Below are 57,671 nucleotides of genomic sequence, written 5' to 3'. Positions count from 1 at the left end.
ATTGGTTGTCGAAACGGTCTAACGCCTGGGTGGCGGTTGCGCTCAATAGAGACTCTTCTCCAACAACAAAATAGCGGTCTGCGCCGTTGTCATCGTCTTCTATCTTTTCGCCGATCCAAAACTTTTCTTGACCAATGGGGTCGCCGTCGCCCCAGACGGTTGCGGTCCAGCGGCCTTCGCCCCCAAAGCGCTCAAACTGACGCATCTCAAAATAGACGCCCAGGGTTTTTTGTTTCGGCTTTATAATTTTTTCGGTTAACACGATATTGCCGAGAGGGTTCTGCAATTCGTAGATGACGGTTTTTTCCATGTCTTCATCAGAAAAACGGGCGACCACGACCACGCGCGCGTCAACGTCGGGGTCAAACTGGTCGGTCACGCCGATCCAACGGTTTTCAGGAGACAATGATTTGCAGGTAAATACATCTCGTTCTAATACGGCGGCTGGCTGCATCGCAATCTGTGAGGTCGTGCTGCAGGCGACCACAAAACAAACGGCAACGCCAAATAATCCCAATCGGTTAATACGAAGATTCATGAAGGATCCTTTCCCTTACTAGTTTGTATTCTACTCGCCGTGTTCAAACATCGTCAAGCGAGGGCGCCATGTTGCCAATTTGCAGGTTACACCGGCTGAAATGAATCGGCGCCGTTTTTGCAAAGTGAACAATTACTCCATGATTACAAAACGGTTGAGGCGGGAGCGGCGTTAACCGGATTTCGATAGAAATGAATGAGTATTGACTAAAATACGCTCTTTTCATGGAGCGAGTTTGAGCCAGGTAGGCAAAATTTGCAGTGCACTTTAATGGGATTCGGCAAAAACGTGCTTGACAGGGCTGATTTAAGGTCACTATACTAACATGAAATTACTAAAGTTGTATCGAGTCGCTTAAGGAGGCTTCTGAAATGGGAGACGCCCCAGAACAGGCTGATGTTCAACAGGAAGAGCAACCTAAAAGTAAACTTCCATTTATTATCGCAGGATTCGGCATCTTGCTGGTTGTGATTGGCGTAGTTGCTTACATGATGATGAGTGGGGGCGCCGAGTCAGATGTTCCCACGCCGGAGTTTAAGAATGAATTGGGCTATATGTACACGTTTCCCAAGCAGTTTGTCGGGAATTTGTCACCTCCCGACGATCAATATATGTTTACGGCGGACGTGACGCTCGAAATATTGCCGAGAGGAAAAAATTCAGAAAGTGATGCGCTGACGGAAATCGGTGCGAGCGATTCAGACGACACCAAAAATATGATGCCAGTCATCAAGCAAACTATTCAAGAAGAACTCGCTTCGCAAACTCGGGTCGAAATCAACGGGCGGGTGGGGCGAGACAATTTGCGCAACCGGATTAAAAACGAAATCAATCTTAAACTCACCAAAGGTGAGATTAAAGCCGTCTATTTGACCGTAGTTGTACCCTAGGCGTAAGGACCAACTGAAATGGCGGACATTCTTTCACAGAATGAAATTGATGCGCTGCTGTCAGCGTTCGCGACGGGCGAAGGCGGCCCTGATACGGGCGGCGGCGGCGACGATGACCAGGTGCGCGAGGTTAAGGTCTATGACTTTAACCACCCTGATCGGTTTTCAAAAGACCAAATCCGAACCATGCACAACCTGCACGACCATTTCGCGCGGGTGTTTTCTATTTCGCTATCCGCTTTTTTGCGGACTATCGTAGAAGTCAAACTGGTGTCTGTCGACCAAATTTCGTACGAAGAGTTTATTCGCTCGATTCCCAATCCGACTTCGCTGAACATCATTAATATGGACCCGTTGGAAGGCAAAGCGCTTATCGAACTTTCGCCGACGCTGTCTTTTCCCGTGGTTGACCGGTTGATGGGCGGGGCGGGCAACGTATTTAAGAAAAACCGCGAATTGACAGGGATCGAACAAACCATCATCGAAAAAGTGTTATACCGCGCGTTTGATTGTTTGCATGAAGCCTGGGCGAACGTCTTGCCGCTTAATTTGTCATTAGAACAATCTGAGACCAACCCGCAATTATTGATGCAACTCTATCTGCCTTCAGAAATGGTCATCTTGATGACCTTTGAAGTCACGATGGGCGACATTTCAGGAACGCTATCATTTTGTGTTCCCTACCCAACGCTGGAACCCATCGCCAGCCAGTTGTCGAGTTCGTCATGGTTCGCGGCGTCAAAAAAAGAACTGTCCGAAGAACATGCGGAAGTGCTGTATGATCGCTTAAAGCGGGTCAGCATTCCCATCGTGGCGTTTGTGGGCGCCGCAAAATTAACCATGCACGAACTATTGGCTTTGTCGCAGGACGACGTCGTCCAATTGAATGCGCGCACGGACGATAACTTTGTTTTGCAAATTGGAACCGAATACCGCTACTTTGCCAAACCCGGCGTAAACCGGGGGCGCAACGCAGTGCAAATTACTAAGATCATTACCGGACCAGACGACGTTTGATGAGGGGTGTTTAGTCGAGTATGTGTGCGGAAGCGTTAACACAAGCGGAAATTGATGCTCTCTTGCGTGGAGAAGCTCCGCCTCCTGCCGCTGAGGAGGACGCGGGCCCCTCTATGCTGACGCCCGAAGAAGAAGACGCCATTAAGATGTATCAAAACTTAATGGCGGACGCGGGCAAAGATGTCTTTTCAACGCTGCTCGCCTCTGATACAGAGCTGGCGCCCAGCGAATATTCAGAAGCCGACTCGTCTTCCGTCGCCAGTCAGGCCGGCGACGATATCGTCTTATCTGAAATTGATTATAAAGGCTACATCCAGGGCAAAAGCGCCCTGATATTGAATCTTGAAAATGCGCAAAAAATCGCGGCCCAAATGACGGGCGGCGGGGCCGGCGATGAATTCGGCGACCTCGAAGAAAGTGCGCTGTCTGAAGCCGTCCAATCGCTCTATAGCGCCGTCAATACAAAACTGGCGTCGGCGGTAGGCGGCGAAATTAGCGTGGAAACGCCGGACATCATTACCAAGCCTGAAGATTTGGCCGGGTCGTTGCCCGAAGGCGGCGGCAAGCATATTTTGCTGAAATACCAAATAACGTCAGGCGATATGACGGGGCCGGTGTATCAGGTCTTGCCGCGTAATTTGCTTCAGTCGCTGACCAATGCGCTGGGCGGTTCGGCCCCGGCCCCGCAAATGGACGGCGACGACTTTATGCCGCGCGGCGCCAGCGGCGCGCCGGAAGTGTTGAACCAACCCGCGCAGTTTGCGCCCGGCATGCAAATGGGCGGCGGTGCGGACATGTTTGGCGGCGGGGGCGGCGGCAAGATGCCTTCGGTCGATACACGCAATCTGGAACTCGTACTCGATATTCAACTTGAAATCAAAGTTGAATTGGGGCGCACCGTGCGGAAGATTCGCGATGTGTTAGAACTCGGCCCCGGTTCTGTTATTGAATTAAACAAATTGGCCGGAGAACCGGTCGATATTTTAGTCAATGATAAACTCTTCGCCAAAGGCGAGGTGGTCGTCATCGACGAAAACTTTGGCGTACGCATCACGGATATTTTGACCATCGACGAGCGACTCGAAGCGCTGAAATAGCGAGGCATCCGGTGACATTAGAAGCGTATGACCTGAAACTGATTGATTTGCTGTCGTTGCAGCCCGGCGCTTTGCTGCAGATCCACTCGGTGCGCGGGTCGGCGGAATGTACCAGTACGGAACATTTGGTCGGACGCAATGGTTGGCAACAAAACGTCTCGCAGGCCATGATGCCAGACGCTGGCTCGAAACAAGTCAATAATTTGTCCAGTTTGTTGGACATTCCAATTGAAGCGCAAGTCTTGATCCGCCATGAAGACGGCAAAGTGGTCGAGATGTTGCGTTTGGCCCCGCAAAACTGGCAGGCGCTGCTGGAACGCGCGGGGCGAAAGGCCGACCTGATGGTCGATGGTCGCATTATTGTTCGCGGCGAGATTGTAAATTCAGACGGTCAGAGCGGCATTCTGATTCATAAAGTCGGCGCCGCCGCCGAGAGTTAGAGCGACTTTTTTTTCTCCGCAATTTGCGGATATTTTATTAGGTTGAGGAAAAGCCAGACGCCGGGCGGCGTTTGGCGACGCGATTCATGTTACGATTCCGAACGATTCTCCTCGGGGCGTTTGCCTCGATGGTCATCGGCTGTTTTGCGCTGTCTGGCGCATGCGCCGATGAAAAATCCAATCAATCCCCACTGCCCGATATCCCCGCGATCGGCGAAACCACTACGTCCGAAATCCTCGATCCGGTTGCGGCGTCCGCCTCCGTCAATGCTACCACCTCCGCCGTTAGCCAGGCGTTTTCTGCGGTGCAACGCATCATGGACGGCGAAGAACTTTCGATGGAAACGCCCGAACAAGTCCTGGTTTCACAATCCGATGGTCAGTCGATGTCACAACAGTTGGGGCGAATGTTGATGAGCCTTGGCTTGGTGATTGCCTTAGTGTTGGGCATCGCCTGGGGCGCCAAAAAACTGGTATTGAAAAACTACACGCTGGGCGGGGGGCGTATTGAAGTGATTACCTCGCTCGCGATTTCGCCAAAGTCGAAATTGCATCTCGTACGGGTCGGCAATGAGCAGTTTCTGATCGGCGAGAATCCCCAAACCGTCAACCTGATATCGACTGTCAACACTCAAGAAATTCCCCAACTGACCAGAACGGAAGAACCCGCCTTCGAAGAACCCGCCGCCGCCGGGCAAGGCGCCGCTGGACAAGACGTCACGCCTTTCAAAGACCACATGGCGGACTGGACGCGCGCGTTAGAAAACCGCGCGGCGCCGGACGTTAAAAGCAGTTTGGCTATGTTGCAAGGCCTGTCGCAAAAGTTACGCGGCGGAGGCGGTCGAAATGGTTAAGAGACGCTGGTTCTATTGTGGATTCATTGCGTACGCATGTCTCGTCGGTGTGATGTCATCTCATGCCCAGCAGCAACCGATTTTGCCAAGTTTGGGATTAGACGGCGAAGGGCCGAGCCCTGATGATGTGTCAACCACATTACAGCTGCTGTTCGGGCTGACGGTGCTTTCGCTATTGCCGAGTATTTTGGTGATGACCACGTCGTTTATCCGCATCTCAATTGTGTTGGGGTTTGTCCGTCGCGCTATCGGAACGCAGCAGACGCCCTCGAATGAAATCATGATCGGGCTGACGTTGTTCTTGACGCTGTTTATTATGACTCCCGTCATTGACGAAATTTATACCACCGCAATCCAGCCCTATTTGAATGAAGAAATGGAGCCGCTGCTGCCCGGCGAGGTCGACCCGTTTGGCGAAGTGGTTGAAACCAAAATCCCGCGTTTTTATGTGATGATCTACAAAGCTATTATCCCGCTGCGCACCTTTATGTGGCAGCAAATCGGCGAGAAGGGCGCGTCGGACGTTGCCGTCATGATGTCGATTGCCGGGATGAATAAACCCGACGATGAGCATGACGTGCCCACGCATGTGTTGATCCCGGCGTTTATGATTAGCGAAATCAAAAAAGCATTCATGATGGGCTTTATGATTTTTATTCCCTTCTTGATTTTAGATCTGGTGACGGCGTCGGTATTGATCTCGATGGGTATGTTTCAGTTGCCGCCCGCGTTTATTTCTCTTCCATTCAAAGTGTTGTTGTTCGTGTTGGTTGACGGCTGGAGCATCTTGATGCGTTCGTTGAGTATTTCGTTTGTGCAAAATATGCAGTAGGGACTGATGAGAGATGACAGAACAAGAAATTATTAAACTCGGCACCGAGATGATGTTTAACGCGCTGATCATTAGTCTTCCGCTTTTAGGAGTGGGCTTGGTGGTGGGCGTTATGATTAGCGTCTTTCAGGCGGCGACCCAAATCAACGAACAGACGCTGACGATTGTTCCTAAATTATTGGTCGTCGGTTTGACCATTATCTTTTTGATGCCCTGGCTGGTTGAACACATTCTCGACCTGACCCACCGGTTGCTGACTGACCTGCCTAACGTCGCAAAGAGCGTAAAATGAGTTTACTGCCCCAACCGTGGGAAGCCTATTTTATGACGTTCTTTTTCGTTTACTTCCGGGTAAGCGTGGCGCTGTTCGTCATGCCGATTTTAAGCAACAACACCGTTACGGGTTCCATTCGCGCCGGGCTGGCGTTTTGGATTGCCATAGTATTAATCGGCCCCTTGTGGGGGCTTCATCAAGTCGAATCCGGGTGGATTGTGCCCAATGTAGACAGGGTGTTCAACGGATTCCTCGAATTCGGCATTGCATTAATCGGCGAAGCGTCCATCGGATTTATTTTAGGGTTTATTGGACAAATGATCATACAAACTATTGCTATCTCCGGTGAAATTATTGGAAAACAAGCAGGGTTTTCGGCTGCGTCGGTGTTTGACCCTATCACGGGGCAGGACCTTTTTTTGATGGCGCAGGTCAACACCCTGTTAGGGACTATGATCTTTTTTGCCGTGGGCGGGCCGGAGCATATTATCGAATATTTGGCTGCGAGTTTTCAATTGCTGAAACCCGGTGAAGGCGTTTCGTTGATGAATTACCGCGAAATGGTTAGCAACGTCTTGTTGTTCGACAGCGTGCATAACGGCGACCGGATGCACGCGCTGGGGACCATGATGTATAAAGTCGGGCTGCAAATCGCCGCGCCGATTATGGTCACCATGTTTTTGGTCAGTTTGGCTGAGGCGTTTATCGCGAAAGTCTCGCCGCAACTGAACATTCTTGCCGTCGGTTTCGCAATTCGCATCGGCATCAGCCTGGTCGTCTTATTTAATTCAATGGGCACGAGCATGTTGCGTTTTAAGTATCACGTCCTGAGTTACAAAATGTATGCGGAAGCCGCATTGAGTTGGCTTGCGCCAATGCCGTAGCGGCGGCCTTAAGAAGGGAGACCTGGCATGGCGGAGAATGAAACCGGCCAGGAGAAAACAGAAGCCCCAACTTCGCGACGCATGTCGAAAGCGCGCGATGAGGGCAATATTCCAAAAAGCACGGAGATCAACAACACCATTATGTTGATCGCGGGCGTTGTTGCGTTTTATAACTTAGGCGGCGATTTTGTCTATAACGTCAGCGAAGGGATCGAATATTACTTCCGTCTAGCGGCGGAGTATGAAATCAATGAAGTGAGTTACCATGCGCTGTTAATCAATGCTGGTGCGCGTGTTATTTATATACTGGCGCCGTTTTTCGCCATCTTCGTCATCGCTGCGTTAATTGCCAATATCTCGCAAGTCGGTTTTCTGTTTATCCCAAACAAATTGGCGCCGGATCCCAAAAAACTCGACCCCATCAAGGGAATTAAAAATTTATTCAACATGCGCAGCCGCATCGAATTAGTAAAATCGGTTTTTAAAATATTTTTTATCACGCCGGTTATGATTTATTTCATTCGCTACCGGATGCCGGAGTTTATGAATTTACCGCTGCAAGACACGAACGACATTCTGACTCACGTGGCGGCGCGCGCATTAGAAGTTTCGATCTGGGCCATCATCATCATGCTGATTTTGGCCATTGCCGATTGGATTTATCAGAAGTGGCAAAACAAAGATGATCTCAAAATGACCAAAGAAGAAGTTAAACAGGAAATGAAGGATTCGCAGGGCGATCCGAAAATTAAAAGCCGCATCCGCTCGATCCAGATGGAAATGGCGCGTCAGCGCATGATGGAAGAAGTGCCCCAGGCGGAAGTGGTGGTCACCAACCCGACCGAATTCGCCGTCGCGTTGAAATATCAAACGGGAGACATGGCGGCGCCGCAAGTCGTCGCCAAAGGACGCAACCACCTAGCGAGGCGCATCCGAAAAATCGCCGTAGAAAATGGCGTTCCAATCGTCGAAAACAAGCCGTTGGCGCAATCGCTATGGAAGTTAGTTGAGGTCGGACAGTTTATTCCGCCCGACTTATATCAAGCCGTTGCCGAAGTATTGGCGTATGTGTATCGACTCACGAAAAAGACCGGCGTCGGAGTGTAACGTAAAGTTTAATGGCAAAAACCTGGCAAGATTCTTTTACTAAGGAGAACATCTCCAACGTACTCGTGTCGATGGGATTCGTGATGATCCTCGGCATTATGTTGGGCTATGTGCCTCCGCCAGCGTTGTCATTTTTAATCACAATCAATATTACGATTTCGTTGTTGGTTTTGATGTTGGCGCTGTTTTTGGTGAACCCGCTTGAATTCACCACGTTCCCGACCGTTTTATTGATTCTCACGGTGTTTCGTCTGGCGCTGAACGTCGCCTCGACCAAACTCATTTTAACGCCAGGCGGAAGCGGCACCGATAAAGCCGGCGGCGTGATCGATTTTTTTGGGACGGTGGTGGCGGGCAATAATCCCGTCATTGGCGCGGTTGTATTTTTGATTCTTATCATCATCCAGTTCGTCGTTATTACCAAAGGTTCAGGACGTGTGGCTGAAGTCGCCGCCCGGTTCACCTTGGACGCGATGCCCGGTAAACAGATGGCAATTGACGCCGACCTCAACGCCGGGCTGATTTCAGAAGCCGAAGCGCGTCAGCGCCGCTCCGACATCTCGCGCGAAGCGGATTTTTATGGGGCGATGGACGGCGCAAGCAAATTCGTCCGAGGCGACGCTACCGCCGGAATTATTATTACCGTGATTAATATCGTCGGCGGGATCGCGGTCGGATTTATGGACGGCTTGAGTATTCTCCAAGTCCTTTATTTTTATACGCTGCTAACGATTGGCGACGGGCTTGGGACGCAAATCCCCGCACTATTGACTTCTGTCGCCGCTGGTATGGTCGTTACCCGCGCTTCCGAACAAGACGCGCTGGGCGAAAGTCTTCGCAAACAAATGCTCGGCAAACCGGAGGCGCTTTATCTCGCCGCCACCGCGTTGTTATTCATTGCGGCTCTTGGCTTTTTCTTCACGCCTTCTATTGTGTTGCCCTTCACCACAATCGCAGGAATTTTAGGGTTGGTCGCATGGAACGGCCAAGCCACACTATCAAAAGAAGCCGACGATAAAGAAGCTGACGAGCGCAAGGCCGAAGAAGAAACGCCGCCCGAACCAGAGCAAGTCGAAACGCTGCTCGAAGTCGACCCGATGGAAATCGAAATTGGCTTTGGGCTGATTCCGATTGTGGATAGTTCTCAGGGCGGGACCTTGCTCGACCAAATCACTGTCATTCGCCGTCAGACGGCGGTTGAACTGGGCATCATCGTGCCGCCGATCCGCATTCGCGATAACATGCAACTGGGGCCAAGGCAATATTCCGTTTTGATTCGCGGCGTGAAGGTCGCCGATGGAGAGATTCGCCCCGACCGCTTATTGGCGATGAAACCCGGCATGGAAGAAGATGACGTGCCCGGAATCAAAACCACCGACCCCGCGTTTGGAACGCCCGCAAAGTGGATCGACAAAAACGACCGCGGCGCGGCGGAAATGGCCGACTACAACATCGTCGAACCGTCTTCGGTGCTCGCCACTCATTTGACCGAAGTCATTCGTCAACACGCCTATGATATTTTGGGACGCCAAGAAACGCAGCAGCTGCTCGACAACCTCAAAGAACGCAACGGCGTTTTGGTCAACGAACTACTCGAAGGCGTTGGCGTCAAAGTGGGCGTAATTCAGAAAGTTCTACAAAACCTGCTGCGCGAGCGCGTACCAGTTCGCAACCTGGAGTTGATCTTCGAAGCGATCGCCGATTACGCCGAAGCGGCCCAGATGAATCCCGACACCATCACCGAATATTGCCGGATGAATCTGGCGCGCATTATTACGAATCTATATGTTGATACTGGCAACCGCCTACCGGTGGTTACAATCGACCCCAACATTGAACAGCGCATCCTTGAGGGAATGCAGCGCGGCGGCGCGGCGGGCATCATGGCGACGGACCCCGTATATGCAGAGAACATCATCGCCGCCATCGAACAAGAAGCCAACGCGGCGGTCAGCTCCGGGTACAATCCCGTCGTATTGACGACGCCGCAAATCCGTTCGCATCTCAGGCGGCTGTGCGAACGCCGTATCTCAAATTTAATTGTTTTGTCATATAACGAAGTGGCCCCTGAAGTAGCGGTCACGCGAATCGCGACGGTGAGGTTGCAAAGTGCGAGTGAAAAAGTTTCAAGCTAAATCGATGCCCGACGCTATGAAACGGGTCAAGGCGGAACTGGGCCACAATGCGATTATTTTGCATTCACGGGAAACGGGAAAAGGGCTGTTCGGCTTGTTTGGCGGACGCGGGGTTGAAGTAACGGCCGCCGTTGATGACGCCGCCAAACTCAGTTCTGACAAAGTACCCGCCGCGTCGCCGACTGCTGCGCCTGTGCGTGGTTCCGGCGGAATTGATTTTCGTATTGACGACGCCGCAATGCCAAACCCGCAGCCGATTTCACCAGTGCCGCCCGCACCTGTGAAGGAAGAAAACCCGCTGCTGCTGCTCGCCAAAGAAATTGAAAAAGAAAAGCAAGCGCTGGCGCCGTCTAAACCCAAACAGCCCCAAAAGCCCGCCAATCCTCAACCGAAACAAGAAAAGCAAAAGGAGCCCGCCGCGTTGGAAGAACGCTTGGGCAGCCTGGAAAACCAGTTGATTAAACTGACGGGCTTGATCGAAAACCTGTCGCCTGTCTCCTCCGGCAACGAGCCGCCCGTTCCCGTTCGCACGCGGGAACTCTATAACCATCTCCTCGATCAAGAGGTGGATGAAAGCCTTGCGTTGACCCTCGCCGCGCAAATTGCCGAAAGCACCGATGAAGAAGACGACATCTGGACAGTATTAAAGTCGCGCTTGATCGAGCGCATCCCCGTCGCGGGGCCGCTGGAACTCGATTTCGACGCAAAACGGCCCAAGGTCATTATGTTGGTTGGATCAACCGGCGTGGGCAAAACCACTACGCTGGCGAAAATTTCCGCATTGTACCGCTACAACGCCAATGCAAAAACGCGCCCCAAAATCGTCTTCATTACCGCTGATCTTTACCGTCTCGCGGCAGTCGAGCAATTGCAAAAATATACGGAAATTCTCGGCGTGGAATTAGAAGTGACCTATTCGCCGGATGAAGTCAAACAGGCGATCAACAAACATAAGAATGCGCATCTGATTTTGTTCGATACGGCGGGCGCTTGCCAACGCAACGCGCCTCAATTAGACGCGCTGGCCAGCATCAAAGAAGCCGCGCAACCGGATGAAGTGCATCTGGTGTTGTCTTCGACGTCAAAATTCAGCGACATGATTGACGTGATCGAACATTTTAAAGTGGTTGAACCGCGCCGTTTTATCTTTACCAAAATTGATGAATCAACCACCTACGGCGGCGTCTTTAATACCGTGATGAAATATGAAACGCCCATTTCTTACCTCACAACCGGACAGAACGTCCCCGAAGACATTGAGTCGGCCAAGCCGGAGCGCGTCGCCAAACTGTTGCTGACCAAACCGGCTATCAATCGTTCTATAGAAGTGAAAGATAGCGCAAATAAGAAAGAAACAATTGAGTCGAAGCCTGTGATGGAACAAACGCCCGCAGCCAAAGCCGCGTCTGTGAAACCGACGCCAAAACCAACGTCGAGCGGCCCGGTGATTCGCGAGTTGAAATTAGAAAAAATTGAATCGGCCAAGCCGAAGCAGGATAAAAAGCATGAAAGATCGAATTCCTGACCAAGCAGAAAAACTGCGTCAACTGGCGGCCGTGCAAGACGCGGCCTCTGACGGCGGTTCTGCAACGGCGGTTCTTGAACCAATCGTGGAAGCGCCGGTCATAGAAGCGCCGCCCGTTGTGGCGCCTAAAGTTGCGCTTGAAAAAAAAGAAGCAGCGGTGAAGCCAAGCGCGCTCGCGCCTTCTCCGAAGGTGGAAGCGAAAAGCGCTCCTGAAGAGAAACCGCTTGCGCCTGCGTCGTCCAAACCAGAAACAAAAGTCGTGGATACGAATCAAGCCGTCGAAGCGAAACTAGAGAATACGGCCAGCGTGGCGTCGCCGGTTGCGGACAAACCCAAGGACGCCGCGCCGAAAGAAACGCTCAGCAAACCCAAACTCTCAAAGAAACAGAAACGCGAGCGCCAGCAAGAGAAAGAAGCAAGCAAGCCTGTTGTTGTGAACGCCGCGCCTGCGCCTGCGGTTTCTGCGGACGATATGATTGGGCCTCCCGCGCCGCCGGAAGCGATTGCCCGGCCCAAGCCGCAGCCGACGTTGCGCATTGATCCATCCAAGCGCTTTCCGATGCAATCAAAAACGCGGGTGATCGCCATCACCGGGGGCAAGGGCGGCGTCGGCAAAAGCAATATGACCTGCAACCTGGCCATCGCCATGCAGCGCATGAAAAAGCGCGTCATTGTGATGGACGCCGACCTCTCGCTAGCGAACATCGACGTCTTGCTGGGGCTGACGCCGCGCCACAATTTGTCGCATGTGTTGTCCGGTCAAAAAACTATTCAAGAGATCATGGTGCAGGGGCCGGAAGGCCTGGGGGTGATTCCCGGCGGCTCAGGCGTCGAAGAACTCTCGCAACTTAGCGAAGAACAAATCGGGCGGCTGTTTGACGCCTTCGCCAGTTTAACGCCGGAGCCGGACGTGTTTCTGATTGACACGGCGGCGGGAATCCACCCCAACGTATTGCAGTTTCTGTTGGCCGCCGACCAGACCATCGTGGTGACGACGCCCGAACCGCCCGCGTATACGGACGCGTATGCGTTAATCAAAACGCTGCGCCGTCATTGCTCCGATAGTGAGTTGGGCGTGGTGGTGAACATGGCGGGCGACAGCCGCGAAGCCAATGACGTGGCGCGTTTGATGTCGCAAATTTGCACGCAGATGCTGGGTTCCAGTTTCAATAATTTGGGGTATATTCCCCGCGACCCGGAAGTGTTGAAAGCGGTGCGGCGCCAGACGCCGTTTTTATTGCGCTCACCCAACTGCCCGGCGTCGCGCGCGGTGACCAATTTGGCGGCGTCGTTATTGCAGATCGAATCTCGCGACAAAGGCGAGCGCGGCTTGCGGCGTTTCTTCAGCCGATTGTTTAAACGCCCCGAACCGCCGCAAAAAGTGGTCGCGGCGTCGTAGGTAAGATTACTCTCCTCATCGTCATGTTGGTATAATGATCAATGTGGAGACAAAAAAACATGATGATACAATTGAAAATAGTTGTTGCCTTATTTCTTTTAACGCCGTTCTTGCTCACGGGCTGTTCGACTGCGCAGCTGATGCCGATCTCCGGCCCCGGCGTCCAGGTTGATCCGTCCGGCAAAGTCGCGACCATTCACGGCGACGTTTTAACTGTACGCGCCGGGCAGATCGAGACGCCCTATCGACTCGACCGCAAACTCACCACCGTTCGCATGACGATCATCAATCCAACCGACGCGCCGATTGAATTCATGCCGAAAGAGATCGTGTTGTTCGACCAGGACGGTACGCAATATTTTCCGTTGACGCCGGACGCGCTCATCGAAGCGGCGGAAAGCGGCGCCCGCCCGCGTACGTTCGTGACCTATGGCTTAGGCTATTCGCGCGGTTACCCCTATGGGCATTATTGGAACACGCATTGGTATTATGCGCCTTTTTCCACAACGACGGTGCAGCCCTCTTACCAGGGCTTGATTGCGAAAGCGTTGCCGATTCGCCCGGTGACCATTCATCCTGAGTCGAACATCACTGGCAATGTGTATTTTCCCATCGCGGCGAAATACATGACGAATGCGCGGGTGCGGTTGACTCGCTTCTTAGAGTCGCCGGGGCCTGACAACCCCAACCCGCCGCAAGAAGCGTATGATTTTGAATTTAATGTGATCGAAAATTAGTTACGTTAACAGCGCCCAGGCGAGCAAGCCTGCAACGAACATACTGGGCAGCAGGTTCGCCAGACGAATTTTGACGACGTCGAGCAACATCAGTCCGATGCCTGCGATCAAGAGGCCGCCTGCTGCGCCGACTTCGGTGACGACCGTTTCGGGAAGGTCGCTGATGGTGAGCATAAACAACAGCGTGAGACCGCCTTGCACAACCAATACCGTCAACGAACTGGCGAGAACGCCGGCGCCCATCCCGCTGGCGAGAAAAATGGCGGCGTGGCCGTCCATCAAACTTTTGGTGTAGAGAATTTCGCCGTCACCTTGTACGCCAGCGCGAAACGATCCCACCACCGTCATGGCGCCCACGCAAAACAACAGCGATGTGTAGACGAACGAATCGACAAATTGATGGTCGCCCGGTTTGGCGAAGCGGTGTTTGAGCCATTCGCCGACTTGGTTGAAGCGCTTGTCGATATCAATGGCCTCGCCGATCAAGCCGCCAGCGATCATGCTCAGCGCCAACAGAGGGACGCTTTGGGTTTGCATGGCGTCTTTCATGCCAATCAGCAGCGTTACCAAACCCAGCGCTTGAAAGAGAATAGTGCGGTAGCGTTCTGAAATGCGCCCATGAAAACCAAGCCCAACCAAAGCGCCGACAAAAACCGCGACGGCATTCACAATTGTGGGAAACACGTTGAAACGTCCTTTCGTCAGCCGCGTATACGCCTTAAAATCAAGCGACAAAAATAAGTCTACCGAAACGCGATTAGAAACCAATTGCTATGAAACAATCAAACGCCAAAACGCCTGCTGCGCTGGGGTATCGACATCCCGCCGAGTGGGATCCGCACCAGGCGACCTGGTTGACCTGGCCTCACAAGCGCAGCGATTGGCCGGGAAAGTTTCAGGCCGTCCCCTGGGTGTTTGGCGAAATCGTTCGCAAACTCGCCCCCGGCGAAACCATTCACTTGATTGTTGATTCTCAACAACGCAAAGCCGCAGCGCAGCGGGTCTTGCAAAAAAACGGCGCTGACCTCAACGCAGTCAATTTTCATCTCATCAAAACCGACCGGGGTTGGAACCGTGACGCCGGGCCGATTTTTATTAAACGCGATGCAAAACGCGATCCGCTGGCGATCATCAATTTTCAATTCAACGCCTGGGCGAAATATCCTGAATGGAAACTCGACAATCAGATTCCAGCCAAAGCCGCGCGCAAACTCAAACTGCCTTGCATTGACGTCAAAGCCAATGGCAAACCGGTGGTGCTCGAAGGCGGCGCGATTGACGTGAACGGCGCGGGCGATTTGCTCGCGACGGAAGAGTGCTTGCTTGACGCTGCCGTACAACCGCGCAATCCGCAGCTGACCAAAGAGCAATTTGAAACCGTGTTGCGCGACAACCTGGGCGTCGAGCGCATCCACTGGCTGGGCAAGGGAATCGTCGGCGACGACACCCATGGGCATGTCGATGACTTGTGTCGCTTTGTGAATCCAACCACGGTCGTTTTGGTCGAAGAAAAAAATCCCAATGATGCAAACTACGCCGCGCTGCATGAGAACCGCGAGCGCTTGCAATCCGTGCGGGTTTGCGGCGGCAAAAAGTTAGACGTGATCGCATTACCAATGCCGCAGCCGTTGGTATTCGACGGACAGCGTTTGCCCGCGAGTTATGCGAATTTTTATATTGGCAACGCAGCGGTGTTGGTTCCGACGTTTAATGACCCCAACGATTACATTGCGCTTGGCGTGTTGCGGGAGTTGTTCCCTGACCGGAGCGTCGTCGGCGTCAACGCGGTCGATTTGATCTGGGGGCTGGGCGCCTTCCATTGCCTGACCCACGAACAACCTGCGGTGTGATGAACATAAATTTGCTGTCCTACTTTTCTCTGTGCGCTTCCATGTAAGATCGCAGCACGGCATTCATGCGGGTTTGATATCCCCGACAAAATAAAAAAATACGGCGTAAAGCCACCGTTATCTAGAAGCCATTTCAAAAGCAATTCGAGAGGATATCGCGCCTAATCAAAATAGACAAGCAAGTTTTGGCATGGGTGTGTCTCTGGGAGCGCCTGTGCAAAAGGGCCTGGAAGCCCGCACTGAAGCGAGCAGAGATATACCCATGCCAGTCGCTACGTAAATACATAATTATTGACATGACTTCTGAAAAAAAATCAGTGCTTAAAGCATCTCATGTTGGTGAAGACCATGGTCGCGCAGGCTTCGTTACATGCCTGCACCGCATCGGCGTCGCGCAACGAACCGCCCGGCTGCACGATCGCCTTCACGCCCTGGTCCAATAGAACATCGACCCCGTCACGGAACGGGAAGAACGCGTCTGACGCGACAACTGCGTTTAATAGCCCGGCGTTTCCGCTGAGCGCGGTGGTTTCAATTTCGCGTAGCGTGGTTTGCGGGTGCTCGCCTTTTTCGACTTCGACTTTAAACAGATCATAGTTCATGCCGTATTTTTGTATCGAAATTAACGCGCGGCGCGACTCATAGGCTTTGCTGACGCATTGCTTCGCCATAGATACCCGGTCTTGTCCGCCGACGCCGATGGAGACGGTCGCCAGATTTTTTGCAGTCAGGACGGAATTTGACGTAACTCCGGTTTCGACCATCCAAGCGAACCACATGTCGCGCAAATAGCCTTCGCTGGGTTCCGTTTCGATGCTGACAGTCTTGTCAGACTTCACCAACCTGCCGTCTTTCATCTCGCGCAACGGCAGGTTTTTGGGCACTTCGATGTTGTCGGCGAAATCTTTATATGAAGTCACGACCGTATTGTTAGACCCGACCGTGGGTACGTACGACCACTGCGGCAAGACCGAACCGTCTGACAGCGCTTTGAAGTCGATGTAGCGCTTGCCTAAGTAGTCGCGCAGGTTTTCGATATTTTTCAGGCGGATCACACGCAGGTTTTTGCGTTTCGATAAAATTTCGACGGCGCCTTCTTCGTATTCCGGCGCGCAGACCACTTCGTAGTATTGGGTCGCGATGGCTTCGGCGGTTTCTTTGTCGAGGGCGCGGTTGACCACCAACGCCCCGCCGAAGGGCGCGATGGGGTCGGCTTCCCACGCTTTGGTATAGGCCTGCAAGACCGAGCGTCCCAAGGCGACGCCGCTGGGATTGTTGTGTTTGATGATGATGGCGCAGGGGTCTTCATGAAAATGTTTGAGAATCGCCAGTGCGCTGTCGATGTCGGTCAAATTGGTTTTGCTGGGGTGTTTGCCGAATTGAATCAACGATTCCGTATTCAGCCCGCCGACCAGCGCGTCGCCTTCGCCCAAAAATTCGATGCCTGCAAGGATGAGGTGCCCGTTGAGTGGGCGATAGAGCGCGGCTTCCTGACCGGGGTTTTCGCCGTAGCGCAATCCTTTTTCGATAGGTTCGCCTCCGTCGCCGGGCAAGGTCCAGGTCACTTTTTCATAGAGCATGACCTGCGCTTGCGTGGCGCGAAGCGTATCAATGGCGTTTGGATCGTCGCTAAAACCCGAGAAAAAATATTTAGGAAAATGGTCATCAACGACGGTTGAGTATTGCTTGATATTGCTCATCGGTTTCTCCTACAGGCGTGAGTTGGTTCAACATCATAAAGCCGAATCCGGTCTGCATGGAAGCGTTATGCGACTATAGAACCGCGATGAATTAATAAAATTCTAGTATTTATGGTTGTTTTGTTGGTTTTTATGTTCATGTGAGTAGGGACATCATATTGCGCTCGATTTCAATCGCCCCCTTTTTAAGGGGGGATTCGGGCGCAACACGTTGCGCCCTACATGGCTGATATATTTTTGTTTCGTTGCTTCAATGGCTGCCCGCTTTGCGGCCTTTGCTCGGCACACAGCCTTAAAAATGTATATCGCTTAACAGAGTTTTTCTTTGAGTGCTGTTGACATTTACTCAATATTCGTACGATAATTGAATAAGTATAGGCAAATTTATTGATCTGTTGATTTGTTTTTTTGAATGGGAGGTGATACCACGCCAAAATTATCCACTCTTTATTCGTCAGTTCGTCGTTACGTTTGTTAAGTCATCATTATTTGGTGAATGTGTTGGAGAAAACAACATACCTATTCTGGGGAGAAAAACATGAAGAAATTGGCTTTAGTTCTAGTATTTGCGTTTGTCGCTCTGCCGGCATTCGCGCAAGTCGGCATTTTTGAAAATTCCGCCGACTGGACGTTGGAAACGGTTGATAACGTTAAAGCGGCAGGTTCGGCAGACTTTACGAACGATATCTATACGCTCGAAGGCAACGGCGACGATATCTGGGGGAACGCCGATGAAGGCTACTTCATCTATACAACTCGCACTGGCAGCGTCAGTATCACGGCGCTATTAAGCTGGTTAGACCCGGGTGCGAACGAATGGTCGAAGATGATCGCCATGATTCGTGAAAAAGGCGATGCGCCCGGCTCTAAACATTTCGGTGGGCAACTTCGCGGCAATAACTATGGCGACCAGGTCAACGCGACATGGCGTACGCAAGAAGACGGGGGGTCCACCAGTGCGCAATTCTTCCACCCCAAAGCCGATCCGGCTGACGCTGACGTTGCCGTTGAAGCGACTGTTGAAGGCATCTGGGTGCGCGTAACCCGTATCGCAGAACTCAACCTGTTCTTCTGCGAATGGTCGGAAGACGGCTCAAACTGGACGCTGGGCCGCGTTGAAGAGATTGAAATGGCTGATGAAGTTGTCGTCGGCTTGGCCGTGACCAACCATATCAATGACGAAACGCTCGCAATTGGAGAATTTTATAACGTCGAAATTACTGCGCCTCCCACGCTGCCTTCATCTGGATCGCGGGCATTTTCACAGGGCAGTTTCCAACCCGGAACTGAAATTGCCGTTTCGGTTACTGTTTTGAATCCCAACCAGGCTGCGGCTTCTACTTCAATTGAAGACACTGTTCCCACTGGCTGGACCGTATCAGACATCAGCGACGGCGGTTCCGAATCCGGCGGTACGGTTTCGTGGAACGTTTCTGTTCCCTTTGGCAACACCACATTGACCTACAAAGCCACGGCGCCTGCGGCTCCTGCAGCCGTCAACTCATGGTCAGGAACCATTGGCGATAGCAACACCGGCGGTTCTGCTGTAATGACCTTGACCCAAGAAGGGCCGGAAGGCGACCAAACCTTCGATCAACACGCTGATATTATCGAAAATATTGATAATCTGGGCGGCGAAGATTTCCTCGGTTCGGCTGAATATGACACTGAATCTGACACGTATACATTGGCAGGCGCAGGAAACGATATTTGGGCCAACGCCGATAATTTCCATTTCTTATACACCGCCGTTTCAGGCGATTTCAATATCGAAGCCAAAATTATTCACGATGAATCCGAACGAAGCACCAGTACGGATGCGTGGATTAAAGGCATGTTGATGGGACGCCAAAACTTGAGCGCCGGTTCGGTGAACTTTGGCAACCGTATGCGCCGCGACGGTCAGTACAGTTGGCAAATGCGCGCTGCTCAAGACGGCGCCAGTACCAGCAATGGCGATAACCGCGTGACCTTCTCAACCGAAGGCTATCCTGCCGAAGACTATCCGCGTCTCCGCGTCGAACGCCGTGGCGATGACTGGTCGATCTTCTATAAGGACGAACTGGGCGACGGCAGTTGGGTGCAAGTACAAGAGACGCAATCGCTGGTTATGCAAGACCCGATTTATGTTGGGTTAGCGGTTACTGCTCACCAATTAGGTTCGATCCAATACACATGGTTCAAGAACGTAACCTTAGAAGTCTTGAATCCAGTCAGTGATTGGACGCTGTATTAATCATACGCAGTGAATAACTCATGAATTGCAAAGGCCCTCGTCGAAAGATGAGGGCCTTTTTTTGGGAAATGGAGGGAGAAACGCGTTACGCTTTCGCGTCGAGCACCGCGAATTTAGATTCTTTCTTAATAAATAACCACGCCCATAGCGCGCCGAATGCGCAGATGGCGCCGAACGCGAAGAAACTGGTTTGAATCGCGTCAACCCGTTCCATCGACCAATGGGCGCCGACGAATTGCACAATCTGGCTGCTGAGAATATAGCCGCTGACTTGTCCTGATACGAATGAAAAAAATAACAACGTCTGCGCGGTCGAGCGTACGCTTTCGTCGCATTCCGAATCAATATACATCGCAGCGGCGAAGAAGTTGCCGATCACTGCGGTGCCGTGCATGGTAAAGATGAGATAGTAGAGATAGGGGTTTTGCGTCATCCCCATTCCCGTCCAACGGATGCATTCGGACGCGATGCCGAACACGATGATCGCCTTGAGGCCGAAGCGCTTGACGATGGAATGAAGATTCCACGTCAGGATGATCTCTGAACTGACGCCCACCGCCCACAGGCTGGAGAAAAACCATTCCGAGTGGCCGCGCAATCCAATGTATGGCCCGATGTACTGAATGCCGCCTGCCGCGCCCAGCCCCAGACAAAACAGGCAAAAATAAAAATGCAGCAGGTTCGGTGTTTGAATCAGGGTGAGAAACGATTTCATCGGCGGGCGATGATGAGGCTCAAATTGCTTGACGTCCCAGAAGGTCGTGCATAAAGCGGCGAGGTAAAACGCCGCGCCCAGCCAGAAGATTCCCATGCGGGGATATACGCCGACATAAATCGACGCGGCGGCGGCGAGCGGGCAGAGCAGGGCGATGGTGAACGCGAAACTGGCGCTGCCGAATACGCGGATGCGTCCGAACAGATGGCGGCGCTCGATCCCCAAAAATGAAATGATTAACCCCGATGACAAAGGCGCGTTTGAACTATGAAAAATCATCATGGCGCACGCCGCCGCCAGCAGCAGGTAGTTGCCGCCGATCTGGTGCGACAGGCTAAAAAAAACCAGCAAGACGGCGGTCAGTCCCTGCGCGAGGCGATAGGCGTTGGTGCGTCCCAGATAGCGGTCGGACAGCACCCCCCATAACGGCTGGAATATAACGCCGACGCCCAGCGGCAACGCCATCAAGAGGCCGATGTTTTGGTCGTTGAGGCCGAGATCAAGATCGAAATAGCGCGACAAATGCGCCATCACGCAGGCCATGGCGCTATACATAAACCAATGGTTGGCCATTAGCCAGTAGCCGGCGCGGCGATGGGCTTCGTTACGAAACAGGGTCAATGCGGTAGGCTCCAGAGGAAACGAGAATGTGAGGACTGGATTGCAGGCGGAACGATTAGCCTTTCAATCGCCCGTAGAGCAGCATCAGTTCTTTGAAGGCGCGTAGCACGACTTTCGGGCTGCCGCCTGACTGCTCGCCCGCCGTGCGCGGATAATGATGAACGCCGACTTGTTTGATGCGGGCGCCGTTGCGGGTGAGGATCGAGAAAAATTCGACCGAAATCACTGCGCCCTCGGCCTTGAGTTCGACGCCGTCAAAATATTTGCGGCGAAACAACTTGAAGGCGCAATCTAAATCGCGCACCTGAAATCCAAACAAAAAGCGAATCAGCGTCCCCCAGCAACGGGCGAACAACTTGCGGTGCGCGGGGTCTTGCCGGTCGATGCGATAGCCCACCACGGCGTCATGGTCAGGGGTGTGTTCGACCAGTGAGGCGATTTCGCCCACGTCAAACTGTCCGTCGCCGTCGGTGAAAAACACCCAGTCTTTGGTCGCCGACGCCAGCCCGGTTTTGACTGCGCCGCCGTAGCCCCGGTTGACCTCATGGTGAATGGCGCGCACCTGTGGGATGCGGCCCGCGAGTTCGTCGGCGAGTTCGCGGGTGCCGTCGTTGCTGCCGTCGTTGATGATGAGCACCTCGAAATCATCGACCAGTTCCGACAAGGCGGCGACCGTTTTCTCGGTCAATACGCCGATGTTATCGACTTCGTTATGCGCGGGAAAAAACGCCGAGATGGATATGTCGTACTTCGCCATTCTGAGTTACACCATTTTTCTATTCATTGCTGACAATGGATCATAGCACCAAGCAGAGATGCGCCGGAACCAGCGCAACGTGATTATATCGAAATCGTGTGGACGGGTTCAGACGTTGCTTTGTCCCGTCCGCGCAGACGCGCAACCATTTCGTTGCAGCGGTCGCCTAGCGCCAACATCGAGGGAACCACCACCAGCGTCATCACGGTCGCGAAGGCAAGCCCAAAGATGACCGCCACCGCCATCGAACCCCACCATTGCGATGATTCCGTCCCGACCATAAAACCGCCGCGGCGGAAGTCGTAACTGATTCCTAACGCCATTGGCGCCAGCCCCAGGATGGTGGTGATCGCCGTCAGGATGACCGGGCGAAAGCGGATAATACAGGCATTGATGATTGAATCGTGAGCGGATTGCCCACGCTCGCGCAACTGCTCAATATAGTCGAGCAAGACGATGGCGTTGTTGACCACTACGCCCGCCAGGCTGATGACGCCGATGCCGGTCATAATGATGCCAAACGGCGTTTGGGTCGCCATCAGGCCGATGAACACCCCCGCCGTTGATAGAATGACTGAGGTGAGCACGATCAGCGGGCGGTAGAGCGAGTTGAATTCGGTGACGAGAATCAGGGCGATTAACATCAGCACCGCCGCGAAGGCTTCTGTCAAAAACACCTGCGCTTCTTCGCGGTCTTCGCTTTCGCCCCGGTAGGTGATTTTGTATCCGCGCGGTAGTTGCATATCCGCAAGCGTGAGTTGAACATCGGCGAGCACCTCGGTCGCGAGGCGGCCTTCGGCATCGGCTTCGATGGTGATGACGCGGTCCTGGTCGGAATGGACGATGGTGCCGAGTCCAGCGGAGACCCGGAGGTCCGCCACGGAAGTGATGGGGACGTAGTTGCCGAGCGCATCGCTGATTTGCAGGTTTTTCAGCGCTTCTAAATCTTTGCGGCGTTCCAGCGGCAGCTGCACAATGATGTCATATTCGTCGCTGCCGTCGCGGTATTTTCCCGCTTCGACGCCGCGAATCGCGGTTTTGACGTTCTCGGCGACCATGCGCGTATCCAGCCCCAGCAGGGCGGCGCGTTGCTTGTCAACGTCGATCACAATTTCTGGCCGCGCAATGACGTAGTCGTCTTTCATATCCACCAAGCCGGGGGTATTACGAATTTTGTCTTTGATTGTCCGCATCAGCGGCGCCAGCACGTCGTACGACTCGCCGGAGATTTCGATGCTGACCGGGGCGCCGGTGGGCGGGCCGCCTTCTTCTTCGTTGATCTCAATGTCGCATTCATAAATCGGCTGGGTCTGGCGGCGCAGCGTGGCGAGAATTTGTTTCGCGGGCGTTTCGCGTTTCTCCATGATGGGGAACTCCAACATGATGCGGCCTTTGTCTTTGGCCCCGCCGCCGCCGCCGAAGAACGCGTCGATGCCAGTCGAAACCGCGCCTACGCTGGTGACGATGCTGGTAATTTGATGTTCGCTGGCAAACTCTTCCACCCGCCGCGCGATGATGTCGGTCTGTTCGAGATTGCTGCCCTTGGGCATTTTAAGGTCAACAAAGGCGCGGGGCGGGTCAATTGCTGGAAAGAACTCAACGCCATGCCCGAAGCGTCCATAAGCGGTCATCACCAGCGCCATCACGCTGAACGCGCAGCATAAGGTGAAGAAAGGGCGTTCGATGGCGCCTTCGAGGATGTATTGATACGTCCGCATGAATAACCCCAGCGGTTTCTTCTTCACTTTTTTTGGTTTTACTTTGATGAACATGCTCGCCAAGGTCGGGTTGATAACCAGGGCGACAAATAGCGAGGCGATCAGAGTGATGATGACCGTCTTGGGCAGAAATTTCATAAACTCGCCGGTCATTCCAGGCCAGAAGATGAGCGGGAAAAACGCCGCGACGGTGGTCGCCGTGCTGGCGATGACAGGCCACATTACTTCGTGAGTGGCGACGATGGAGGCTTCGGTTTTTGTGCGGCCTTCGTCCTGACAATGGCGATAGACGTTTTCGACGATGACGATGGCGTTATCGACTAACATGCCGACCGCCAATACCAGCGAGAACAAAACCACCATGTTGAGAGTGATGTCCAATATCCATAAGATGAAAAAGGTGATTAACATCGACAGTGGAATCGCGCTGGCCACCAGCATGGAGTTGCGCAGCCCCATCGCAAAAAACACCACCGCGACCACGAGTACAAGGCCGGTCAGGATGCTGTTTTCGAGGTCGGAGACCATGGTGCGCACATCGCTCGATTGGTCGCTGACGATGGAAAACGCAACCCCTTCCGGCAAGCCCGGCTGGTATTCTTTCAGCAAGGCTTTGACCGCGTCGGCGATGAGGATGATGTTTTCGCCGCTGCGTTTGATGACGTCAATCGACACCGCTTCGCGCCCGTTATAGCGCGCTTTGGTGGTCTGTTCTTCAAAACCGTCTTGCAGGCGCGCTACGTCGGTGATAAAGATGGGGCGGTTTTTGTCGGCGCGTATAATCAAGCCGCTGGCTTCGTTGGGGTCGTCAAACTCGCCGGGTATTTTCACCAGATAGTTTTGCGGGCCGATGTCCATATCGCCGCCGGGCGTGTTGAGGTTGTTAGCGATGACGGCGTTCATTATCTGCGTGGGCGAAAGGTTGTAGGCCGAAAGCCGCTCCGGCTCGTAGACCACGCGAATCTCGCGCTCTAAGCCGCCGGTGACTTTGGCTTCTAACACGCCGGTGATCGTTTCAATGTCTTCCGAGAGATCGTCCGCCAGTTCTTTGAGCCGAACCAGGCCCACCGGGCCGGACACGATCACCGACATGATGGGGAACTCTGACAGGTTGATCTCATCGACGAACGGGTCGTTCTCTAAATCATTGGGCAGGTCGCCTTTGGCTTCGTCGACCTTGTCGCGCACTTTTTGCAGCGCGTCGTCGATGTCGATGTCGCTGGTGAATTCAACGATGATGGTTGAATTGCCTTCGGACGAATACGAGCGGATTTCATCCACATCAGAGATCGACATGAGTTTCTTTTCGATCTCATCGGTAATAAGGTTCTCGATGTCAGACGGCGCTACGCCTTCATACGGCGTGGTGACGATGACGTTTGGAATCGTAATATCAGGAAACGACTCGCGCGGCAAAATGCGATACGCGTAGATCCCCACCACAACGATAATCAACAACACCACCATAGTGGTGATTCGGTTTTTTACGGAAAAGGATGTCAGGCTCATAGTTCGGTCTTGCCTACGTTGAAGGGTTTGGCTTGCTGTATGACCTCTGCGACGCGTACCGGCTGACCGTCGACCAGGTCTTGCTGACCAATGATGACGATGCGGTCATTGGCTTTGAGGCCGTTGAGGATTTCGATTTGCTCTTTGTCGACGCCGCCCAGTTGCACGGGGCGGGCTTCGACCTTGCCGTCTGATTCTACAAACACATTCATGCCCGATTCGCGCTTGATTAACGCCGCCAGCGGAACCAGCAGCGCCGCGTCTTCGCGCTTGGTGACAATACGCACCCGCACAATCATGCCGGGGCGGATGCGGTGGTCGGCGTTGTCTAAGGTGAGGGTAGCGTCAAAGGTGTTCGATTGGGCGTCGGCGCCAAAGGCCAGCCGTTTCATCACGGCGGAGCGGGTTTCGTTGAGGGCTTCGATCATCACGACTGCTTGTTTTTCATTTGACGCGGCGTCGGCGTAGCGTTCCGGCACTCCGGTAACCACTTCGATGGGGTCGAGCGTCAACAGCCGCGCCAGCGCCATGCCTTCGCTGACAAATTCGCCTACTTCCGCGTCGATGCGGTCAATGACGCCGTCGATGGGCGCTTCGACCTTGCCGAGAGACACCTCGACTTGCAGGCGGTTATAGATGGCCTGAGCGCGTTGATCGGAGGTCACCGCTTCGTCAAATTCCTGCGCGGTGATATTGCCTTTATCGCGCATGGCTTTCATGCGGTCCCGGGTTTTTTGGGTGAGATCCAAGGCGGCTTTGGCGTCTTCGAGTTGCGACGTGCGCGAACGCAGGTCGATTTGAAAGAGTTCCTGCCCGGCGCGGACAAATTCGCCCTCTTTGACGTTGATCTTCTCCACGATGCCGGGGATGCGCGCCCCTAGCGAAACGTCGACCGCCGCCTGCGCCATGCCGGGAATCAAGATGGTCTGCTCAAAATATTGCGGCGTGATTTCCATCACTTTGACGGCGTCGAGCGGCGCGTCTGCTGAGTTGGGGATATCGCCGTCGCCGCCGCTTGGAATAAACGACATGGCGTAATAGGCGCCGAACACAAAGGCGATCAAAAATACATAAAGGATGACAGTGCGTAGTTTTTTCATTGTCCAATTCCAGAGAGGCAATAGTTTATGATGGTTTCTTTCTGTTCGTTGCTTATTTCCTGGCCGGTTACCACTCGCAAGTTTAGTTGCATGGTCAAGACGCCAAGAAAATGTACAGCGGCGTTTTCAGCAGGGATGGAACGGATACATCCTGTATGTATCCCTTCCTGGAAAAATTGTTTCAACAAATCAAGATGTTTTTTCTCCAGCGCAACAATATCGACTAATTCGCGCTGTGCTTTGGGGCCGAAGGCGGCGGTATAAATCAGGCGAAGCGCACAAATTTCGCTCTCGTCGCCAAAGTCGAGATAATAATCCATTAAATCGCGCAGGCGGGTGTGAAAATCGGTCGGCGCATTGATTCGCTCACGCAGAATCGGCAGCCAGGCGTCGTAAATATCGTGAAAGAGCGATCGGTAGAGTTCTTCTTTGCTGTTGAAGTAGTAATACAGAACGGGTTTGGTCACGCCCGCCGCTTCGACAATGTCGCGGATACTGGTTCCGGCGTAGCCATTTTCTGAGAACAATTTGATGGCGGCCTGCGCGATTAATTGGCGCGTATTGAGTTCTGTTGGCGCAGTCGTATCAAGCGTCATATTGGGTTTTCCAGAAGAAAATAGTGCTCAATGGAGAAGTATACTTACCGTTCGGTATATTGTCCACCGTGGGCATAGATAAAACTAATTTCACGAGGCTGTGGGAGGGCGAGGCTCCCGCCAAGCCGCGAGACAGGAAAGGCTTTCGGTTTTATCCGGCTCACCAGGAGGTTCGCCCTCCCCATGACCAATGAAACTGAAAGCGAACCGAGGAGGTCTTCTTTTTCTATCCACCAGAGAGAAAAGTGCAAAGGTCATTTTTGAGGACGGCAAGCCCGTGGGGAGATTTGCGCCAGACCTTGGAGCGCCTCTGTCCACAGAGGCAATGTAATGCGCGTGTGGACACGCGCGCTCCATCCTGAATTCACTTCAGTGATCTGATGGGCGAATCAAAGCCAAGGGGAGGGCGAGGCTCCCGCCGAGCCGCGAGAGAACTCACACCCGTTGCGCGGCGTGGTGGGCGTAGACGTGGGTCGCCTTTTTCTCAGGCAGTTTGATGTAATCGGGCAGGACGCACAGCGTCTCGCCATGCTGCCCGATAGCGCGGTAGGCGCCGTTGAGAATCTCGAGCGCGTCCTGTACCTTGCGCTGGGTCGGGAACAACTTGCTGTTCTTCATGCAAGTCTGCTTGAGTTTGTCTTTTGGAATGCAAAGCCCGATTGAACAAAACTGCTCATAGATAAAGTAGAGTTGCTTACGGGTATCGGTGTCGGTTTCATAATCGAGCACTTCTTTGAACGGTTCCAACGCCAGCCGACGGTCTTCGGGCGTGAGTTTGTCTTTTTCTTTCACGACCAGGGCTTCTTCCAACGCCAGTGCGCGGCGCAGGTCGTTCAAAAAGTCTTTGGTCGCCAGCGAACGCTTGCTCAATTTATTTCGGGAAAGCCCTAACTCCATCGCGCGGCGTAAGACGGTATCTTTAATGCGAAAACCCCAATGCGCCCGGTAAAAGCGGCGGTAATTGTCTTTCAAAAAATTGATGGTGCGCATCAGATGCTCAAGCGAATGGTTTTTGCGCGTACGGGCATAGGCTTCGGCCACGCGTCGGTCGATGCCCTCAACTTTGATGAGATGGCGGGTGATATCAATCTCGGCCTGGCTCTTTGATTTGCCCCGGCGGCGCAACAACTTACGGATGGTGCGCTTGCCGCCCATCAGGTCAGAAATCGCCAGATTGCCGTTCGCCAGACGCAAGAGGTTCTTCATGGTCTGGTAAGTGGCGCGGGCGGAAATATAGTCGATCTGGTCGGGGGTGGCGCCCATTTTGTTCAACAAGTCGCGTCGCAGCGAGTGGTCAGACTTGCGCTGTTTGCTGCGCTGCAGGTGGTCGCTCAGCCGCGAATAATTGGCTTTTAAGCGGTTCGGCTCAACAAAGCCCATTTCGGACATGAGCAGGTCGGTCTTCTTCTTCAACATATCAACGCTGGATTGGCTGACCAGAAATTCGAGGTCTGCTTCGGTAAACGGCGGGCAGGTGTTGCCACCGTCGGCGAGCGACTCAAGGAAAGCATATTTTTCGCGGCGTTCGGTCGGCCATAAGTTGCCCCGCGCGGCGCGGGCGGACGAACGGGCGCGTATTTTGATGCTTGACAGCGATAACTCCGCCGAATGAACAAACGACTCGACCTCGCGGTAGATTTGGATTTTTTTCATGAACCGCGCCAGCGATTTTGGGCTGTCAAAGCGGTCGTTCACTTCAAGCCGTTCGGCCAATTGGGCCGCTCCGTTATCCGAATCGGCGAATATTTCATCCAGAAATTTCAGGTGCTCGCGCAACAAGCGGTCAGCCAGATGTTCCCTCAGATGGCGCCCCAGGCGGCGGTAGGCTTCTTCGCGCTCCGGTTCCTGCTTGATTAAGGCTTCTTCTGATTCAAAAACGACGTCAAGAATCGCCTTGGCGTCTTCATCATTGACGATGGGCCGATGAAGTTTCAAAGGGGCTTTTGCCAAGGCGGTTTCGACCGCTTGATGAGAGCCTCTATATTGCTGAATTGACTTTTTGGTCAACTGAGAAAGCAGCCGGGAACAATAAGGCAACAGATCAGGCCATCTCGAAGTATCTGTTTGAAATGTCAATGGATAGATTATGGTGTCCTGGTTCGATTTTGTGTTCATCTTTGAATCCTGATTTCAAATTTACATGATTAACATGATAAAGTGAGTCATGTTAACTTGATTATACCCAAGGCTGGAGTTGAATGTCAAGATTATTTCTAAGTTTTATAAATTATAATTTATGGGAATCCTCTTTCCCGAAGAATTCGGGAGAAGTATTTGTGAATTATGGTCCAGGTATGTTTTTTTTAGTGTTTCTCGACGATTTCAACGAATACATCGAGGTTTTGCTTGCTGAAACAGCGCAAAGCGCTTTATAATGTAAAACTTAGTTGCATTGGAATCTGTTTTACTGTTTGATACATAGTACAAAGCGAAGATTAAAGCGAATTGAGTATACGGAATTTTGATGGAGGTATGGCCAAGATGAATATCGAAGTTCGCACCGAGGGCGATTTGACCATTGTGAAGCCGGCGGGACGCATTGACGCAACCGCGTTGCAGAGTTTTTCGGCGTGCATCACCAAGGCGGTTGATGACGGCGGCAAGAAGATATTGGTCGATTTTACCGATACCGAATATATGAGCAGCGCAGGCATCCGCTCATTGATGGAAGGGTTGCGTTGCGTTGAAGAAGTGAACGGCACCTTTGCCGTCTGCTCGCCCAACGACAACATGCGCGAGTTATTTGACGTGATTCGGCTCGACCAAGTCGTGAAAATTTATAAGTCGGATTTCGAAGCCATCGACCAATTGATGGCTTAGTACACGCCGTTTATTGATGAAGCCAAGGGCGAGTTTAATACAGCGCCCATTGCCCCACGTTTGTCGCCGCTTGATTCAAATACACATAAATCCGGCCGATGGCAGTATCGGTCGGGTCGGCGCCATCGACGATGATGCACAGCACCGCGAGGTCTTCATCGCCGTCGTCGTCAAAATCATCCGTTAACATGTAGCGTGGTTCTTCTTCGACCGCTAACGAACCCACCTCGACAAAAACGCCTTCTTCGACCTGTTCATAGATGCGCAAACTGGGGACCAGCAGGTTGCCTTGAATTTCCTGAACGGTGACAGCTAAGTCAACATCGCCGTCGAGATCAAAGTCGCGCATGATAGGCGAAAAGGTGACGCCCGGCGTATTGACGTCGGCAAACGAGGTGAAGCCGAATCCCGTGTTGCGGTAGAGTTTCACGGCGGTTTGCGTGCCCAAAAATTCTAACACGTTGAGTGAGTCTGATTTGCCGAGAATCGCAACGGCGAGGTCAATGAATTCATCGCCGTTCAGGTCGGCGAAATCAAACCCCCAGGGCGGGAGTTCGAGTGAAACGCTGCCCGTGTTGCTCAAGCCAGCGTCAGAGTTGGCGAAGAGCGAAATTTTGGTGCGGGCTAGAACCAGACCAATCGGGCTGAGGGTGATTTCGGGGATGCCTTGGTTGGAACCGACGATATCAACCAAGCCGTCGTTGTTAATATCCGCCGCTTTGACTTCGATCACGGCGCCTTCGGTGACGATTTCGTCAGCGGCGCTAAAACTGCGGTTGCCCTGGTTGGTCCAGACGACGATGCCCGGGTCAACCTGGTCGATAAAGCCGAGGTCAAACAATAAGCCGCCGTTATTGCCGATGACTAAGTCTGGCTGGTCGTCAGCGTTAATATCTTCAATCAACACTGATGAGGGGACGCCGAACATGCCCAGTTCGAGCGCTTCAAAGGTTGCGTCGCCGTTGCCCCACAGGACGAGAATCGCCGAGTCGCGGAACGGTTGCGGCGAGTTGTCTATGGTCTGGTTGTAAGCGATCACGATATCCGTTATGCCGTCGCCGTCAATATCGCCGCAATCAAGCGCCAACGGGTTCAGGCGCCCGTCAGGCAATTGCCAGGTCGTAACCGCGCCAAACGCGCCTTCACCATTGTTAAAGGCGATGCCGTAGGTGCTTTCGGTCATATTGGTAAAGACGAGGTCTTCGTGACCGTCGCCGTTAATATCGCCCAGGGCCATATCGGTTGAGCGTAAACCGGTGCTTAAAATATCTCCGCGTTCAAAGAGAATGGACGAGTTGGCGGTCATTGCAATAGAGGCGATGAAAAGAAATAGCGTAACGGGTGTGCGGAGTTTCATTATAGGCTCCTAAAATTGCGAATTGCTGATGCGCCAAGAGGTATACAGCGTCTTCCCCACTAGACTATTCACAAAGACGCCACTTTCGTCAACACTAGAACTGTATCGGAAATGTAAAAAGTTGTCATGTAAAAAAATCGCGTAGGCACGTTTTCTGATAATTATGATACAGTATGAACGGAAAACGCGGGGAGCGGTACATGCGCAAACGGGCTTGTGGATTTACATTAATTGAATTATTGATCGTGGTGGCCATTATTGGAATCCTCGCTGCGATCATTGTTGCCAATTTTCAGATGGCGTTAGTCAAATCGAAGGTCGCCCGCAGCCAGGCCGATATTAAGACGATGGTTAATGCTGTTCTGCAATATCGGATCGACTGGAACGATATGCCGCCCATTCAAGATTCGGGCGAAGGTTCTACCACTTTAATCGCGCCAACCCATGTGACGAATTTATTTCAACTCACGACGCCTGTGGCTTATGTGAACATCGGGCAAGGCGTCAGCCCCTTTTCGTGGGAACACGGCTATTGGTTTTATAATTGGACGCCATTAAGAAACATCAACAATGCTCCAGTGAAAATGTTTTGGAACCGGGTTGAAAATCCCGAAGAAGTGCGTTGGATGATGAGTACGCTGGGGCCGTATACGCTTGAGTTTGGCTATGACCCGGTCAGCGGCGGCGTGGTAAGCGGCAAAACCATCCTCTGGTATGACTACAACATCACCAACGGCATCATGAGCCGGGGCGTGATTCAACAGCACGGCAACTAAGACCCCGCCTCTTTTTTTTCTGCACATGTGGTCATAATTACATTGACGAATCGAATAATGTGGGGAGGGCGAGGCTCCCGCCGAGCCGCTTAATATCGAAGCGCTTTCATTCAATTGCGGCTCACCAGGAGGTTCGCCCTCACCAGGTTTTAAAGATTGCCGCAGTCAACAAACGTATGAAATATTATCGCAATGCGACCAGAGCGCTTTTGATTGATGCGCAGACGTTTTCAACATCGTCCTTGGTCATTTGCGGATAAAACGGCAGCGTGACTTCACGCGAGGCGATGTCTTCGGTCAACGGGCAGTTGCAATCGCGAAAATCGCTGTAAGCGCTGAATTGATGAATGGGCGGATAGTGAATCGAGGTTTGGATTCCGTCCGCCTTTAGCGTATTGATAAACTCGGTGCGGTTGATGGATTTCGGCAGCGCGATCGGGAAGATATGCAGCCCGGCGCCGTCAGGGTTGCGGTCTTGAAATGGAATGATGATTTCATCGACTGGTAGCAGTTGTTCGAGATACCACGCGTATACGCGCTTTCGTTTGTTTAAATTCTCATCTAAGCGGCCCAACTGGCTGAGGCCGATGCGGCTGCGGATTTCATCCAGTCGATAGTTTAATCCAACAGAGGTTACGTCATACGAAATCGCGCGGCCTTTATAGCGGTCGAGCGTCAGCGTGGTCATGCCGTGCGAGCGCAAGCGGCGTAGTTTCTCCGCGAGTTCGTCGTCGTTCGTCGTCGCCATACCGCCTTCGCCGGTGGTCATGTTTTTGTTGGTGAAAAAACTAAAGCAGCCCACCGCGCCAAAACACCCGCAATAGGTTCCCTGTGATTCTGTCACCAGCGCATGGGCGCAATCTTCGATGATTGAGATTTTTTTCGTTTGCGCAACGGGCAGGATATCATCCATTTGGCAGGCGAAGCCCGCGTAGTGTACGGGCATAACGGCGCGTACATCGTCGGTCAGTTTGTCTTGCATGTCGGCAGGCGAGAGGCTCCAGTCGCGCTCGCTAACGATATCGACAAAAACAGGCGTCGCGCCCAATACGCGGACGCTGTTGGCGCATCCGCAAAAGGTCAGCGACGGCAGCATGACCTTGTCGCCGGGGCCGACCCCGACCGCCATCAGGGCGAGATGCAGCGCCGCTGTGCCGCTGCTGACCGCGATGGCGTGTTTGGCGCCGATGCGCAGGGCGAAGGCGTCTTCAAACTCACGGGTCGCCTCGCCCATGGTCAACCAGCGCTCGCGGATGGGCCGCACGGCGGCTTCTTCATCGTCGCGGGTCAGGTCCGGCTCAAAAAGGGAAATCTTCCATTCAACCATTTGGGAGGTAGCGTTTTCGGTGTTTTTCAAATTCTTCGCTGGCGTGGGTGAGGTCTTCGGGCGTTCCCATGTCAAGCCAATGACCGCTGAAGGGAAACGCTGCGATGTCTTCTTTGGCGTCGAGCAAGCGCAACATCAAATCATCAAAGCCAAAATGTTCATCATCGGGAATATAATCTAAAATGCGCGGGTCGAAAATATAAACGCCCATGCTGACGTCATAGTCGAACTCGGGCTTTTCTTGAAACGAGTGGATGCGGTTGTCTTGATTGTATTGCAAGACGCCCAGCGAAATTTGGACGTGCCGCTTACAGGTGGCGACGGTTGCGATACAGCCTTGTTGTTTGTGATAGGCCATGATGTCTTCGTAGTGAATGTCGGTCAGCAGGTCGCCGTTCATTACCAGAAAGGGCTCGTCGAGTTTTTTGATTTTTTTGAGCGGGCCGACGGTGCCCAGCGGCTTGCTTTCAAGTGAGTAGTTAATTTCGAGGCCCCATTTTTTGCCGTCTTCCATTACGGCCATGATGAGTTCGGCATGATAGCCGACCGCGATGGTAATTCGTTCAAAACCGTGCGCCGCCAGTTGCCTCATCACCACTTCGATGATGGGCATTTCGCCAAGCGGTACCAGCGGTTTCGGTAAAACCAGGGTATATGGATAGAGCCGTCGGCCTTTTCCCCCTGCTAAGATGACTGCTCTCATTCTTCCATCCCTTACAATGCAAACCGGTTGGTATCGTGAAATTCTGGATGCCGCTTAACAAATTCTATACTCTCTTTGAGTCCATCGCGCAATGAAACCTGCGGCGACCAGCCTAATTGTTCGCGGGCTTTGGTATTATCGCTGAGCAGTTCTAACACTTCGCTCTTGCCGGGGCGAATGCGCTTCTCGTCACATTGAATTTCTTTTTGGGTTCCCGCCGCGTCAAAGATTGCTTGCGCCAGTTCGCCAATGGTGATCGACTTGCCTACGCCCAGGTTGATGGTCTCGCCTTCAACGCCTGTCGAGGTCGCTGCCGCGATGAAGCCCGCCGCCGTATCGCTGGCGAAGGTCAAATCGCGGCGCGGCGAAAGCGACCCCAGTTGAATGGCGGGCTGGTCGGAAAGCGTCTGTTTGATAATGGTCGGAATCACCGCGCGGGCCGATTGACGCGGCCCGTAGGTGTTGAACGGACGGACGGTGACGGCTGGCAAATCAAACGAACAGCAATAACTTTCGATGACTTTGTCCGCCCCGATTTTTGACGCCGCGTAGGGAGACTGCGCTTGTAGGGGGTGATCTTCGTCGATGGGCGTCCGCAACGCAGTGCCGTAACACTCGCTGGTGGACGTATGCACGAGACGTTGAACGTCTTCGCGCAAACAGGCTTCGGCGATATTGACCGTGCCTTGGACGTTGGTTTGAAAATAGGCCGATGGGGCGCTGTAAGAATACGGGATGCTAATCAGCGCCGCCAGATGAAAGACGTGCGTCTTGTCTTTGACCAAATTGCGGACGAAATGGGGATCGGCGATATCGCCCGCGACCACTTCGAGGTTGTCCAATATCTCATCGCTAAGATATTCCAGGTTGCTCCAATGGGGGCGCGCATCGTAGTGGATCATGGCGGTGACTCGACCGCACAACGGGGCCAATGCTTCGACCAAATGCGAGCCAATGAAGCCGCCTGCGCCGGTAATCAGTACATTTGCTTGGTTTAAATCGTTCATTGGGTAAATTGTAGTTCCAAGTAAATCAGATAGTTATAATAGTTATCGTCAATTTTTTTTAAAGTGTAAGAATTTTGCTTGACCTTAATGTTTAGTATTTATATAATTGTAATCGTCTTTCTAATTCATTTTGGAAAGCACCCCCGAGGAGGAGCTGCTTCCCCCCAACGCCGAACCGGCGGCTCCTCCTCTCCCCCTAATCCGGCGCTGTTGTATGGACGATCAACTACTGTTCTTTGTAATCAACCACTTCAATCGACAAATTACCAACCAGTTTCGCTATGTTTGACTGTGAGTCGAGTGCGCCTTCCGCCAACTTGATATGGGCGGCGTCCATACGAAAGCGGTACAAGGTCGAATCAATGGGCAGCCAATGTCCGCTTGCGTATATTTCGTTCCAGGCGTGGTAATAAAACCCGTCGTCTTGATAGACCAGTCCGGCGACGATCTTTGTCGGGATGCCGATCGAACGCGCCAATGCGGTGAACAAGGTCGAGTGTTCGTTGCAATCGCCCTTCATCGAGTTTAACACTTCGAGCGCGGACGGGATGGTCACGCGAAACTCTTTTTCGAGATTTAGATAGAGCCACTTAGCGATTTTTTCCGACGCGTCCCACGCGTTTTCGGCGCTGCTTGTGATTTCCAACGCTTTTTCTTTGATGCGCGGGTTTGATACTTGAATCAGCGCGTCGTCTTCGAGAAATGGCTTTAACGCGTCATCGGTTTCGGCGTATGGCGGCGCCTGTTGAGGCAGGGCCGGGACAACCGTTTCATAATCCAACCGCTGGGCTTTGACTTTGATGCTATCGTCGTTGCGTTCGATGATGGTTTGAAAATAGCCGTCGGACGGAATGTCGTCTAACTCTTTTCCTGTGATGAGTGTTTCCATTTCATCGACTGCGGATGGATCGCGGAACCGGACATTGGTCAGCACCCGCGAATTGTCGATCAAATCGAGCGAATCGCTGCTGGGGGTCGGTTCCGGCATAAACGAGGGCGCTTTGTAATCGGCGTCTACGGCTTCTTCGGCGCTTTCGCGTAATGCCGTGAAGGGAATGCCGCTGACCTGGCTGTTTTCTTGATAGACTTCGCCGTCTTGATCGACCCATGAAGTCGCTTTGAAGCCTTTGTAGTCTTGAATGAGTTTAAACGCGCTTTGTTTTTTGCCGTCTTTCAATTCGATTTCATCTTCGCCTTCGACGGAGACCGAAATTTCGCTGAGTGACATGGTGAGCGGGTCATAAACCGGGTAGATGTAATTGGCGCCGGTCTTCAGCCCATCGCGAGCCGCCAGCAGGTGGACCGTATCGGTGCTATACACCGGGCCGGAAAGATCGACTTTCTTTTCAACCGCGCTGCCCTCCGAGTGAGTAACCAACGTCAAAACGGCTGATCCGTCGTCGTGTTTTTTGACTTCGCCTTCGATGCGGATCGACTGACCGCTGGATTGAAACACAAAACGAAAGGTGCGCATGGAGAGGTCTTTGAAGACGGTGCCGGCGTTTTCGACTTTGATTTCAAATGGAATGCCCATCGCCTGAATTTCCCAGAGCGAGTCGGATTGAAAGGTATAGTAATCGACCGTCTGGCTGCTGGCTTTGACCATCGCCTTCTGGTAGGCCTCGGTGTTTTGATTGACGTCTTCTTGCGTCAGGCCGAGTGATTCGGGGTCGGGAAGTTCCGGGCCGGATTCTTTGAGAACAAAGCGGCTATAGCCAATTTTTTTTCCGCCTAAGTAGAAGCCTAAATATTGCTGACGCATGACCAATGCTCCATCGGTTAAGTCAATGCGGGCGTCGCGTTTCAAAAACGAATCATAGGAAATGTCTTGGCGAAGCAAGAAAATCGCCAGCGCAAAAAAAGCGATTGCGATCCAGGTCAGACGTGATTTAAACATATTAGAATTCTCGTGATTATTATTTCGCTGTTCGATGATGTCTGTTCAGCGTGCGCCTGTGTACTATACTGGCTTTAGGCCTTTGAAAATAGCATACCGAAAAAGGCGCCCGGGAGAAATAATGAAGCGCATTTTGGTTCCTCTTGTTTGTATAACGCTACTGCTCCTATTTGGATGCGTCCTTTATTTGTATTTAGGGGCGGCGGCTTCATCGGTCCATGCGTCTGACTGGTCGGGCAAGAACGTCATACTTATTACGATTGATACCACCCGGGCGGATGCGTTGCCCATGTACGGCGGCGATGTGAAAACGCCTGCGCTGTCTGCGCTGGCCGCAGACGGGATCGTGATCGACGGCATGCGCTCGCTCACGCCGCTGACGCTGCCCTCGCACACCACCATCCTCACTGGGCTGCACCCCATCCAACACGGCGTACGCGACAACTTCAACGGCGTACTCAGCGACGCCGCAACCACGCTGCCGGAGTTGTTTCGTGAATCCGGCTATCAAACCGGGGGCGTGATTGGCGCCATTGTGCTCTCGCGCCGCACCGGCATCAGCCAGGGGTTCGATTTTTATAGCGATGAGTTTAGTCCCGACGCCATTCAAAGCGCACAGCCAATGATTGAACGCAAAGGCGATGAGGTCGCTGATGCTGCGTTGGCATGGCTCAAAGAAAGACGGGCGCGCGACCCACAGGCGCCGCTATTTTTGTTCGCCCATTTTTATGATCCTCATTCGTTCTACCAACCGCCGCCGCCGTTCGATGAGCAATACAAAGACAACGCGTACCATGGCGAGATTGCCTACGCTGACCATTGCATCGGGCGCGTGTTGGATTATTTGAAAGAGAACCAACTGTACGACGACGCCGTCATCGTCGTTGCGGGTGACCACGGCGAAGGGCTGGGCGAACATAAAGAGAAAACCCACGGCATGTTTTTGTATGAGTCGACGATACGCGTCCCCTGTATCATCAAGCCGCCCAAGCGCAGCGGGCTGCACGGGCGCTGCGATTGGAACGGCAGCCTGGAAGACATCGCGCCGACGCTGATCCATTTTTGCAAACTGGGCCGCGTCAAAACCAACGGCGTCAGCATGATGAACAATTTTTTAGACCGGGCGCCCGTCTACCGGTTGGGACGAAAAGTTGTGTTGGAGACGCAATATCCGCTCACATTTAATTGGAGCCCGGTCTACGCGCTGGTTCAAGATGGGTACAAATATATTCACTCGCCCAAGCCGGAACTCTATTTGCTGTCTGAGGACCCCAATGAACAGACCAATTTAATCGACGCCGACCGGGCGCACTCACTTTTTATGGATTCGATGTTGCAGATGGAACTGGTGCGGCTCGCCAAGGGCGCGGGCTTCACGCCGGAATCGCAGCTCTCGACCGACCGTTCAGAGGCGCTGGCTTCGCTGGGGTATGTCGGCGGCGGGGGCGTCGCCAGCGTGACCGACTCCGTCGAGCGGGCCGACCCAAAAGACCGCATCGAATTGTATGAAGAAATTGATGCGGCCCTGGTTGCGTTGTCGCAATCGCAAATTGAAAAGGGACGGCAGATGTTAGAATCTATTTTAGAACAAGACCCCTTCAACCCGTCGCTTCATCTCAACCTGGGGTTTGTTTATGCCAAGACCCAACAATGGGCGAAGGCGCTGGCGTCGATCAAAAAAGCCATTGAACTCGCGCCCGAAAACCATATTCTGAAATTACACTTGGCGAAAACCTACATAAACGCCGGGCGGCTCGACGAAGCAAAGTCGATATTAGAGGCGTTTATCTTGCAGTTCCCCAAACAGGCGGATGCGCATTTTCAATTGGGCCGCATCGCGTATCGTCAGAACCGCCCCGAGAACGCAATGGAGTCTTTTCGCGAAGCCGAACGCTGGATGCCCGATATCCCCGGCCTGGACGAGGCCTTGCAGAAAACCCAAGAGAAATTGAAGAGATAGTAATATCGCTGACGGATTATGAATTCACCCCACAAAAAGACATGCCCTCCTTATTAAGGGGGGAAGGCGCTGTAAGCGCCAGGGGGGATTCTGAAGAACTTGGTCGTTTCAAGAAAACCCTGAGGATGCAAGATGAATGATTTGCAAGCGCAAAAGAAAAAACGGTCGGTATTGAGCTATGCGCTAGCGGCGTTTTACGTCGTGATTGTGCTGGTGGTATTTTATTACTCGCCGATTTATCAATACGTCATTCTCAAACAGCAGATGGATGAATTGTTGTTGTTGCAGAACCCCTCCGATGATGAACAGAAACAACTCGAACAACTCTTGCGCAACGACAACTTGATAATGGAAGACCGCTTGCTCATTGTTGACCGCCTCTTAGAATTGCTCGTTGAAATGAACATGGCCTCTGTGCCTGATGCGTTGATTTATGTTGTCGAAAATGAAGAATTTGATGATGAAGTGCGCAAAACAGTATTGGCTGAGACTGCAAAACCCATAATTGTAACCCGCGACGCCTATCGCACTGACCGCCGGGTCTATGTGAAATTTGTAAATCGCTCTGGAAGATTAAATAACCACCGCGTTGAAACGAGCGTTAAATATCCACGCGGTGGTTCAACCGGCTCAGGCCGCAATCAACACTTCGGCGGCGGCAGTTCGACAACCAGTTGGCAAATAAACGGAGAGCACGCGCCGCCGTATGAACCAGGGATTTATGATGAATCTGTAACGCATACCGTCAAATTTTATAAAGGCGCTTCCAGTACGCGTATTAATCCTGACGATGAGACGCCGCTGTTTGAGATTGAGCAAGAAATTCTATTTAAGATTCAGATCAAAAATCCTGAAGAGGCCGACCAAGTCATTGCGGTGACAGGCGCTGATCTGGATGAAAAAATGAAAGCGGCCTATACCGAAGGCCCGCAAAGCGGCGCGAAATTTTTAGGGCGCTCTAATTATGATGAATTGCAAATTCATTCAATAAACTTGCCGTTCAGCGTCGCGTTTGAATTTGTTTTTGTGGATCAGGACGGAGTTGAACACTCAATGAAAACGTCAATCAATAATTTTGTAAATCCTGACGCGGCTTCGACAAGTCACGGTTGGAACACCAGTTTCGCTGTTCCATCAATTACGCAGCCCGGAACCTACACAGGCAAATTGATCTTTCGCGCCTCCGAAGAAGTTGCATTCGGCAACCCGCAAATTACGGAATATTGGGGCGGTGAGTTCGACGTGCCGTTTACGTTTACGCTGCCTGATGACGGCGATCTGTTTAAGGGAAAGAGGTAGATACCAAGTCTTCCGAGAAATAAATAACGTATCAAGTAGGGTGGCGATGAGCAAAGCGAATCCCACCAATAAAAACCTATGAATAAAAAATGGTGGGATTCATTTTATTCATCCCACCCTACAGTTGGTCTAGGGTGAGACTATCAGATCACATTGTTCAAGGGCTGGATTCGTTCCACTCCGCCTTGGCTCGCCGCCCCGCCAGCGTTGCGTCCCTACAATCCTACTCCGTCAAGAAGGCGCCTGCGGAAATGGTGTCTCCCAGCCCGACGGTGAACAGCGGCTTGTCAACCAACCGGGTGGGAACCGCAGCTAGCGAAAGCCCCTCATATTCACAGATTCCCGTCTCGACAAAATCGGGCTGATTGAGCGCGTCCGCCAGCGCTTGTAATTGCTCAAGGCCCAATGCGGCGACCTTGGCTTCAAAGCCCGCTTGCGAATCTTCGATCTTGGTGAATAGCCCGTTCTGCGCGCGCGCGGCGGCGAGCACGGCGGCGAACAACAAGGCGTCGCGGCTGTCTTGCGGCGAAGTCCAGGGGCGTTTTTCGAGGCAGAGGTAATAGCCCAGGTTATGAAAATGCACCCGCTCGACGCCGGTGCGTTCAACGGCTAGTGAGCAGGCGCGCAGAAATTCATCAATGGATGGCGCGGTGCGCAAATCGTCCGCCAAGGCTTGCTCGCCGATGTTTTCTAACAGCAGCGGCAGTTCGGTTTCATTGAGGCCCAGGCTGTCGATGTGCGGCAACACAAAGTCAATCACCGCCTGGCGTACGCGCCTGGATGCGATCGACGCCATTTCGAGATGGATTTTCAGTTCCGGTTTTTGCGCGCGAATATCAGCGAGATATTCGCCCAACGGCCTGACCACGTCTTCGCAGGTTTTCCCGTCGGGATAGGTTTCTGACAAAATATGAAAGCCGGAAAACAGCAGGTGGCTGTATTGGTCGAGCCGCGCCTTGAAGCCCTCGGCGAATAGCGGGTCCATCTTGAACTGATTGTTCGCAGGGTTCCATGAGGGGATGTAGCGGTTTGAGCGGTGCGGCTTGATGGTCTCGCCGTCGAGGGTGAGTTCAAACGACGGGTCATATTCAAAGATCCAATGGATAGCGAATACGCCGCGTTCGGTCGCCGCTTCGATGGGGCGTTTGAGCGCATATCTGTCGCCCTCTTTGGCGATGATGCGCATCGAGTCGGCGTCGCCGAAGAGTTCGGCGAGTTCGACCGTCAGCGGGTTGGCGTAAACTGTGACCGGAATCTCAAGCGGCGCCAGCGAACGCGCCATGTTGGCGGAGGTGCCGCCCAAGCGTAGTTCGCCGGGGCCGAAAGTTTCGAGCGCCCACTCGTAGGTCTCTTTCGAGCGGATCATGCGTTGCAGGGCGCTGCCGCGCTTGACGCCGTAGAACATGCCTTGAATGAAGTCGGCGGGCGATTGAATTTCCAACGGCGTCTCGCCCCGGCATCCCGCCAACGCAGCGGCCTTGAGCGCGGGGTCTGATTCAAGCACGGGAGCAATTAACTCCGGCGTCAGGTGAATCACGCCGTCGATGACTGAATGGAACGCACAACACACGCCGCTCAACGCGCGAATGCGCTCAAGGCCGCGTTGATAGGCTGACTGATATTTTTCGTCCCATTGTGCGTATTGGTTCATCGTGGTTTGGCTCCTGATTTTGAGTTCTGGTTGTAGTGTATCGGTCGATTGAAGTTTGCTCTATTGGCGCGGCGGCCCTCTATAAACCCGTCCGGCCAATTTGAGTTTGCAACCATTGAATGAAAGCGTCGTCGTCTTTCATCTTCCATTGCGCTTGAATGATGAAAAATTTGTCGGCGAAATTCTCAATGCTTGAATCGAGAGCGAGTAAACGCATGGCGTCTTTTTCGGTGGTAATGATAGCGTCATGGTTTTCGGCGACGCCTTCGATCTCCTTCGCTGAAAACCAGTGATGGTCGGCAAAGGCGTAATGCGCGGCGACGTCAACGCCGAGGCGTCTCGCTTGTTGTTCGAAGCGCGCCGGGTCGCCCAGGCCGGACAGCAGCGCGGCGCGTTTTTGTTTGAGTTCATCAATGGGGGCGCCTGCGTCAAAGTTGCCCGTGCGCCATTGTTGAAATGGATAGACCAAAGCCCATTCCAATTCGCCTTTGAAAATGGGTTTTTCTTTTAGATTGGGGAACTCAACTTCTCCGCCGTGCACGATAAACGCGTCCGCGTCGCTCAGCGCAGACAGCGGTTCGCGCAGCGGCCCCAGCGGCAAACAGTGGCGGTTGCCGAACGGGGCGTCGCCGTTGATTAACACCAGGTCAATATCGCGATGAAATTGAAAATGTTGAAAACCATCATCTAAAATCAGAGCGTCGCAATCTGTCTGGTCTAATAACAATGGCGCCGCTTCGGCGCGTTTTGCGGCAACGCCGACCGGTATCTCGTGGCGAAAGGCGTAGAGCGCCGCTTCGTCGCCGCAGGCGTAGATCTGCGATGCGTTGAATGACTCTGGCGTAAGAACCAATGTCTGGTCGGATTTTCGTTTATACCCGCGCATCAACACGCCGGGGCGGCGTTCGATTTGCCTGAGTCTCTTTATGATATATTGCGCCAGCGGTGTTTTGCCGGAACCGCCTACCGTAATATTGCCTACGGAAATCACCGGGACGCCGCAGCTGCGGGGCGTATTTTTTCGCGCGGCGGTTCGGCGGCGATTCGCGATGGCGCCGTAGAGGTCTGACAATGGCGCCAGAAATGGCGCCGCCGGACGTAGCGGCCCGCTCTTTTGATAAGCCAATTGCATCCATGCGCGTCGCCAGTTGCTCATGGTTGCTTCTCCTCTGTTAAGCGGGATTCAATCACAGGCGCAATCACGTCGAAGGTTCGCTGCAACGCGCCGCGATTGGTTTTGACGACTTGGCGCGCGCGCTCGCCCATCTCATTGCGAATGTCTTCTGATTGGCAAAGTTCGCACAAGACCGATGTGAGTTGGCGCGCGTCGCTGACCTGGCGGGCGCCGCCTTCACGCAACAGCATCGCCGCCGCGTCGCGAAAATTCTGCATGTTGGGGCCAAACACTACGGGCTTTGACCACGCGGCGGGTTCGATGGGGTTCTGTCCGCCCCGCGAGCAAATTGACTTTCCGACGAACACTACATCCGCCGCCGCGTAGGCGCGGCCCAATTCACCGATGGTGTCGAGCAGGATGGGCGCTTCGGGATTCATCGGCTGCGATTCGATAATTTTTGAACGCAGAACGGGTTTCGTCTGCGTCGATGTCAGTTCCTGTTCGATAGAGGGAGTGCGTTCGACATGACGCGGCGCAATCACCAGCCGAATGGGAATGCCTTTGTTGCGCATGGCGCGAACGGTTTGCGCCAGCAGCGCTTCTTCTCCATCGAAAGTGGAGCCTGCAATCAATAATAATTCGTCGTCTTCAATTTGAAACAACGACCGCCAGTGCGTTCGTTCATTCGCGCCGTCTTCTGGGATGCTGACTTCAAATTTGACGTTGCCTGCGCTGGCGACGCGCTCCTGGTTGGCTCCCAATAAAATGAACCGCCGCGCGTCTTCATCGCTTTGCGCGAGGATACCCTGCAGGCGATTGAGTAACGGCTGAAACAAGACGCGGGCGCGAAGGTAGTTGCCGAATGATTTGTCGGACAGTCGGGCGTTAATCAAAAATACCGGGACGCCTTCGTCCGTCGCCGCGCGGATCAGGTTGGGCCACAGTTCGGTTTCCATAATGATGAGCGCCGCCGGGTTGACCATGCGCACGGCGCGTCGGCAGAGCGGATATAAATCAAGCGGAAGATAAAACGGCGCATCGACGTCGTCGAGTTGGCGCGCCAGGCTTTGCCCGGTGTTGGTCACGGTGCTGACCGCGAGGTTCGCTTGGGGAAACGCTTCGCTGAGGGTCGACAACATGCCCCGCGCTGCTTGCAATTCGCCGACCGATACGGCATGAAGCCAGAGGTTGGGTTTTTGCGCGAGTTTGTCTTGCAGGCCGCTGGGGTAAAAGGTCAGGCGTTGCGATAGGCCGATGCGGTATTTGTCGGAACTCAACATGCGCGCGCCGAAGAGGGGCGCGGCGGCGGCGTAGCCGGCGTACATGAGCGGGCTCCAATACCAGAGGCTGTCGCTCATGATGTCGTCCTTTGGTTGGATGCAAGATGCGATTCGATGAGAGGAACATAGCGTTCGTCGAGAATGCGGTCCCAGGCGTACTGTTGGAGAACGCGCTCGCGACCGTTGCGGCCCAACGCATCGCGCAGTTCGTCGTCTGCGATCAGTGGACGAAGCGCGTTGGCCAAACTGCGCGCGCTGCCCGATTCAAAATGCTTTCCGGTTTGGTTGTCAACGACCGTCTGCGCAAAGCCGCCCGCGTTGCTTGCAACCACCGGCAACCCCGACGCCATGCCTTCAAGCGCGGTGATGCCGAAGGGTTCGATCCAAGTTGAAGGCGCCGCGACGATGTCCATCTCATGGTAGAGTTGCGGCAATTCGTCCGGCCCGGTCCAACCGCGATTTCTCAGCCAGGGGCGCTGGGCGGGGCAGTCCATCGCGGCGGTGTAGTGCACTTCAAACGCGAGGCCCTCTTTCTGCAATTGGTCGCAGGCGTCAATCAAAACGCCCAACCCTTTGAGCGGATCGTTGGCGCGTCCCGGCAGGAAAATTTTCACGACGGAATGATCGGGTTTCATCTCAGGCGGCGTAAAGCGAGTCGGGTCGACGCCGGACGGGATGGTGTGAATGGTTGGGATGTACGCTTCGAGTTTGCCGCGCATGAATGGGTTGTAGACGACCGCGCCGGCGAGTTGTGAAAAATTCTCCAGCAACTTACGCCGATAGCCTTCAGTAAACGCCAGGCTGGCGAGGTATTCCTGGGAGAAGTGCAGGTTGGGGTGGCGCTCCGGCCAGCCGACGGCGATCTGCGCGGCGCGCCCCACAGCGGGCATTCGATGGAACCAGCAACGATGGCATTCGCGGGGGTTCTCAAAATAGCCCTGGTCGCACACCCGGCCTTCGTGATAGCGGTAGTAGTGAAGATTAATGCAAAGCATCTCATAGGCATAAAAGCGCAAGAAGCAGTTCTGCGGACCCAGCGCAGTCATCAAGTGGTTTTTCATGTGATAGCCGTCGCCGATGAAAATCAGGTCGGGCTGAAAATTCTCAACGCAATGGCGAAAGCGCTTCATCACGGTCGCGTAATTGTAGGTGTAGCGATTAAAGGGAATGCCGACAATGGGGTAGGACATCGCGGTTTTGACTTGCCCTCTGGGGTAATAGGTCGAGAAGTCGGGCGTGAATAAACATACGTCGGCGCCGCGCGATTGCAGCCCCTGCATTACATGATGCAGGTCGATCCAACAGCCGCCCACCGGCGGCCAGTTGAAGGTCAGGTCAATAAATGCGATGCGCGGCTTGGATTGAAATGAAATCATAATATAAAAATAATGGGGAGGGCGAACCTCCTGGTGAGCCGCACGAGAGCTCAAAGAGTTTTTAGAATTATACCCATAGTATGAGCATTCCACCCGCGACGCCCAAGGCGTATATGTCCGTTCTGTTGATTTCAACCTCGCATACAATATCGGTTACCGATTGAAAGGATGACCAGGCATGGGAAATAAAGAGATTGCGCAGATTTTTGACGAGATGGGGAGCCTGTTGCAAATTAAGGGCGAGAACCCCTTTAAAATACGCGCGTACCAGAATGCAGTGCGCATCATCGAAGACCTGGGCCAGCCGTTGCGCGAATTATATGAACGCGATGAATTGAAAACCATCGACGGCTTCGGCAAAGCCATCACGGAAAAAACCGCTGAGTTTTTTGAAACCGGAAAAGTCAGCGCACACGAAAAATTAAAGGGTGAATTTCCAGAGGGAATTCTTGATTTGCTGAAGGTCAACGGCATGGGGCCGAAGACGGTCAAACTGGTCTATGAAGAATTGGGCGTGTCCTCGATTGATGATCTCAAACAAGCCGCCGAAGCGGGCAAGTTGCAATCGCTGCCCAAAATGGGCAAGAAGAGCGAAGAGAAAATTCTCAAAGGAATCGCCAATGTCCAGCAATCCAGCGGGCGTTTTACCCTCGGGGTGGCGGCGCCCATCGCGCGGTCGATTCTCGAACGGGTGAAAGCCGTCAAAGGCGTATGGCAGGCCGATATCGCGGGCAGCCTGCGGCGCGGTCGCGAAACGGTCGGCGATGTGGATATATTGGTTTCCGCCAAAAACGCCGAAGCGGTCATGCAAGAGTTTCTCGCGACGGAGAACATTCGCGACGTGCTTGCGCAGGGCGCGACCAAGTCGAGCATCTTGCTTGAGTGCGGCCTGCAAGTGGATTTGCGCGTCGTCGAAAAAGACGCCTTCGGGGCGGCGCTGCAATATTTCACCGGCTCCAAAGAACACAACGTCAAACTACGCGAACGCGCCGTGAAACAAAAGTTGAAAGTGAACGAATACGGCGTCTACGAGACCGGGAGCGAAACACTCGTCGCGGGCAAGACGGAAGAGAGCGTGTATCAGTGTTTGGGGCTTGCCTGGGTGCCGCCTGAGTTGCGTGAAGGACGCGATGAAATTCAACAGGCGCAAAACGGAACGCTGCCGGAATTGATCGAAGCGAAGCATATTCGCTCGGCGTTGCATAATCACACCACCGACAGCGATGGATTCCTGTCGCTCGAAGAGTTGGCAAATCAGGCGAAAGCGCGCGGGTATGCGTTCATCGCGGTGACGGACCATTCCGGCTCGTTGGGCGTCGCAAACGGCCTCTCGCCGGAGCGGCTCAAACGCCAGATTGAGCAAGTACGTGAGTTTAACGAGACGGTAAAAGGGATCGAAGTGTTGGCGGGAACCGAGGTCGATATTCGCGCGGATGGACGCTTGGACTTTGACGACGATCTGCTCAAAGAACTCGATGTCGTTATTGCGTCTGTGCACGCTTCGTTTGAGCAGCTCAAAGATAAAATGACGGCGCGTATTCTCCGGGCGATTGAGAACCCGTACGTCGATATTATCGCGCATCCAACCGGACGCTTGATCGGGCGGCGTCCACCCATCGAGTTTGATGAGGAGGCGGTGTTCGCCAAAGCGGCGGAAACGCAAACCGTGATGGAGATCAATTGTTATCCGGCCCGGCTCGATTTGAACGATGTTCATATTCGTCAGGCGAAGGCGCACGGCGTTCTGTTTTCAATTAACACCGATACGCATAAGGTCGAGCATTTTGATCATTTAGAATTGGGCGTGAAAATGGCGCGGCGCGGTGGGTTGTCAGCAGACAACGTTATCAATTCGATGACGTGCAAGCAATACCTGAGTTGGAAGAAAAAGAAAACGCGCTAAAGCCCTAACTCTTTGCGGTACCACTCAATGGTAGTGCGCAGGCCTTCTTCAAAACTGATGGCGGGTTCGTAACCGAGCGTCGTCTTCGCTTTTTCGATTGACGCCAGCGAATGCTTGATGTCGCCGGCGCGGACGCCTTCAAACTTCGGTTGGATGTTGGTTCCCAGTATCTGGTTGATCGCATCCACTATTTCCAAGATGGTGTATTGTTTGCCGCAGGCGATGTTAATCACTTCGCCGGGCGCGTCTTTGGCGGTCAATGCCAGCATGTTTGCATCGACGTTGTTTTTCACAAAGGTGAAATCGCGCGAGGCGGAGCCGTCGCCAAAAATGGTGGGTTGCTCGCCTTTTAACATCAGCGGAATAAAAATCGCTAACACGCCCGTATACGCCGAAAAGGGATTTTGCCTCGGGCCAAATACGTTGAAATAGCGCAAGCAGACGGTTTCCAGCCCGTAGGAATGATAAAACGCCTGGCAATATAATTCGCTCGATAATTTTGCGGCGCCATAAGGCGACAGCGGCGCGGGTTTTAACTCTTCATGCTTTTGGTCAACTTCCGCATCGCCGTAGGCGGAGGATGAAGCGGCGTACACAAACCGTTTAACGTCGGCGTCTTTTGCAGCGATGAGAAGGTTGACGGTCCCCGTGACGTTGACGTGATGGCTTTCGAGCGGGTTTTCGATCGAGCGCGGGACGGAAGGCAGCGCCGCTTGGTGAAATACATGATCGGCGCCTTCAACGGCGCGGCGCACGTCATCCAAATTTCGTAAATCAATCTGTTGAAAATCGATTCGGTCTTTGAATGGATCGGCGTTCTCGATGCGGCCTGTGCTGAGGTCGTCGATCACAACGACTTGGTGCTCTTCGTCCAACAATCGTTCGACAATATGGGAGCCGATAAACCCCGCGCCGCCAGTAACAATAAATCGCGTCATGAAAGCCTTCTCTTTCGGTGAAAATCAAACAAACAAACGAGTACGATGATACTCGAATCGTCATTGAAAGCAACATGCTCAAGGCATGGGCCATTCGCTGATACAACGATTTAGCGAAGGCTTTGGTACGGACGAAAAATGCAATTCCAATCCAAACCGCCGCGTCTATACGCCTCGCCGTATGCTTCAATCAGCGTAAAAACCAGCATGGGCAGTTGCGTATTGTTTGCTGCGGTTTCTTTGACGAAAAGAGTTGCGTTTTTGTCCATTGTCAATACAAAGGCGAAATCAGTTGCGCTTTCAATTGAAGCGGTGGCGCTTCCGATTGAGCGGGCGCCAGTTGCGCTTACATAGGCCGAACCGATTGACTGCTCAATTTCCGCTCCTCCCACAACGCCGGGGACGGACCATGCGCGGGAATTATAATTGACATGAGACCAGGTGGGGAAATCGCTCGAAGTCGAGGGTGGATTTAAAATACTCCCCGGATCGCTCCAATTTGAATCGTTGAGTTTGTAGGCTGTAATGGTTCCAGGATCGGCGACGGAGGCGATGTTGAATTGAAGGTCGAAATGATACAAACCCGGCGGTATGTCGACGCCGCCAAATCGAATCAAGAGAAAATTTTCGTTGTAATTAATGGTCCCGGTAGAGCCGATGCTATTGTCGGCGTCCCATTTGTATATTTGTACATCGCCATAATCAGTGAAGCCATTGTCCTGGTAACGAAACGAATAGGTTTGAGCGTTTGCAGTAAGGGTGAAGGCTAGCGCAAAAAGTAGAATGGTTCGATGTCTCATTGTTTGTTCTCCAAATGTGAGAGATGAATTCATTAATAGAGGGAACGCCGCAAAAGCGCGGCCTTATCGGCTGGAAGGCGCGAAAGATTGCTCTATTTCAGATTTTCATTTCAAAGTACATTGATGCAGGCGCATTGGGCGCGACGAATGAAAGGTTTTTGTTTCGATGGTGAAGATTTACACAAAAACAGGGGATGACGGCGCGACATGTTTAGTGACGGGGCGCCGGGTAGCAAAAGACTCATTGCGCGTAGACGCGTATGGCGAGGTGGATGAGTTAAATTCGCTATTGGGGCTGGCGATTGCGCAGGGGGCCGCTGAGGCGTTGCGGCCTGTGATTACGAAAATTCAATCAGCGCTGTTTGATTTAGGGGCGGATTTAGCCTGCCCTCCGAATGAAGAAAGCAAACTGGTCGTGCCGCGGATTCAAGACGCCCATGTTGTGGAGTTGGAGGGGTATATTGACCGCTTTGAAACTCATCTGGAGCCACTGAGGCAGTTTGTTTTGCCTGGCGGATCGGTTGCGGCTTCTTATCTTCATCTTGCCCGTTCTGTTTGTCGGCGCGCTGAGCGCCGGGTGGTTACATTGCGGCATAGCGAACCGGTGAGCGAGACATTGATGCAATACCTAAACCGGCTTTCTGACCTACTTTTTGTGATGGCGCGCTATCAAAACGCCGCTGACGAGACGCCTGAAGTAACCTGGACTCCATCCATTTAACTAGAAGTCATCTCAAACACTCTCAACTTTTATCGCATCAGGCTTGGGTACATCTCTGCTCGCTTCAGTGCGGGCTTCCAGGCCCTTTTGCACAGGCGCTCCCAGAACTGCACCCAAGCCGAAACTAGGTTGCTGTGTTTCGATATGGTTTCGGAATTTTAACTTTTTTCCCCCTCTAAAAAAATAATTGAACTTTTTATTTGACTTTTGCGTAGTTATGATATAGAAGTGATATCACATTCATATCATCGGAGGGCAAGATGAAAACCGAAGAGAAATTATTACAACCAAAGTCAGGATGGGTTTTTCTCATTATCGGGTTGGTCGTCGTTACGTTGATTATTTGGCTGGTTGTCTCTGGAATCATGGTTGCCAACCAACGGGGTGGGAACCCAGTCTGGTTTTTTGTTCTGGGGCCAATAATTGGGGTGTGCGACATCGTATTTCTGAGTGGGTTGTTTATCCTAAACCCAAACCAAGCAGGGGCTTATGTTCTGTTTGGTCACTATCAGGGAACCGTGAAACAGTCTGGCTTTTGCTGGCGTAACCCATTCACCACAGTCAAGAAAATTTCGCTGCGTTCGCGCAACCTCAACGGCGAAAAACTCAAAGTAAACGATCATAACGGCAACCCCATCGAAATCGCCGCCGTTGTCGTGTGGAAGGTGCGCGACACCGCCCAGGCGCTGTTTGAGGTTGACGATTATGAAGAGTACGTCGAAACCCAGAGCGAAGCGGCGATTCGACATCTGGCGGGACGTTATCCATACGATTCGGAAGAAGAGGAAGAAGTTTCATTACGGCAGGGCACTGAGGAAGTTAATGAGCAGCTGATGGGCGAGTTGCAAGAGCGCCTCGAAAAGGCGGGCGTTGAGATTGAAGAAGCGCGCATCAGCCACTTAGCCTACGCGGCGGAGATTGCAGGCGCGATGTTACGGCGCCAGCAAGCGCAAGCCGTGATTGCTGCGCGTAAGTTGATCGTTAAAGGCGCGGTGGGCATGGTGGAACTGGCGCTGGAGCAACTCAGCGAAAATAACGTCGTTGAACTAGACGAAGATCGCAAAGCGGCAATGGTCAGTAACCTGTTGGTGGTGCTCTGCGGCGAAGAAAATGCACAGCCCATTGTGAACACCGGGACGTTATTTAATTAAGACGAATGGCTAAACGAAAAAGTTTTCTGCTGCGAATGGACCCGAAACTCTGGGATGAAATTAACGCCTGGGCGGATAAGGAACTGCGCAGCGTGAATGGTCAAATCGAATTTCTGCTGCGGGAGGCGGTGAACCGGAGGCGTAAACACGCCAAAGAGGAACCCGCCTCTCCACATGAGGACGAATGATGAGTCAATCGAAAGCGCTCTTTCATGAAGAACAATCGTTTCGCCAAATTTGGCTTTTGTTGATTATCGCCTGTGCGCTGCTCGCAGGGCCGGTTGGGGTTCTGATTGAATTTCGCTCTCTATTCGGCCTCGACCCCGACCCGGCGAAATGGGCGGAATTCTGGACGAAACTTGGCATTTTGGCTTGCGTTGAAGGGATTATTCTCGTCTGGTTTTTATCAATGAAACTGACAACCACAGTCAAGCCGGACGGGTTGTCGTTGTTCTATCGCGGGCTGTATTGGAAAGATATCCCCATTTCGCTTGAAGAAGTTGAGTCGATTGAAGCAAAGGAATATAGCCCGTTGTTTCAATATGGCGGCTGGGGTGTTCGCTATGTCTCGAAGGGAAAAGCGTACAACGTGTTCGGCAACCAGGGCGTACGCATCAATTATAACAATGGCAAGCACATTTTGATCGGCTCGCAGGATCTGAAAAAACTACTGAAGGCGATCCAGCAAATTCAAGCGTGAATCCCGCTAACGCAGGTCGTCGAGCAGGCCGTTGTCGTCATGCTGGTTCGGGCCGAAACTGCGGACGCTGACGTGTATCTCATCGCCGTCTTTAAAATAATCATAGACGAAGGGTTTTCCCCACATGTCGCGCAAGGGGATGTCAGGCTTGAGATACGGGCCTTTCCATCCGGGGACGTCGTGTGGTTTTTGCAGCGCATCCAAGCCCAGTTCTTGAGTGGGATACTTGCCTGTGTCGAACTTGTAGCGGTCGAGGGCTTTTTTGTATTCGGTAAACACCTCTCCCATGCTGAGCGCGATGGGTGGAAACGCGATGGACAGATCAATGGGGATTTTGTGTGGATACAACGCAGGCAACGGCCCGAAAAGATGAAAGCGGTTTAAGGGCGGCGGCTGAAAATCAAACGACAAGCCCAACGGCTCCGGTTGCCATGCCGCCCAGTTTTGAATCAGCGTGAGTTTTTCATTGATGTCGGCGAATTCTTGCAGATTCAGCTTATTGGAATCCGGCGAAACCCGCAGCGATTGTCTCGGCGCAACCATGTAAGGGTCGCTGCCTCGCCAAAAGCGGAGTTCTCCCGTCCCTTGCAGGTAATGAAGGTCCGCCCCGCCGTTCATTTGCGTCGCTTCCACGAGCAGGATGCCGGATTGCATAATCGTTTGGACCGTGTTGATGCTGAGGATGACCCGGCGCCATTGCGACTTGCCCTCGCCCACGTCAAACCACGCGCCGCCGTTCTCCAGCCGGAGATGAATGCGGTAATTTTGTACGGACGGGTCCCAAGTTAATTGGTCAAAACGAATACGGGCGCCAGGCAAGAGGCCAATTTCGCCCATCTCTTCAATGTTAAGAGTGACGCGCGAGTTGCCCGAAACCACAATCATGCGTCCTAGTGGAATTTCTTGTTTTTCTTGCAGCGGTTCGCGGTCTCGCGGCGCATCGGCGCGCCGGTTGTCGGAAACATACGCCCAACCGCGAATGGATTTTACGCTCAAGCGCATTGAACTATTGTTTGCGTCTTCTTTCGCTGCGGGCGGAGTCGAGCCGTCGCCTTCCGGCAAGATATATCCAACGTCGATTAAACGCTGGACTAATTCTTTGTCGCCGATTTCAGACGGGGCTTCGTTTTCAGTTTCTTCAATTCGCTCGACGGCTTCGCGTTTGAGCCAGACCAGCGATTGGTTCAGGCGAATTTGGATAAATTCATTGGACGTGTCTTTGGCTTCGTCCGGCGAAACAATTTCGCAGCGGAGCCGGGCGCCGTCTTTTAAAAATACCACATCCGCTACGACGGCGGCGCAGAAGAGGCAGGGCAAGGCGATCCAAGCAAAATATGGCGCGATGTTTCGTAACATGAAATATCTCATGCGACTGGTTCCTTCGCGTGTTTGGCTGCGTGGTGAATTTTTTTGTTGATGACGCTGGCGGCGAAGCCCGCGCCGAACCCATTATCAATGTTCACGACGGTGACGCCCGCGCTGCAACTATTCAGCATGGTCAACAGCGCTGAAACGCCGCCAAAACTAGCGCCGTAACCCACGCTGGTGGGGACGCCGATCACCGGACAGTCGACCAGCCCGCCTACCACGCTGGCGAGAGCGCCTTCCATGCCCGCCGCGACGACGATCACATCGGCTTCGCGCAATATGTCAATGCGCCCCAGCAGGCGGTGGATGCCCGCGACGCCTACGTCGGAAAGTCGCTTTACGTTGGAGCCGGTAAAGCGGGCGGTGAGCGCGGCTTCTTCGGCGACCGGCAGGTCAGAGGTGCCCGCGCAGATCACCAGCACGTTGCCGACCGTTTCGCCCATTTCACCATCGCCGACGGTGAACGCCCGCGCGCGTTGATGGAGGGTTCCATCCGGGTACGCCTGTTGTAATTGGGCCAGGGCGTCTTCTGAGGCGCGGGTGGTGAGCACCGGCATTTGTTTTTCGCGAATGGCGCCGACGATGTCGAGAATTTCCTGGGTGGTTTTGTTCTGACCAAAGACGACTTCCGGCTGGCCCTGCCGCAGGGCGCGGTGATGGTCGATATTCGCGAACCCCAGGTCTTCATAAGGCAAGTCGCGCAAATGCAGCAAGGCCTCATCGACGGAGGCCTTACCCTGGCTGACTTGTTCTAGCACTTCCCGGATTCTCTCAGGATGCATCGTAACCTCAAAAAAATGGTCTCACTGCGTCTTACAGTATCGCAAAACCCGTCTGACCGCCAAATTCAAATGAGCGATTAGGATTCCTGGTTTTCGCTCAGCTGCGCTTCTAAGGCTTTGACTTCAGGATGAGAGGATGAAATTTTCACCGCCTGTTGAAGTTTCTTTTTCGCGCCGTTGAGATCATTATCGGTGATTGATTGTTTGGCTTCCAGTAAAATGAGACGCAATTTGGTTTTTTGTTCTTCTGTCCGATCAATCACTTTTTGCGCGTCGGCTTTGCTGCGTTCATCGTCCGGCAGCAATTTGATGACTTGTTCGGCCAATTCGACGGATTCATCCAACTGTCCGTTGGAGAGGCTGGTGTTGGCGTCTTTCAATAAGCGAGAGGCCAATTCTTTGCGTTTTTCTTGCAACTGCTGTATGCGGTTGCGAGTTTCTTCGCGGCGAAGCGCTTGTTCAAGCGGGTCGTCTAAAATCTCTTGAATGGTTTCTTGCATGGAAAGCAGCAAGGCGTGATCGGTCGCGCGGCCCAGCCCCGCATCGACGTTTTGCAGCGCGAGTTCATAGTTGTTTTGCTGCAACTGGTCGCGGGCTTGGACGGCGAGTTCGTTGGCGTATTTGTAGTCGTCAATGTTGCGTTGCAGGGTTGCGATTTCGTCGCGCAGTTTTCGATTGTCTTCGCGCAGGGTTTCGATATTCTGGTCATAGGTGCGGCGCACGGTTTTGATTTCTTCTTCATGGCTGAGGCGGGCGGTTTGGGCGCTGGTTTGCTCTGAGGTGAGTTGAGCGCGGTATCCTTCCGCTTGTTCTTGCGACAGCGTCAGCGCGTGTTGGGTGTCGGACAGTTGTTTTTCCAGCGTTTGTGTTTTGGCGTCGCGGGTGCGGATTTCGGTTTGCAGCGCGTTGATTTTTTGGGTCTCGCGAACCAAATCCTCTTTTTCTTTTTGCAGCGCGGCGATCTGGTCGCGAAATCCGTCACGTTCTTTGGTGCGCAATGCAGTGATTCGTTGAATTTGGAGTTCGCGGGTTTCCGCCAGAGAATCGGCTTGGGTCAATCGTTGAAGCATGCCTTCAACGCCGCCTTCGGGGAAATTCGTCTTGAATGCGTTGACTTCGGCTTCGGCTTTGTTGAGACGGTCTTTTTGAGCGTCGATGGCTTGGTCTTTGGCAGCCAACTGGACGGAATAGTCGTCGATCATGCGGTTTTTTGAATTCAGACGGAAGCCAAAATACAGGGTGACGACAAGAAACAGCGCGGCGGCGGCGTAGGCGATGTACATCTTCATAATGTACGGGCGCTGCTCGTCTTCTTCGACCGCTTCTTCTTCCATGCGGCGGGCTTTTTCCATATTTTTGTAGGCTTTTTCAAATTCCGGGTCGAGCGCCATGCAGCGTTCCCAAGCGCGCATCGCTTCGGTATAAAGCCCTTTTTGGGCGTAGATGGTGCCCATCAGGTTATGGAATTGCGGATTTTCAGAAGACAGCGCCAATGAGGCTTCGATTTGCCCCAGGGCTTCGTCTAGTTTCCCGTTATGGGCTAAGGCCAGCGCCTCGTTATAGTGGGAATTGGCGGTATCAATGACGCTTTTGACCGCAGACAGGTCAGCGTTGCACTCTTCGCAAACATGCGCCTCAATCGGGTTGCTCGCTCCGCATTCCGGGCAGAGGATGGCATCCATTCACTTTCTCCTTACAAGGGCCATTCATTGAATGGCCGTGTTCATTTCTATTGTATCGCGAAACCCCCATAATCTGGCAGGGTTAGCGCGGCGCGTTTCTAAATAACGGTTGATCGGCTTGGCCCGTTAGGCCGTTCTGTCCATTTTTACTTGTATCACATGAATTTCTCGGGGTTCGGTTTCGCTTGTCTCCATCGCGTCTTATTGCCCTTTTGATAAAGTAGGGGCGCAGCGCGCTGCGCCCGTTTTTCAAATCCCCCCTGGCGTCTGCGACGCCCTCCCCCCTTATGGAAAGGGGGCTAACAACCTGTCTATAACGACTTGACCGGGTGACAAGGGCAGGGCCGAATGCCAGCACTTGAATCAATACGCAGCGCCTCTTTGTTGTCCGTGAAAATTAGTCCAAACAAAAAACCAGACGGCGCGAAGGCCGTCTGGAATAAAGGTAGTAAAGCGTAATAAAACTTGTTTTCTCGTTTAATAATCGGCTGTTTCATAACGGGCCAACATATCGTTTAACTGGCCCATTTTTTCTTGCACCGACGTATCGTCTGATTGCGTACGCGCATCTTCGAGGTCGCCGATCACCTTCATGGCTTCTTCGGCCATTGGGTCTTCGGATTCAGAGAAGACCCGTTTGGCGCGGAACACCAAACTATCGACTTCATTCGCCATGTCTTGTTGCTGACGATGTGACATTTGTTGGACGACGCGCTCTTGCGCCTGTTGTTTCAACGAGCCGCGCTCTTCGTCGCTGAGGCGGTTGTCGGTCGCCATAACGGTGATGCTGACTTCGGTATCGGTGGTCAGGTCTTTCGCCGTCGCTTCGAGGATACGGTCCTGATTGAGGCGGAAGGTGACTTCGATGCGCGGTACGCCGCGCGGCGCGGGCGGAATTTTGTCGATGCGCAGCATATCCAGGAAGGTGTTCGCCGAAGCGATGTTCTCTTCGCCTTCATAAATCGGGAAACTGATCGCGTCCTGGAAGTCGCGGGTTGTGGTAAATAGGTCTTTGGCTTCGGTCGGATAGGTCGAGTTGCGCTCGATCAATACGCCGTATCGGTCTTCGGCTAACCCGACGCCAAGCGAGAACGGCGTCAAGTGGACGATAACCGGGCCGTCTTTATGCACCTGGTCCGCCGCCGAATGTTGTAGTTCATCGTCAAGCGGGGCAAGGATATACGCCTGCACCGCAGCGCCCAAGGCAACGCATTCATCCGGGCTGACGTCTTTGCGCGGCTCTTTGGCGACGATCTTGGCGACCGTTTGTTGTACATAGGGAATGCGTGTACTACCACCAACTAAGAGGACATTGGAAATATCTTCTGGTTTCAAGCCAGCGTCTTGAATCGCATCCAGGGTCGGTTGCGAGGTCATTTCGATCAGGTCGTGAACCAGGCTTTCAAACTCGGCGCGGGTGAGTTCTTCGGAGAGAGTCACCGGGCCTTTATCGGTCATGGCGATGGCTTCGACGATGATTTCCGTCTTGGTGACGCCGGAGAGTTCGATTTTGGCTTCCTGGGCGGCTTCGCGAAGGCGGAACATCGCTTTGGAATCGCCAGTGAGGTCGATGTTTTCTTTTTGTTTAAACTTTTCAAGCAGATATTCAACGATGCGGGCGTCGAAGTCGTCGCCGCCTAAGTGGTTATTGCCTTTGATTGACAAGACTTGAAAGACGCCTTCGACCATTTCGATGATGGAGACGTCAAACGTACCGCCGCCAAGATCATAGACCATCAAAATCTGGTCGCTTTCTCTTTCGAGACCATAAGAGATCGCGGCTGCTGTGGGTTCGTCGATGATCCGGCGAACGGTGAATCCAGCGATTTCACCCGCGTCGCGGGTCGCTTGGCGTTGCGCATCCGTAAAATAAGCCGGAACTGTGATGACGGCTTGCGGGCATTCTTCTCCGAGAAATTCTTCGGCGTCAGATTTCAATTTCTGCAAGACGCAGGCTGAAATCTCTTGCGGGGTGTGGCTTTTGCCGTCGATATCGACGCGGTAGGCCGTTCCCATGTGACGCTTAATCGAGAAGATGGAGCGGTCAGGGTTCATACCTGCCGCCCGCCGGGCTTTTTTACCGACTAGAACCGAACTGTCGTCTTGAAAGAAAACAATCGACGGTGTTATCCGGTCTCCTAAGTCGTTGGGGATAATGACAGGCTTATCGCCTGCCATATACGCAACTACGGAGTTAGTTGTTCCAAGGTCGATGCCTAAAATCCTAGCCATCTATTCTACATCCTCCGGCGCGCGTTCAGTGTATGGCCTAGATATATATCATAAGTTCGATGAACTTGTCGTGAAAATCCGGCCTATCAATCAATAAATCTTTTCGATTGACGCTAAATCCGGCGATGAGAGCATCATCCAGATGAACGCGTATTTGTAAAGTATTATTCTTATTCTTCAATTATTTTCGGGTTCTTCACGATAATTACCTTTGCGTCGCGTAGAACCCGGTTTCCGTACCGATACCCCTTGACCATTTCTTCCAATATCAATTGGTTGGGTTTTTCAGGGGC

General features: G+C 53.0%; 49 protein-coding genes (2 of these 49 cut by a window edge). 24 read left to right on the top strand and 25 right to left on the bottom strand.

The annotated features are described in order from the left end of the window. Positions 1-538, bottom strand: partial view of a hypothetical protein gene (locus P9L94_05045; GenBank protein ID MDP8243428.1) — the 5' portion only. 116 nt of this gene lie to the left of the window's left edge; 538 of the gene's 654 nt are visible here — the first part of the coding sequence; the start codon lies at positions 536-538; the stop codon falls past the left edge of the window. 371 nt (positions 539-909) lie between these two features. Between P9L94_05045 and P9L94_05040 the strand changes: the two genes are divergently transcribed. From P9L94_05040 to P9L94_04980, 13 genes are all read left to right on the top strand, one after another. Beyond that, entirely contained in the window at positions 910-1,428 is a 519-nt protein-coding gene (locus P9L94_05040) for a flagellar basal body-associated FliL family protein (GenBank protein MDP8243427.1), read from the top strand. Positions 1,429-1,446: 18 nt separating this feature from the next. Beyond that, the gene (gene fliM / locus P9L94_05035) at positions 1,447-2,445 is read left to right on the top strand and encodes a flagellar motor switch protein FliM (protein MDP8243426.1); all 999 of its coding nucleotides are present in this window, start codon (positions 1,447-1,449) and stop codon (positions 2,443-2,445) included. A gap of 113 nt (positions 2,446-2,558) precedes the next feature. Further along, a complete protein-coding gene (fliN, locus tag P9L94_05030; GenBank protein ID MDP8243425.1) occupies positions 2,559-3,542 on the top strand; it encodes a flagellar motor switch protein FliN in 984 nt (327 codons plus the stop codon). A gap of 11 nt (positions 3,543-3,553) precedes the next feature. After that, positions 3,554-3,982: a FliM/FliN family flagellar motor switch protein gene (locus P9L94_05025; protein MDP8243424.1), complete on the top strand. Its 429-nt coding sequence runs from the start codon at positions 3,554-3,556 to the stop codon at positions 3,980-3,982. An 86-nt stretch (positions 3,983-4,068) separates the two neighbouring features. Next, positions 4,069-4,836: a flagellar biosynthetic protein FliO gene (gene fliO, locus P9L94_05020; GenBank protein ID MDP8243423.1), complete on the top strand. Its 768-nt coding sequence runs from the start codon at positions 4,069-4,071 to the stop codon at positions 4,834-4,836. Beyond that, positions 4,829-5,668 (top strand): flagellar type III secretion system pore protein FliP, encoded by an 840-nt coding sequence (locus P9L94_05015; GenBank protein MDP8243422.1) that lies wholly within the window; start codon positions 4,829-4,831, stop codon positions 5,666-5,668. The genes fliO and P9L94_05015 overlap by 8 nt, the downstream gene beginning before the upstream one ends. A 13-nt stretch (positions 5,669-5,681) precedes the next feature. Beyond that, the gene (gene fliQ, locus P9L94_05010) at positions 5,682-5,960 is read left to right on the top strand and encodes a flagellar biosynthesis protein FliQ (protein MDP8243421.1); all 279 of its coding nucleotides are present in this window, start codon (positions 5,682-5,684) and stop codon (positions 5,958-5,960) included. Then, a complete protein-coding gene (locus P9L94_05005) occupies positions 5,957-6,826 on the top strand; it encodes a flagellar biosynthetic protein FliR (protein ID MDP8243420.1) in 870 nt (289 codons plus the stop codon). Before fliQ ends, P9L94_05005 begins: the two co-directional genes overlap by 4 nt. A gap of 27 nt (positions 6,827-6,853) precedes the next feature. After that, positions 6,854-7,933 (top strand): flagellar biosynthesis protein FlhB, encoded by a 1,080-nt coding sequence (gene flhB, locus P9L94_05000; protein MDP8243419.1) that lies wholly within the window; start codon positions 6,854-6,856, stop codon positions 7,931-7,933. Positions 7,934-7,944: 11 nt separating this feature from the next. Continuing rightward, positions 7,945-10,068: a flagellar biosynthesis protein FlhA gene (gene flhA, locus P9L94_04995; GenBank protein MDP8243418.1), complete on the top strand. Its 2,124-nt coding sequence runs from the start codon at positions 7,945-7,947 to the stop codon at positions 10,066-10,068. 16 nt (positions 10,069-10,084) lie between these two features. Beyond that, on the top strand, positions 10,085-11,593 hold the full coding sequence (gene flhF, locus P9L94_04990; protein MDP8243417.1) for a flagellar biosynthesis protein FlhF: 1,509 nt from the start codon (positions 10,085-10,087) through the stop codon (positions 11,591-11,593). Next, complete coding sequence (locus tag P9L94_04985; protein ID MDP8243416.1) at positions 11,574-12,992, top strand: P-loop NTPase; 1,419 nt, start codon at positions 11,574-11,576, stop codon at positions 12,990-12,992. The genes flhF and P9L94_04985 overlap by 20 nt, the downstream gene beginning before the upstream one ends. A gap of 59 nt (positions 12,993-13,051) precedes the next feature. Next, positions 13,052-13,729 carry a hypothetical protein gene (locus tag P9L94_04980; protein MDP8243415.1) on the top strand — a complete coding sequence of 226 codons (678 nt, stop codon included), beginning with the start codon at positions 13,052-13,054 and terminating at the stop codon, positions 13,727-13,729. Here P9L94_04980 and P9L94_04975 read toward each other — a convergent pair whose 3' ends face one another. Next, entirely contained in the window at positions 13,730-14,413 is a 684-nt protein-coding gene (locus P9L94_04975) for a DUF554 domain-containing protein (protein MDP8243414.1), read from the bottom strand. 89 nt (positions 14,414-14,502) lie between these two features. On the opposite strand from P9L94_04975, the gene P9L94_04970 reads away from it, so the two are divergent. Then, positions 14,503-15,579 (top strand): agmatine deiminase family protein, encoded by a 1,077-nt coding sequence (locus P9L94_04970; protein MDP8243413.1) that lies wholly within the window; start codon positions 14,503-14,505, stop codon positions 15,577-15,579. 314 nt (positions 15,580-15,893) lie between these two features. Here the strand turns inward: P9L94_04970 and P9L94_04965 are convergent, their stop codons facing one another. Further along, positions 15,894-17,279: a hypothetical protein gene (locus P9L94_04965; GenBank protein ID MDP8243412.1), complete on the bottom strand. Its 1,386-nt coding sequence runs from the start codon at positions 17,277-17,279 to the stop codon at positions 15,894-15,896. A 538-nt stretch (positions 17,280-17,817) separates the two neighbouring features. On the opposite strand from P9L94_04965, the gene P9L94_04960 reads away from it, so the two are divergent. Next, positions 17,818-19,515, top strand: a complete 1,698-nt coding sequence (locus tag P9L94_04960) for a hypothetical protein (GenBank protein ID MDP8243411.1) — start codon at positions 17,818-17,820, stop codon at positions 19,513-19,515. Between the two features lie 85 nt (positions 19,516-19,600). Here P9L94_04960 and P9L94_04955 read toward each other — a convergent pair whose 3' ends face one another. The 6 genes from P9L94_04955 to P9L94_04930 form a co-directional block, all read right to left on the bottom strand. Next, complete coding sequence (locus P9L94_04955) at positions 19,601-20,851, bottom strand: MFS transporter (GenBank protein MDP8243410.1); 1,251 nt, start codon at positions 20,849-20,851, stop codon at positions 19,601-19,603. Positions 20,852-20,906: 55 nt separating this feature from the next. Continuing rightward, complete coding sequence (locus tag P9L94_04950; protein ID MDP8243409.1) at positions 20,907-21,608, bottom strand: glycosyltransferase family 2 protein; 702 nt, start codon at positions 21,606-21,608, stop codon at positions 20,907-20,909. Between the two features lie 83 nt (positions 21,609-21,691). Further along, positions 21,692-24,835 (bottom strand): efflux RND transporter permease subunit, encoded by a 3,144-nt coding sequence (locus tag P9L94_04945; protein ID MDP8243408.1) that lies wholly within the window; start codon positions 24,833-24,835, stop codon positions 21,692-21,694. Further along, positions 24,832-25,935, bottom strand: a complete 1,104-nt coding sequence (locus P9L94_04940) for an efflux RND transporter periplasmic adaptor subunit (GenBank protein MDP8243407.1) — start codon at positions 25,933-25,935, stop codon at positions 24,832-24,834. Before P9L94_04940 ends, P9L94_04945 begins: the two co-directional genes overlap by 4 nt. After that, positions 25,932-26,531 carry a TetR/AcrR family transcriptional regulator gene (locus tag P9L94_04935; GenBank protein ID MDP8243406.1) on the bottom strand — a complete coding sequence of 200 codons (600 nt, stop codon included), beginning with the start codon at positions 26,529-26,531 and terminating at the stop codon, positions 25,932-25,934. Before P9L94_04935 ends, P9L94_04940 begins: the two co-directional genes overlap by 4 nt. Before the next feature lie 435 nt (positions 26,532-26,966). After that, the gene (locus tag P9L94_04930; protein ID MDP8243405.1) at positions 26,967-28,646 is read right to left on the bottom strand and encodes a hypothetical protein; all 1,680 of its coding nucleotides are present in this window, start codon (positions 28,644-28,646) and stop codon (positions 26,967-26,969) included. 366 nt (positions 28,647-29,012) lie between these two features. On the opposite strand from P9L94_04930, the gene P9L94_04925 reads away from it, so the two are divergent. Next, positions 29,013-29,351 carry an STAS domain-containing protein gene (locus P9L94_04925; protein ID MDP8243404.1) on the top strand — a complete coding sequence of 113 codons (339 nt, stop codon included), beginning with the start codon at positions 29,013-29,015 and terminating at the stop codon, positions 29,349-29,351. 34 nt (positions 29,352-29,385) lie between these two features. On the opposite strand, the gene P9L94_04920 is transcribed toward P9L94_04925, so the two are convergent. After that, positions 29,386-30,708, bottom strand: a complete 1,323-nt coding sequence (locus tag P9L94_04920) for a VCBS repeat-containing protein (protein ID MDP8243403.1) — start codon at positions 30,706-30,708, stop codon at positions 29,386-29,388. A gap of 200 nt (positions 30,709-30,908) precedes the next feature. On the opposite strand from P9L94_04920, the gene P9L94_04915 reads away from it, so the two are divergent. Next, on the top strand, positions 30,909-31,484 hold the full coding sequence (locus tag P9L94_04915; GenBank protein ID MDP8243402.1) for a prepilin-type N-terminal cleavage/methylation domain-containing protein: 576 nt from the start codon (positions 30,909-30,911) through the stop codon (positions 31,482-31,484). 184 nt (positions 31,485-31,668) lie between these two features. Here P9L94_04915 and P9L94_04910 read toward each other — a convergent pair whose 3' ends face one another. The 4 genes from P9L94_04910 to P9L94_04895 form a co-directional block, all read right to left on the bottom strand. Beyond that, positions 31,669-32,811: a DegT/DnrJ/EryC1/StrS family aminotransferase gene (locus P9L94_04910; GenBank protein ID MDP8243401.1), complete on the bottom strand. Its 1,143-nt coding sequence runs from the start codon at positions 32,809-32,811 to the stop codon at positions 31,669-31,671. Next, positions 32,804-33,514: a sugar phosphate nucleotidyltransferase gene (locus P9L94_04905; protein ID MDP8243400.1), complete on the bottom strand. Its 711-nt coding sequence runs from the start codon at positions 33,512-33,514 to the stop codon at positions 32,804-32,806. The genes P9L94_04910 and P9L94_04905 overlap by 8 nt, the downstream gene beginning before the upstream one ends. An 11-nt stretch (positions 33,515-33,525) precedes the next feature. Continuing rightward, positions 33,526-34,521 carry a GDP-mannose 4,6-dehydratase gene (locus tag P9L94_04900; protein MDP8243399.1) on the bottom strand — a complete coding sequence of 332 codons (996 nt, stop codon included), beginning with the start codon at positions 34,519-34,521 and terminating at the stop codon, positions 33,526-33,528. A 226-nt stretch (positions 34,522-34,747) separates the two neighbouring features. Further along, complete coding sequence (locus P9L94_04895; protein MDP8243398.1) at positions 34,748-36,418, bottom strand: transglutaminase-like domain-containing protein; 1,671 nt, start codon at positions 36,416-36,418, stop codon at positions 34,748-34,750. Between the two features lie 121 nt (positions 36,419-36,539). On the opposite strand from P9L94_04895, the gene P9L94_04890 reads away from it, so the two are divergent. Together P9L94_04890 and P9L94_04885 are read left to right on the top strand one after the other, a co-directional pair. Next, a complete protein-coding gene (locus tag P9L94_04890; GenBank protein MDP8243397.1) occupies positions 36,540-38,378 on the top strand; it encodes a sulfatase-like hydrolase/transferase in 1,839 nt (612 codons plus the stop codon). 132 nt (positions 38,379-38,510) lie between these two features. Then, positions 38,511-39,677 (top strand): hypothetical protein, encoded by a 1,167-nt coding sequence (locus P9L94_04885; GenBank protein MDP8243396.1) that lies wholly within the window; start codon positions 38,511-38,513, stop codon positions 39,675-39,677. A 223-nt stretch (positions 39,678-39,900) separates the two neighbouring features. Here the strand turns inward: P9L94_04885 and P9L94_04880 are convergent, their stop codons facing one another. The 4 genes from P9L94_04880 to P9L94_04865 form a co-directional block, all read right to left on the bottom strand. Continuing rightward, the gene (locus P9L94_04880) at positions 39,901-41,328 is read right to left on the bottom strand and encodes an ADP-dependent glucokinase/phosphofructokinase (protein MDP8243395.1); all 1,428 of its coding nucleotides are present in this window, start codon (positions 41,326-41,328) and stop codon (positions 39,901-39,903) included. 79 nt (positions 41,329-41,407) lie between these two features. Then, a complete protein-coding gene (gene lpxK, locus P9L94_04875; GenBank protein MDP8243394.1) occupies positions 41,408-42,484 on the bottom strand; it encodes a tetraacyldisaccharide 4'-kinase in 1,077 nt (358 codons plus the stop codon). Next, positions 42,481-43,803, bottom strand: a complete 1,323-nt coding sequence (locus tag P9L94_04870) for a 3-deoxy-D-manno-octulosonic acid transferase (protein MDP8243393.1) — start codon at positions 43,801-43,803, stop codon at positions 42,481-42,483. Before P9L94_04870 ends, lpxK begins: the two co-directional genes overlap by 4 nt. Further along, positions 43,800-45,101: a glycosyltransferase family 4 protein gene (locus P9L94_04865; GenBank protein ID MDP8243392.1), complete on the bottom strand. Its 1,302-nt coding sequence runs from the start codon at positions 45,099-45,101 to the stop codon at positions 43,800-43,802. Before P9L94_04865 ends, P9L94_04870 begins: the two co-directional genes overlap by 4 nt. Positions 45,102-45,279: 178 nt before the next feature. Here P9L94_04865 and polX point away from each other — a divergent pair, with 178 nt between their 5' ends. After that, positions 45,280-47,004 carry a DNA polymerase/3'-5' exonuclease PolX gene (polX, locus tag P9L94_04860; GenBank protein MDP8243391.1) on the top strand — a complete coding sequence of 575 codons (1,725 nt, stop codon included), beginning with the start codon at positions 45,280-45,282 and terminating at the stop codon, positions 47,002-47,004. Here polX and P9L94_04855 read toward each other — a convergent pair. Both P9L94_04855 and P9L94_04850 read right to left on the bottom strand, forming a co-directional pair. Continuing rightward, positions 47,001-47,942, bottom strand: coding sequence for an SDR family oxidoreductase (locus P9L94_04855; protein MDP8243390.1), 942 nt, complete (start codon positions 47,940-47,942; stop codon positions 47,001-47,003). The genes polX and P9L94_04855 overlap by 4 nt on opposite strands. Positions 47,943-48,052: 110 nt before the next feature. Then, on the bottom strand, positions 48,053-48,742 hold the full coding sequence (locus P9L94_04850) for a hypothetical protein (GenBank protein MDP8243389.1): 690 nt from the start codon (positions 48,740-48,742) through the stop codon (positions 48,053-48,055). 166 nt (positions 48,743-48,908) lie between these two features. Between P9L94_04850 and P9L94_04845 the strand changes: the two genes are divergently transcribed. The 4 genes from P9L94_04845 to P9L94_04830 all read left to right on the top strand — a co-directional run bounded on the left by P9L94_04845 (position 48,909) and on the right by P9L94_04830 (position 51,314). Further along, positions 48,909-49,463 (top strand): cob(I)yrinic acid a,c-diamide adenosyltransferase, encoded by a 555-nt coding sequence (locus P9L94_04845; protein ID MDP8243388.1) that lies wholly within the window; start codon positions 48,909-48,911, stop codon positions 49,461-49,463. A gap of 260 nt (positions 49,464-49,723) precedes the next feature. Next, positions 49,724-50,614, top strand: a complete 891-nt coding sequence (locus P9L94_04840; GenBank protein ID MDP8243387.1) for an SPFH domain-containing protein — start codon at positions 49,724-49,726, stop codon at positions 50,612-50,614. A gap of 5 nt (positions 50,615-50,619) precedes the next feature. Beyond that, the gene (locus P9L94_04835; protein ID MDP8243386.1) at positions 50,620-50,802 is read left to right on the top strand and encodes a PTS ascorbate transporter subunit IIC; all 183 of its coding nucleotides are present in this window, start codon (positions 50,620-50,622) and stop codon (positions 50,800-50,802) included. Then, positions 50,799-51,314, top strand: a complete 516-nt coding sequence (locus tag P9L94_04830; GenBank protein ID MDP8243385.1) for a hypothetical protein — start codon at positions 50,799-50,801, stop codon at positions 51,312-51,314. The genes P9L94_04835 and P9L94_04830 overlap by 4 nt, the downstream gene beginning before the upstream one ends. A 6-nt stretch (positions 51,315-51,320) precedes the next feature. Here the strand turns inward: P9L94_04830 and P9L94_04825 are convergent, their stop codons facing one another. From P9L94_04825 to grpE, 5 genes are all read right to left on the bottom strand, one after another. Next, positions 51,321-52,670 (bottom strand): type II secretion system protein GspG, encoded by a 1,350-nt coding sequence (locus P9L94_04825; protein ID MDP8243384.1) that lies wholly within the window; start codon positions 52,668-52,670, stop codon positions 51,321-51,323. Between the two features lie 8 nt (positions 52,671-52,678). After that, complete coding sequence (larB, locus tag P9L94_04820; GenBank protein ID MDP8243383.1) at positions 52,679-53,464, bottom strand: nickel pincer cofactor biosynthesis protein LarB; 786 nt, start codon at positions 53,462-53,464, stop codon at positions 52,679-52,681. 77 nt (positions 53,465-53,541) lie between these two features. Then, the gene (locus P9L94_04815; protein MDP8243382.1) at positions 53,542-55,146 is read right to left on the bottom strand and encodes a tetratricopeptide repeat protein; all 1,605 of its coding nucleotides are present in this window, start codon (positions 55,144-55,146) and stop codon (positions 53,542-53,544) included. A gap of 477 nt (positions 55,147-55,623) precedes the next feature. After that, positions 55,624-57,378 carry an Hsp70 family protein gene (locus tag P9L94_04810; protein ID MDP8243381.1) on the bottom strand — a complete coding sequence of 585 codons (1,755 nt, stop codon included), beginning with the start codon at positions 57,376-57,378 and terminating at the stop codon, positions 55,624-55,626. A gap of 170 nt (positions 57,379-57,548) precedes the next feature. Beyond that, positions 57,549-57,671 carry the end of a nucleotide exchange factor GrpE gene (gene grpE / locus P9L94_04805; protein MDP8243380.1) on the bottom strand. It continues 423 nt past the right edge of the window, so 123 of the gene's 546 nt are visible here — the last part of the coding sequence; its start codon lies beyond the right edge, outside the window; its stop codon occupies positions 57,549-57,551.

The sequence above is a fragment of the Candidatus Hinthialibacter antarcticus genome (genome assembly GCA_030765645.1).
In the GTDB taxonomy this organism is placed as follows: domain Bacteria; phylum Hinthialibacterota; class Hinthialibacteria; order Hinthialibacterales; family Hinthialibacteraceae; genus Hinthialibacter; species Hinthialibacter antarcticus.
Note: the sequence above shows the minus strand (reverse complement) of the source record. Positions and strands in the feature narration are given on the sequence as shown.

Coding starts and splice junctions, on each gene's coding strand:
- P9L94_05040 (MDP8243427.1), top strand. CDS start 910: ATGGGAGACGCCCCAGAACAGGCTGATGTTCAACAGGAAGAGCAACCT.
- fliM (MDP8243426.1), top strand. CDS start 1,447: ATGGCGGACATTCTTTCACAGAATGAAATTGATGCGCTGCTGTCAGCG.
- fliN (MDP8243425.1), top strand. CDS start 2,559: ATGCTGACGCCCGAAGAAGAAGACGCCATTAAGATGTATCAAAACTTA.
- fliO (MDP8243423.1), top strand. CDS start 4,069: ATGTTACGATTCCGAACGATTCTCCTCGGGGCGTTTGCCTCGATGGTC.
- P9L94_05015 (MDP8243422.1), top strand. CDS start 4,829: ATGGTTAAGAGACGCTGGTTCTATTGTGGATTCATTGCGTACGCATGT.
- fliQ (MDP8243421.1), top strand. CDS start 5,682: ATGACAGAACAAGAAATTATTAAACTCGGCACCGAGATGATGTTTAAC.
- P9L94_05005 (MDP8243420.1), top strand. CDS start 5,957: ATGAGTTTACTGCCCCAACCGTGGGAAGCCTATTTTATGACGTTCTTT.
- flhB (MDP8243419.1), top strand. CDS start 6,854: ATGGCGGAGAATGAAACCGGCCAGGAGAAAACAGAAGCCCCAACTTCG.
- flhA (MDP8243418.1), top strand. CDS start 7,945: ATGGCAAAAACCTGGCAAGATTCTTTTACTAAGGAGAACATCTCCAAC.
- flhF (MDP8243417.1), top strand. CDS start 10,085: ATGAAACGGGTCAAGGCGGAACTGGGCCACAATGCGATTATTTTGCAT.
- P9L94_04985 (MDP8243416.1), top strand. CDS start 11,574: ATGAAAGATCGAATTCCTGACCAAGCAGAAAAACTGCGTCAACTGGCG.
- P9L94_04980 (MDP8243415.1), top strand. CDS start 13,052: ATGATGATACAATTGAAAATAGTTGTTGCCTTATTTCTTTTAACGCCG.
- P9L94_04970 (MDP8243413.1), top strand. CDS start 14,503: ATGAAACAATCAAACGCCAAAACGCCTGCTGCGCTGGGGTATCGACAT.
- P9L94_04965 (MDP8243412.1), bottom strand. CDS start 17,279: ATGAGCAATATCAAGCAATACTCAACCGTCGTTGATGACCATTTTCCT.
- P9L94_04960 (MDP8243411.1), top strand. CDS start 17,818: ATGAAGAAATTGGCTTTAGTTCTAGTATTTGCGTTTGTCGCTCTGCCG.
- P9L94_04950 (MDP8243409.1), bottom strand. CDS start 21,608: ATGGCGAAGTACGACATATCCATCTCGGCGTTTTTTCCCGCGCATAAC.
- P9L94_04945 (MDP8243408.1), bottom strand. CDS start 24,835: ATGAGCCTGACATCCTTTTCCGTAAAAAACCGAATCACCACTATGGTG.
- P9L94_04940 (MDP8243407.1), bottom strand. CDS start 25,935: ATGAAAAAACTACGCACTGTCATCCTTTATGTATTTTTGATCGCCTTT.
- P9L94_04935 (MDP8243406.1), bottom strand. CDS start 26,531: ATGACGCTTGATACGACTGCGCCAACAGAACTCAATACGCGCCAATTA.
- P9L94_04930 (MDP8243405.1), bottom strand. CDS start 28,646: ATGAACACAAAATCGAACCAGGACACCATAATCTATCCATTGACATTT.
- P9L94_04925 (MDP8243404.1), top strand. CDS start 29,013: ATGAATATCGAAGTTCGCACCGAGGGCGATTTGACCATTGTGAAGCCG.
- P9L94_04920 (MDP8243403.1), bottom strand. CDS start 30,708: ATGAAACTCCGCACACCCGTTACGCTATTTCTTTTCATCGCCTCTATT.
- P9L94_04915 (MDP8243402.1), top strand. CDS start 30,909: ATGCGCAAACGGGCTTGTGGATTTACATTAATTGAATTATTGATCGTG.
- P9L94_04910 (MDP8243401.1), bottom strand. CDS start 32,811: ATGGTTGAATGGAAGATTTCCCTTTTTGAGCCGGACCTGACCCGCGAC.
- P9L94_04905 (MDP8243400.1), bottom strand. CDS start 33,514: ATGAGAGCAGTCATCTTAGCAGGGGGAAAAGGCCGACGGCTCTATCCA.
- P9L94_04900 (MDP8243399.1), bottom strand. CDS start 34,521: ATGAACGATTTAAACCAAGCAAATGTACTGATTACCGGCGCAGGCGGC.
- P9L94_04895 (MDP8243398.1), bottom strand. CDS start 36,418: ATGTTTAAATCACGTCTGACCTGGATCGCAATCGCTTTTTTTGCGCTG.
- P9L94_04890 (MDP8243397.1), top strand. CDS start 36,540: ATGAAGCGCATTTTGGTTCCTCTTGTTTGTATAACGCTACTGCTCCTA.
- P9L94_04885 (MDP8243396.1), top strand. CDS start 38,511: ATGAATGATTTGCAAGCGCAAAAGAAAAAACGGTCGGTATTGAGCTAT.
- P9L94_04880 (MDP8243395.1), bottom strand. CDS start 41,328: ATGAACCAATACGCACAATGGGACGAAAAATATCAGTCAGCCTATCAA.
- lpxK (MDP8243394.1), bottom strand. CDS start 42,484: ATGAGCAACTGGCGACGCGCATGGATGCAATTGGCTTATCAAAAGAGC.
- P9L94_04870 (MDP8243393.1), bottom strand. CDS start 43,803: ATGAGCGACAGCCTCTGGTATTGGAGCCCGCTCATGTACGCCGGCTAC.
- P9L94_04865 (MDP8243392.1), bottom strand. CDS start 45,101: ATGATTTCATTTCAATCCAAGCCGCGCATCGCATTTATTGACCTGACC.
- polX (MDP8243391.1), top strand. CDS start 45,280: ATGGGAAATAAAGAGATTGCGCAGATTTTTGACGAGATGGGGAGCCTG.
- P9L94_04855 (MDP8243390.1), bottom strand. CDS start 47,942: ATGACGCGATTTATTGTTACTGGCGGCGCGGGGTTTATCGGCTCCCAT.
- P9L94_04850 (MDP8243389.1), bottom strand. CDS start 48,742: ATGAGACATCGAACCATTCTACTTTTTGCGCTAGCCTTCACCCTTACT.
- P9L94_04845 (MDP8243388.1), top strand. CDS start 48,909: ATGGTGAAGATTTACACAAAAACAGGGGATGACGGCGCGACATGTTTA.
- P9L94_04840 (MDP8243387.1), top strand. CDS start 49,724: ATGAAAACCGAAGAGAAATTATTACAACCAAAGTCAGGATGGGTTTTT.
- P9L94_04835 (MDP8243386.1), top strand. CDS start 50,620: ATGGCTAAACGAAAAAGTTTTCTGCTGCGAATGGACCCGAAACTCTGG.
- P9L94_04830 (MDP8243385.1), top strand. CDS start 50,799: ATGATGAGTCAATCGAAAGCGCTCTTTCATGAAGAACAATCGTTTCGC.
- P9L94_04825 (MDP8243384.1), bottom strand. CDS start 52,670: ATGTTACGAAACATCGCGCCATATTTTGCTTGGATCGCCTTGCCCTGC.
- larB (MDP8243383.1), bottom strand. CDS start 53,464: ATGCATCCTGAGAGAATCCGGGAAGTGCTAGAACAAGTCAGCCAGGGT.
- P9L94_04815 (MDP8243382.1), bottom strand. CDS start 55,146: ATGGATGCCATCCTCTGCCCGGAATGCGGAGCGAGCAACCCGATTGAG.
- P9L94_04810 (MDP8243381.1), bottom strand. CDS start 57,378: ATGGCTAGGATTTTAGGCATCGACCTTGGAACAACTAACTCCGTAGTT.